This is a genomic window from Flavobacterium aestuarii (assembly GCF_040049115.1).
Classification (GTDB): domain Bacteria; phylum Bacteroidota; class Bacteroidia; order Flavobacteriales; family Flavobacteriaceae; genus Flavobacterium; species Flavobacterium aestuarii.
Genome location: NZ_JBDLZZ010000007.1, coordinates 211,196 through 268,866 on the forward strand (window position 1 = coordinate 211,196; position 57,671 = coordinate 268,866).

A 57,671-nucleotide genomic window follows, 5' to 3' on the forward strand; every position below is an offset into this window, starting at 1 on the left:
TGATCTACCGATCCAATGCGTGCCGATCTGTTGGGGCTTTTCGCCGGAACTGATCTACCGATCCAATGCGTGCCGATCTGCTGGGGTTTTTCGCCGGAACTGATCTACCGATCCAATGCGTGCCGATCTGCTGGGGTTTTTCGCCGGAACTGATCTACTGATCCAACGGGAACCGATCTGCTGGAGTAAATACAATAATTCAAGAAAGTAAATTTATTATAAATCAAAATATTAAGTGATTTTGAGTATGGAAACAATTTTTGAACATAACCCCACAAATTCGGAAATTACGGAGTTAACCGATGTATTGACAAAAGAGGAATATTTATCACACTGGATGTGTTCTAAAGAAAACAGTATATTAGATATTGTGCTTTTGTATGAAATGCGTAAAGATGAAACTACCGCAAAAAAATATAGAGATTTAATACCCGAACTTTATCAACAATGGCAATGGGGATTAGATAACGTCGCTATTCCCGTTTAGCTTTTTCAAAAGCTAAAATTTTATTTACAAAAAAGCATAGAATTAATATAAATAGAGTTTTTCTACCAATTTTCTACCCAAATATTTAAAAAACAAACAATCCCTTTATTTACAGCACTTAACAGCGTTTTTGGTTCGTGCAGGTGGGACCACAGTTAGCAAGCCTTTCAAGCAATTGAGAGGCTTTTTTTAATACAATAATTTACCTCTGGATTTCAATAAATTTTACTCATATGTAAATCTAAGAGATCCTGTATTGGAAGTTTTTGCTTTAGCTGCAAACTTTAAAAAACAATTAATGTAAAATTTTATATTTAATAGTATGCCCATTTATTGCAGTTTAAAAAAATAATTATAGATTTGCAATCTAACATAAATTTCAGGTTTTTAACAAATCGTTTACCCCAGCTCCAAATACCATGAAGATAAACTTAAGAAACGTTTTTTATAAAATATTCCTGTTGCTTTTTTGCCTTTTTGGATATGTAGTTCATGCAGCTCTAGTAGCTCCAGCAGCTCCAATGTCGACTCCTCCTCCGCCGGATAAAGCTCCAATAGACGAGAACATCTATATATTACTCCTAATAGCTATAATATTTGGAGCATACATCCTATATAATCACAAACTAAACAAAAAAAGACCAATTTAAAATTGGTCTTTTTTTGTTTAAACATTTTCTTTACTATTTATTTACATACAGCCTAGAAACATATTTGCCAATTACATCAAATTCTAAATTAACAATAGTGCCAGCCGAAATAGAATGAAAATTAGTGTGCTCGTATGTATAAGGTATGATTGCCACACTAAAATTATTTTTTCCAGAGTTTACTACTGTTAAACTTACTCCATTTACCGTAATAGAACCTTTCTCGATAGTAATATTCTGCAGATCGGCATTATACTCAAAAGTATATAGCCAGCTTCCTTGAGTTTCTTTGACTGCAATACAAGTCCCTGTCTGATCCACATGCCCTTGTACAATATGTCCATCCAGACGGTCTCCTAGCTTCATTGCTCTTTCCAAATTAATACTGTCTCCAGTTTTCCAATGAGAGATATTGGTCTTTTTGATTGTTTCACCAATAGCCGTAACGGTATAATGATTGCCAGCAATAGCAACAACAGTCAAGCATATTCCATTATGAGCCACGCTCTGATCAATTTTTAATTCATGAGTCAATACCGAATCTATAGTGATATGGATATTATCCTGCTCTTTTTTAATCTCTTGAACTTTGCCAAGTGTTTCAATAATCCCTGTAAACATTTCTTATTTTATTTTACTAAATTTGCAGTTCAAAATTAGCAATAAATAACTAGAGGACATTATGAAAAAAGCAGAAAATATAATCGTAGGAATTTCAATAGGAGATTTAAACGGTATTGGAAGCGAAGTAATTCTAAAAACATTCGAAGATGCTCGAATGCTGGAATTATGTACTCCCGTTATTTTTGCCAATGTAAAAATATTGTCATTCATCAGAAAGAATTTTGAATCCATTATTCCTTTGCATGGCATTGATAAACTAGATCAAATTGTAATGGGAAAAGTTAATGTTTTCAATCTTTGGAAAGAAGGAGTTGATTTAAATCTTGGTACTAATGACGAAAAGGTCGGACAATACGCCATTAAGTCATTTGTTGCTGCCACCAAAGCATTAAAAGATGGGGAAATAGATGTACTGGTGACTGCTCCAATAAATAAATACAATATCCAATCCGAAGATTTTAAGTTTCCTGGGCACACAGATTATCTAAATCAGGAATTAGAGGGCGATGCATTAATGCTAATGGTACAGGACAATCTGAGAGTTGGCTTGCTGACAGATCATATTCCAATCAACGAAGTTGCTTCGCACTTGACAGAAGAGTTGATTTTTAAGAAAATTGAGACCATCAATCAAACCTTAATTCAGGATTTCAGCATCAACAAACCCAAAATTGCAGTACTTGGTCTTAATCCTCACTGCGGTGACGGAGGCGTTATCGGAACTGAAGACGACAAAGTATTAAAACCAGCATTGAAAAAATTATTTGATAAAGGAACTTTAGTCTTTGGCCCTTTTGCAGCAGATGGTTTCTTTGGGAGCAATCAATATGAAAAATATGATGCCATCATAGCTGCTTATCATGATCAGGGATTGATCCCTTTTAAGACACTGTCATTTGGCAATGGAGTAAATTACACAGCAGGCTTAAACAAAGTCAGAACATCCCCGGATCATGGTACTGCTTATGATATAGCTGGAAAAAACAAAGCTGATTATAACTCTTTTAAAGAAGCTGTTTATCTTGCAATTGACGTATATAACTCTAGAAATTTATATGCCGAAATTAGCCAAAAGCCCCTAAAAACAAAAGAAAAACAGTTATAAACAAAAAAAGGTGAATAACATTATTAGATTTGCATTTATTTTATATCTTTGCACTCCCGAAGTTTAGGGCAAATTGTTGTTGAAATGAAACAGACAAAAGAATACACAATTCCTTTCGTAGGATTGAAGCTGGGGAAACATAAATTTGAGTATCAAATAAATAACCCGTTCTTTGAAATCTTTGATTATAATGAATTTCAAAATTCAGATATCAAAGTAAATGTAGTTTTAGACAAACAAAGCAATTTGTTAGAATTAAATTTCAAGCACAAAGGTACTATAAATGTCCCTTGCGACATGACAGGAGAAGATTTTGATTTGCCAATAAAAGGGAAATTAAAACTGATTGTTCGATTTGGGGAGACTTTTAATAATGATAATGAAGAGTTGCTTATACTCCCTTTTGGAGAATTTGAAATAGACATCGCTCAATATATCTATGAGATGATTGTACTTTCAGTCCCCCAAAGAAGGGTACATCCAGGAATTAAGGATGGCAGTTTAAACACAGAAGCTTTGACAAAACTGAAAGAATTGACAATTAAAGAGCAAAAAAAAGAAAAAAAAGAAGAAGAGAATATAGACCCGCGCTGGGACAAATTAAAGCAACTATTAACGGATAAATAATATAGTAAAATGGCACATCCTAAGAGAAAAACCTCAAAAACAAGAAGAGACAAAAGAAGAACACATTACAAAGCTACTGTAGCTCAAATCGCTACATGTCCAATTACTGGTGAAGCACATTTATACCACAGAGCTTACTGGCATGAAGGCAAAATGTACTACAGAGGACAAGTTGTTATCGATAAATCTGAAGTAGCTCTTGCTTAATACGTTTTTGTAAACAATATTAGAACTCTCACCTCGTGAGAGTTTTTTTTGTTGATTATAATTACTCCCCCAAATAAGAAAAACTTAACAGAATCAGTTTGGTTTTTTTATTGTAATTTTAGAGACTTTTAAAAATTTTGCAAATGGCAGCATTTGACAATAAATATCGCGTATAATGAGTACAATTACAGCCGCAATTACCGCAGTTGGTGGTTATGTCCCAGACTTTGTCCTTTCTAACAAAGTGCTAGAGACGATGGTAGACACAAATGACGAATGGATAACTACACGCACCGGAATTAAAGAAAGAAGAATACTAAAAGATGCTGATAAAGGAACTTCTTTTCTTGCCATAAAAGCCGCACAAGATTTAATCGCTAAATCAAAAATTGATCCTCTTGAAATAGATCTAGTTTTAATGGCAACTGCTACTGCAGATATGCCCGTTGCTGCTACTGGCGTATATGTAGCTACTGAAATTGGAGCCACAAATGCTTTTGCATACGATTTACAAGCTGCATGTTCAAGCTTCCTTTATGGAATGTCAACTGCAGCAGCTTACATTCAGTCTGGAAGATATAAAAAAGTCCTTTTAATAGGTGCTGATAAAATGTCGTCTATTGTAGATTACAAAGACCGGTCTACCTGCATTATTTTTGGAGATGGAGCTGGAGCTGTATTATTTGAGCCCAACTACGAAGGATACGGATTGCAGGATGAATACTTAAGAAGTGATGCTGTTGGCCGTGATTTCTTGAAAATACCTGCTGGAGGATCTATCCTGCCAACAAGTATAGACACCGTAAATGACAACAAGCACAACATCATTCAAGACGGGAAAACTGTTTTTAAATATGCCGTTACCAATATGGCCGATGCAAGCGATCTGATCTTAAAAAGAAACAATTTGACCAACGAAGATGTAAATTGGCTGGTACCACATCAAGCTAATAAACGTATTATTGACGCTACAGCTCATAGAATGAACTTAGAAGATGATAAAGTATTAATGAATATTGAAAAATATGGAAATACTACATCAGCTACATTACCTCTTGTACTATATGATTTTGAACACCTTTTCAAAAAAGGTGACACAATCATTTTTGCTGCTTTTGGCGGTGGTTTTACTTGGGGATCTATTTACTTAACATGGGCTTACGATAAAAAATAAATTAAACTAAAAAGAACTTAATTATGGATTTAAAAGAAATTCAAAATCTAATTAAATTTGTAGCAAATTCAGGTGTTGCAGAAGTAAAATTAGAAATGGATGATGTAAAAATCACCATCAGAACTACTTTAGAAGGAAACGTTACCGAAGCAACTTATGTTCAACAGTTACCTGCCCAAAACGCTCTTCCGCAAGCTGCTGTCCCACAACAGATTGCTCCAGTTGCTGCTGCTGCTCCAGCAGCCGAACCAGTTGAAAAAAACAATTACATTACTATAAAATCACCAATCATTGGTACTTTTTACAGAAAACCTTCTCCAGACAAACCAATGTTTGTTGAAGTTGGTAAATCTATTGCCAAAGGAGATGTGCTTTGTGTAATTGAAGCAATGAAATTATTCAACGAAATTGAATCAGAAGTATCTGGTAAAATCGTAAAAATATTAGTAGACGATATGTCTCCTGTAGAATTTGATCAGCCTTTATTCTTAGTAGATCCATCATAATTTTAGATTCTAGATTTTTAGATAAAAGATTTTAGACTGCACATTTAATTCAAAATTAAATTAAAACTATCATCTAAATATCTAACCATCTAATTGCATAATTATCTAATTGAAAAAAAAATGTTTAAAAAAATACTAATTGCAAATAGAGGAGAAATAGCGCTTCGTGTCATCCGAACCTGCAGAGAAATGGGTATCAAGACCGTGGCTGTTTATTCTACTGCAGATGCCGAAAGCCTGCATGTAAAATTTGCTGACGAAGCTGTCTGTATTGGACCGCCTCCAAGTAATCTGTCATATTTAAAGATGTCAAATATTATTGCTGCTGCAGAAATTACAAATGCAGATGCAATACATCCTGGTTACGGTTTCTTATCTGAAAACGCAAAATTTTCTAAAATCTGCCAAGAACACAATATAAAATTCATTGGTGCAACTCCCGAAATGATTGACAGAATGGGAGATAAAGCTTCGGCAAAAGCAACCATGATTGAAGCGGGGGTTCCTTGTGTCCCAGGTTCTGTTGGTGTATTAGAATCTTTTGAGCAAGCTGCAGAATTAGCCAACAAATTTGGATATCCTGTAATGCTAAAAGCAACTGCAGGTGGCGGAGGAAAAGGAATGAGAGCAGTATGGGCTCCCGAAGACTTATTAAAAGCCTGGGAAGGTGCTCGTCAAGAATCGGCTGCTGCTTTTGGAAATGACGGGATGTATCTTGAAAAATTGATTGAAGAGCCACGCCATATCGAAATTCAGGTTGTAGGTGATTCATACGGAAAAGCTTGTCACCTTTCTGAAAGAGATTGTTCTGTACAGCGTCGTCACCAAAAATTGACCGAAGAAACTCCTTCACCATTTATGACAGACGAATTGCGTTCAAAAATGGGAGAGGCAGCTGTAAAAGCAGCTGAATATATAAAATATGAAGGCGCAGGAACTGTTGAGTTTTTGGTGGACAAGCACAGAAACTTCTATTTCATGGAAATGAACACCCGCATCCAGGTAGAACATCCTATTACCGAACAAGTAGTAGATTATGACTTGATTCGTGAGCAGATTTTAGTTGCTGCTGGTGTGCCAATTTCAGGAAGAAACTACCTTCCTCAGCTGCATGCTATTGAATGCCGTATCAATGCCGAAGATCCTTTTAATGATTTTAGGCCATCTCCAGGAAAAATCACAACATTGCACATGCCTGGCGGCCATGGAGTGCGTTTAGATACTCACGTATATTCAGGATATACAATTCCTCCAAATTACGATTCAATGATTGCCAAATTGATTACTACAGCCCAGACACGTGAAGAAGCTATTAGCAAAATGAGAAGAGCTCTTGACGAATTTGTAATCGAAGGGATCAAAACTACTATACCGTTTCATAGACAATTGATGGATGATCCAAAATATATCGAAGGCGATTACACAACTGCTTTCATGGATACTTTCAAAATGAATCCTATAGAATAATTGTAAAGGCTGTCATTATTTGACAGCTTTTTTTATATAAGCCTTTCAGTAAAATTCTGAAAGGTTTTTTTATGTCTAATACACTCTATTCTGTATACTTTTTACACACAAGACCATAAATTTATACACCCATCTATTTTTTTCTGTTTTGGCATGATTCATATAAATGCTAGATAAACAAGTATTTACACGGTGGAAGTTGTCTATTTTTCGTAATGGCATAGTATTTTCATGTAGTTAAGAGTAAATCATTAATATTTAAATTATACATTATGAAAAATCTATTTTTATCTGCCGCAATCGCATTAGGAAGCTTAACATCGTTCGCTGCTTCTACAATTACAATCCCGGTTTCAACTGTTCAAACAATAAGCATTGGTGACGAATACACCGAAATTAAGCTGGAAGAGCTGCCATCAGCAGTAGTAGAAGCCTTGAAAAAAGCACATCCAGATGCGGCAATCACAAAAGCTTATAAAAACGAAAAATCCGAATACAAATTAGATGTTACTATCGGAGGTAAAACAGAAAGCCTTTTTGCCAATGCAGATGGTACTTGGATTAAAAAATAATTTCACCGAGTTTTTAAAAAATTTAAACAATAATCATTACTAAATACAATCATTATGAAAAATTTATTTTTATCAGCCGCAATAGTTTTAGGAGGTTTTGCTTCTTACGCTTCAGTTTCTCCTATTTCAAATACAATTGTAAAAACAGTTTCCCTGCAAGAGGAATACACTGAAATAAAATTAGAGGAAGTTCCTGCTGCTGTAACCGATGCTCTTAAAAAAGCATATCCAGACGGGGTTCTCTCAAAAGCATATAAAAATGCAAAATCACAATATAAACTCGAAGTTACTGTTGGTGACAAAGTAGGTTCCCTGTATGCAAATGCAGATGGGACATGGATCAAAAAATAATTAAAATTATATAATTATGAAAAAGCTAATCTTATCCGCAGCAATTATTCTAGGCGCTATGTCAGTACAGACAGTTAGTGCTATGCATCCGGTTTCAATGATTCAGTATGTTCAGGATGAATTTACTGAAGTAAGTACAGATGCAATTCCAGCTGCTGTAAAATCTACAGCTGAAAAATCTTTTCCAGGCACCCAATTAGTAAAGGCGTACAAAAACGAAAAGAATGAATATAAGCTGGAAATCACTAAAGATGATCAAAAGTATACTGTCTATACAGATGCTTCGGGAAATATCATCAAAAAATAAAATAAACATCATGAAAATGCTCATCTTGACAGCTTTTATTGCTTTAGGAAGCATATTACAGTACGCAGACAGGGATACAGCATCCCAAATTGTAATAAAGGAATCTGACATACAGTCTAAATACGTAGAAGTCAGCGTCAATGCGGTTCCAGATGCCATAAAAGCCACTTTAGAGACAGCATATTCTGGCACAAAACTCATTAGAGCCTATGTGAATCAGAAAAAAGAATACAAGCTAGAATTATCAATTGGAAACCGAAAAGCTACTGTTTACACAGATGTCAATGGCAATTGGTAAAAAATAATAATTGGAGAATTAGATTTATGTTTTTGACGAAAAGAGGCTGTTTTTTAAAAACAGCCTCTTTTTTTTGCATAATATTATGAAAATACGCGTTTATTAGTGGTATTTTAGCGTCATAGCTCCTCGAAACCATGTCAAGAATATTACTGATAGAAGACGATATTTCATTCTGCAAATTATTAGAAAAGTTTCTAATAAAAAAAGCATATGATGTTACCATTGCTTTTTCTGCTGCAGAAGCCAGAATAGCGGTGAAAAAAGAATCCTTTCATTTGATTCTAATGGATATCCGTTTGCCAGATTTTGACGGAATTGGTCTTATGACCGAATTTAAAGCTTCGAATCCTGAGGTGCCGGTTATACTTATGACAGGATATTCGGATGTGAATACTGCGGTGAAAGCTATCAAGAATGGCGCAGCCGATTATATTTCAAAACCCTTTAATCCTGACGAAGTTTTATTGGTTATTACAAATGCAATGCAGCCCACTCAGGAAAAAACTGTTTCCAAAGTTAAAAAAACGGATAAAAAAACTACTGCCCCTGACAATGAATTTGTAAAAGGCATTTCCGTTGCTTCAAAAAAATTATTAGATCATATACAATTGGTAAGCCCAACAGATATGTCGGTTTTGATTATTGGCGAAAGCGGTACTGGCAAAGAAATAATTGCCAAAAGCATTCATCAGCAGAGTCATAGAAAAAATAATAATTTCGTAGCTGTTGATTGTGGAGCGATTCCAAAAGAATTGGCGGCGAGCGAATTTTTCGGACATTTAAAAGGATCTTTTACAGGAGCAATCAGCGATAAAATAGGCTATTTTGAAGCAGCAAATGGAGGGACTCTTTTTTTGGATGAAATTGGAAACCTTTCTTATGAAAACCAAATCCAATTGCTGAGAGCCTTGCAGGAACGAAAAATTAAGCCGGTTGGAAGCAACAAAGAAATTAATGTAGATATCCGTATTGTTACAGCAACCAATGAAGATCTGCGCGAAGCAGTTAAAAATGGTGACTTCCGAGAAGATTTATACCATCGAATCAATGAATTTTCTATACTCTCACCGTCATTAAATGACAGAGGAGAAGATTTAATGGTTTTTGCCGATTATTTTCTGGAGAAAGCAAATCAGCAGCTGCATAAGGAAGTTATAGGCTTTTCGCCAGAAGTTGTTGCCATTTTTCAAAAATACAGCTGGCCGGGTAATTTGCGCGAACTTCAAAATTGCGTAAAACGGGCCACTCTTTTGACACGTGGCCATTACATTGAAAGTGATGTTTTGCCTGCAGAATTTTTTCAGGAACAAAAACAGCCGAGTGAGAGTTTTTCTTTGTCAGAAAATGAAAAAGAAGCTATTATTCATGCTCTTGAAAAGGCTCAGAATAACAAATCGGAAGCGGCAAAGCTGTTAAAAATAACCCGAAAAACACTTTATAATAAACTAAAACAATATAATATTAATTAGGCAATTTCCTTATTTAAAGCTGTAAAAAGCAAATCTATTTTTGTTTTTAAAGAATCCGAAAGATTATTTAAATCCGAAACTGCTAAATCATTTTTCTCTAATAATTCTAGAACCCTGCTGATTTCTTGTGCTTCAATCTGCCTGAACATGGGGGCAATTCTATGTGCAATCGCATTGATTTCAAAAGTATTTTTCTGCTGGACTGCATTTTCTAAATAGGTCATGTTTTTTTTACTGCTTTCGATAAATTGTTTTAAAAACACTTGCAAAGCTTCATTATCGTTTCCTAAAAACTGCTTCAAAGTTTTTAAGGAATATAGTTCAGGATTGTTGATTTCTGCAACAGCATCAGTTACAATATCCGGAAGATCTTTATTTTGCAAAATATGCTGAATAGTTTCCAGAAGGTCTTTTGGCGAATATGGTTTTTTGATTACAGTTGTAAATCCAGCCTCGATACAGTCGGAATATTCTAAATCGGCACGGCCCGTAAGTGCGATTATAGGCTGGTTTTTGTATGTTGAATAATTGGAGTTTTTTAATTTTTCGATAAACAAAAAACCATCCATTATGGGCATTTGGATATCAGTAATTATAAAATCAAAAACAGTATTTCCTATTGTTTGCAAAGCTTTTGCAGCATTGTCAAAAGACAAAACCGTATGATGTTCCTGCTTTAATACACTGCTGGTTAAATGCAGCAGATTGCTGTCATCATCAATAACAATAAAAGTATATTTTCTGGCATCAATAATAGGTTCTTCAATTTGAGTAACGATGTTTGCACTGTTATCAAATTGCAGTGGAAGCTCAATGATGAAAGTGCTTCCTTGACCGAACTCGCTTTCCAGTTTTAGAGTTCCTCCTAAGATAGTGACAATTTTTTGGCAGATAGATAATCCTAAACCAGTTCCACCGTATTTTTTTTCGATGCTTTCGTTAGCTTGTGTAAACTCTTCAAAGACAAATTTCTGGTTACTTTTTTCAATCCCAATTCCTGAATCTTCAATGGAAATACTATAAAAATTATCAGCCTCATTTCTCGAAACGTTAATCTTAATAAATCCTTCCTCGGTAAATTTGTAAGCATTCCCGATAATATTGCTCAAAATCTGTTTCAGCCGAAATGGATCCCCAACAATTCTGGTGTTTAAGCTTTCATCGATATGTATAACAAGATCAATGTTTTTCTGCTTATAAACTGCCTGAATACTTTTGGCTGCCTCATCAATAACTTCGGGCAATAAAAAAGGGACTTTTTCAATTGTAATTTTTCCAGCTTCAATTTGGGAGAAGTCCAATAAATCCTGAACCAATTGCGTAATATATTCGGACGAGTTCTTGATGTTCTTGACGAAGTACGACTGCTTAGTATTGACATCTGAATTGCCCAGCAGTTCGGTGTAGCCAACAATGGTACTTAAGGGTGTTTTTAAATCATGGCTCACAGTGGAGATGAGCTGTTCACGGCTTTTCAGCAGGTTTTTGGTTTTGAAATTGGCAATTTCCAGCTGTTTTTTATACAATTGGGATTTAGAATAATCGCTCACAATCAAAATAGAGAAAATCAAGGTTAATACTAAACCAATAATTGCCGATGTCATTACTACCTGGTTGACTTTTTTTAATGATTTTTCTTTGAGCGTGTTATTTTTTATGGAGCTGATAATGATTTCGCGCTCAATAATCCGGAGTACTTTTCGAAGCTGTTCGGATATGGCGATTTCATTTTTGAGCAGTTTATTCTCCTGAAAGTTTAGCGATTCTTTTTTCTTTTCGGCTTTTACTTTTACAGATGTCAAAAGTTTTTTTGAATTGGCCAAAATAGAATCCGAAGCTTCTTTGCTAAGTGTATTGGTGCTGTCGTCTGGAATATTCTGGTTGAGGTAATCTACATATTTTCGCAACACATTTCGCTGATAAGCTCCAAGTTCATCTGGGTTTTTGGCAAAATCCTTTAATACCAGTTTCCGGAGTTTAGATTCCATTCTGGTAATTTCGTTAATGGCTTTATCTACTGAAACTTCATCATCGGCCTTGTTTTTTATGGCTTTTAACTGGCGGATGTTCTTCGTTTTTTCGGACAATAAATAGGTAACGCTATCCAGTAAAGTCTTTTGGTATTGTGTTGTGACAATTTGTTTCAGCGTATCAATTCTGGATTTTAAAGAATCGGTTTCTATTAGATAATTTTTAAAATCTTTTTGAGAATTTGTCTGAATAGTTTTTCGGGCTAAACTTTCGGTTTTATAAATATTGGAAAAAAGCTTGCTGACTCTTAAAATCTTAGTTTTCTCGAAGGCTATTTTATCTTCCAGCTGGTTATAAACATCATTTTCAGAATATAGAACCCAGCCTACGGATACTACTAATGTCAATAGCGCAACATAGCTTAATAACACTTTTACCGGCGTATAACTTTTTTTGCTTTCCATAAATTATATAACGCTGTTTTGAGCTTTTTAGTCCTTAATGTTCATTCTGGATTGCAATTGTAAATGATCGCATGGAAGCTGTATCTTGTTCTTTAGCCCTGATCGAAGTGAAAATCCTCGAAGCTTTTGCGATGAGATTGAAACGTAGAGCAGGAACCATCTTTGCTAAAATGCCAAATTTTTCTGCTCCTAATATAACAATTGAAATTAATATTCAATTTTTCCCATATGTCTCATAATCCGGACGATTTTTGTTTTCCTGTTGTTGATATAGGAAGAGGAACTGGTTGCTTTATATTTTCTTGGATTAGGCAAAATGGCTGCGATTCCGGCCGCCTGCTGCATTGTTAGGCTCGAAGCATCCTTACGGTACCAATGTTCGGTTGCTGCATAAGCTCCGTAAACGCCATCACCCATTTCGATACTATTGAGGTAGACTTCCATGATGCGTTCTTTGCCCCAAATGAGTTCAATAAGTACGGTGAAATAGGCTTCCAGGCCTTTTCTAAGATAGCTTCGGCCTTGCCAAAGGAAAACATTTTTGGCAGTCTGCTGTGATATGGTGCTTCCGCCTCTTACTTTTCGGCCTCGTTCGTTGCTTTTGTAGGCTTTTTGCATGGCTATAAAATCAAAACCGTTATGTGTAAGGAAAGTTCCGTCTTCGCTGGCTATTACTGCTTTTTGCAGATTCATTGATATTTTTTCTATAGGTTCCCAATTGTGGCTGAAATGATTTTCCTTGTCGGCGGCATTGTTTTCAAAGTAACGGATGACCATTAATGGCGTGAATGGAACGGGAACAAATTTGAAAAGCACAACTGAGGCTATGGAAAGGCCAAAAAACCATAACAAAGCTTTCAGCAAAAACCATTTTACTTTGGTCATAAAACCGTCCGGCTTTTTTTTAGCAGGTTTTTTAGCTGTTGTTTTTTTTGGTGTTATTCTGGTTGCCATTTTATTCTAAATCTGCTTTTAATTTTGAACCAAAAGTAGTTTTTATTATGATTATTTTTTAATGACTTTAAAAGTTTTTTTCTTCTCGTCATTGGTAACATTGATTACATAAACACCAGCGGCGTATTTTTTGAAGTCAATGCTCACATTTGGTTTTGAAAATTTATTTTCAAAAAGCAATTGTCCATTTGAATTGTACACTTCAACTTTAGAAATTAATGAACTGCTTTCTATATTTAAAGTATTTTCAACAGGATTTGGATAGTATTTTAAATTCTCAAATTCATTTTCAGTAATAGATAAAGATGCTGTGGGACTAAAAACAAGATTGTCCAGATAGGCGTTATCACCTATGTTATCTGCTGACTTTCCTAGGTGCTGCAAAGAAATGCGGATTTCGGTTCCTGCGTATGGAGTCAGATCATATTTTAGTGCTGTAAATTCGTCTGCATCCTTTGCAGCTGGCTTAATTTCACTGCCTAATGCTTTACCATTTACAAGAACTCTAAATATGGATTCGTTATTACTTTGATTATAGGTTTGTTTAAGATCGAATTGCATGAATAGCGTTTGAGCATTTCGGGCATCTACTTTCATATTCAGTTTTGTTATGAAATCTGGGTTTGTTTCCCAAATATTTGAATAATTTGAAGATTTTGAAGTACTCTTTTTCAGTTGTGAGGTAACAATTTTCCAATTCTTTGGATAATTGCTTCCATTCATTATAATTAGATTGTTAGTATCGTTTGAAGGGTCTGGAGATACCATTATTGAACTTTGATTTGTGCTTTCCAAAATTAGTGTTTCATCCAATGGAGTTTCAAAGTCATATTTTACATTCGCAATTTTTCCATTTATGTTTGAAGTATAACCTTCTTCCAATTTTAAATTGTCAATCAATACGTTTGCAGAACCCGAGTAGGTAGCCATTATTTGATAACTATAGTCACCTGTTACAAGGGGAGTGTAATAAGAAACAAGATCCCTATATCCATATTCAGTCAAATATCCATCTTGGGAAGGGCTTGATTCAATATTGTATTCGTTTTGGCCTCTGCCAACTGCCAGGCTTATCCCTATTGCTGCATATTCATATGCTTTGACAGCTTTCATGCTGAATTTATAAGTTGTTCCAGCTATTAAATGAAACATCGGACTAAAGAAGCTAGGATAAGATCCATTCATGTGGATAAATGTATTATCATCAAAGCCTGTTAAGAATTCATTACCATCAAAATAGGATGAATAATTTTTTATCCGGTCTTTTTCCAAGGAATATTCTCCATTAGAATGTTTGAAACAGCTTGGTAACACTTTTTGTCCATATGCGCTCAGGCTGTTAAAATTCTCAGACCACGGCAAGGTTCGTATCTCACAAGTTGTGTCTATTTTTTTTGGACCAACCAGGATTGAGTTTCCTGACCCGCAGGTGGTTTTAAAATAAAAATCGTAATTAGTTGATTCAGATAGGCCCGAAATGGTTATTTCGTTTTGGGAAGTGTTTACTTTAGTACCATTTCCAGCGGTGAAGCCTCTAATCCCGTATTCTATTTCAACATTTTGTGTAGATTGATTCCCTGAAGTCCAATTAATATGAACGGAGCTGTTGTTAATATTAGAAAAAACAACATCTATTGGCTCATAGCATTCTAATGTCTGGTCATAATAAAAATCGTCAATTAAAATTGTATTAGTGCTTCGATATTCATTTGGTTCGCTTTCAAGCTTAAATGCTATCTGCTTATTGGATCCTTTATACGCTGAAAAATCTATATTATATTGTTTTCCGTATTGAGGCGTTTTTTTTATCTCATCAAAAGAAATAGATTGATACGGTTCAAAAGTTGAAAGATCTAAAGGATTCTTTATAGTTCCGATAATTAAATTGCCTGATTTGGTATATGATGATAATCGGTTATAAATCCAGAATTTTATTTTTTTAGCATTATCGAAGTCTGATAAATAAGGAGTTATTAGATATGCGGTACCTGATTCATCTTGTAATAAATAAACATTTGGAGCACTATTTATATTGGTCAAGCTAAATTCATCAATACGGGAATATTGATGGTTGTTATAAGTCCAGCAAAAATTAATAACATCGCCGTAATTATTTTTATAGGAATCAAAATTTTCTATAAAAGGAGCAGTTTTAGAACATGCAATTCTGAAGGTATATCTGTCACTCCAATCACTCGCTATATTTGTTTCACAATAAGTACGAACTCTGTAATTGTATGAATTCTCAATTAATCCAGTTAAATTAAAAGGATTTGTTTTGACTGTTATTAAAGTTCCTGTTCCTTCTGCAAATCCTTTTGGACCATATTCAATTTCCCAGCTGTCAGATTGTTTTTGATTGTTGTTATCTTTCCAAGACAAGGAAACACTGTCTGTTCCGGATTGCATCGCTCCTAATTGGCCAGGTCTTGGGCAATTATTTTGCGTATATTCAAAATCATCAATGTATAATCTTCTTAAACGTGCATTGTTCTTGCTTTGCTTTATACCGACATATTTGTCCGTGCCATAATAATTTGAAAAATCAATTTCATATTTCAGCCATTTTCCAATATTTTCAACGGGAATTGTAACCGTTCTGTAAGAGGTAAAAGTTTTATAATCCTCTGGATCCGAAAGCGTTCCTATGATGAATTCTACTGCTGAATTGGTGTTCTCATTTGGTGAAAGCATCCAGAAACTAAATTTTTTATAATTATCAAAATCTTTTAATCGAGGCGAAACAAGAACTACTCTATCTGTTTTTTCACCTTCACCAAGAGGATAAGGGGCATCTAATTGATTCAGTATAAGAATCGATTGTTTACCGCTGTGTACTGAAGTACTATTTGAAGACTGAATGTTAACTTTTATGAAACCATTTTTTTCCCAATATCGTTCTTCGATATTAGGTACAATTCTAGTCCAGCATCCTTTTTTTTCAAAAGCAGCACTTTCAAAATCATCACTGTAACCAGCTGTTATTCCAGAACATTTTGTTCTAAAATATCCTCTATCAGACCAGCCGCTATATTCAGTATCACATTTAGCACGCACATAGAAGTCATATACAGTGTCATCTAGCAAGGAGCTGGTTATTTTGAATGGGAATGAAGATGCATTTACAATAGTTCCAGATCCATGTGCAAATCCTTTAGGGCCATATTCTATCTGCCATTCTGATGCTGGTTTGTAATTGTCCCAGGTAACGGTTGCAAAATCAATTCCTGAGCTGAGAGTTCTAGGATTTAAAGGCTCTGCACATAGCGGAGAATCTTCATAAACAAAATCATCTATGCAAAAAATGGATTTAGCTGATTCATTTTGTTTCAGAGCGATGTAATGATGATTATTACTTTTTTGATAATTGTCTAAATAAATAGTGTGTTCTTTCCAAATATCCAATTTGTCAGGATTGTCAATCTCATTCATTTCTGATGGTGAAATTGTTTTCAAAGGAATGAAAGTAGTGGCATCCTTTGGGTCAGACATTGTTCCTATGGTCAGGGAATTGTTATTGTAAGTTTGGTTTGAACTATATGCAAGGAGACTGAATCTGATCCTTTTTGCAGCTTCTAGATTTGCAATATAAGGGGTTATTAAAAATGATTTCTGACCGGCATCTCCATACGAATTCATAATAATCATTTGAGAACCCGTTTTAGGCAATGGTTTTAAACTCCAGTTAACATTTTTATCTTTTGCTATTATCGCATAATTAGTATTAGTGCTCCAGCAGGGATCTATATAATCAGACCCTTCAAATGAGGTTGAATAAGTTCCCGAAAAATCATTGCAAACGGTTTTAAAGCTGACTGTCGGAGTCCAATTCGAATATAAATCATCAATACAGTTTGCTCGTAATTTTACTTCATAATCAGTATTTCCAATCAAATTACTTAAAATAAACGGACTGCTTTGAATGTTAAACGTTTCTGTAGTTTGTGTAAAAAGATTTTTTAAACTTACCTGAAAATTAGTCTGGTTTGGAGAATCAAAGCTTATCTGGGCTGCATGTTCCTGAACATCTGTAACTGCAAAATTAGATTGGCCGTAACAATTAGAAGCTTCTTCATAACTGATGTCGTCTATATAAATTTCGGCATCGCCAATATAATTGTATGATTTATTTCTGAATTTGAAGACAATATACTCATCATTTCCTTTGTAATTATTAAAGTAAATAGTTCTTGGTTCCCAATTACCTGATGCAGGTCTTTCGACCTCGGAGAGCAAATGGAAAGTGCTTGGGTTATTTGGATCGGTCATTGTTCCTACAAGAAGCTCTTCATTGGAGTCGTAACTATAAACCCAAAAGCGTATTTTTCTTTCGGCGGCTAAATCTTTAAATTTTGGAGAAACCAAAGCGACATGACCGTTAGTTCTATTGTCTAAATTGCTCATAGTTATGGAAGAACCTGGATTATCACCATGATTATAATTTTTTGTCAATGCTATATAGGCCTCATTTTTAGGATTATTGTATAACAGACCTTTCCACTCTAAATCTTTTTCGTTTGTATTATTAAAATCAATAGTGTAGCCCAAAGAATAATAATTGTCATTTGCAGCAAATACTGTTTGAGTCTGTGACCAATCGGTCCATGCAATGGTGGTTCCATTGAAATGATTTTCTCTAATCCTGAAAACATATTTTTTTAATGGATCCAGCGTAAAGCGGTAAAAATCCCAACCGGAAACTTTTACAGAAGTTCCCTGTCCAGGCAGAAATCCTTCCGGGCCGTATTCAAACTCCCATTCAGCAGTAGTATAAACACTGTAATTAAGATATTCAATCATAGCTTCACCAGTTAGGGAAACCGTAATTTCAAAGTCTAAATTGGCGGTGGCAGGCTCGGTTTTGTTGTTGGCTTTTAAAAAAAGAAAATTGAAAAAAGAAAAAAGGATTACCAAAGTAGTTTTCTGCATGTTTTTTGAGGCTATTTTAATTCGTAGTTTATATTAAATCTGCTAATTCCGTTCCTATTATACTGCCTATTGCTACTCCCATGCCACCAAGCCGAACGCCACAATACACGTTTTCAGACAGTTGTTCTACAATTGGCTTTTTGCTGTTCCCAATACCCATAATACCGCTCCAGCGGTGTTCAATTCGAACATTGCAATCAGGTAAAATTACTGCTTTTAAGAAATATTCCAATTTTTCCTGCACAATTTTTGTATGACCAAATTCGGTTGTGTTTTCGGCTTCAAAATCTAAGTTTCGTCCGCCTCCAAGTAATACTCTGTCGCCTATATTTCTAAAATAATAATAACCTCTGTCCAAATGAAAAGTTCCTCTAATATCTAAATTTGGAATAGGTTCTGTAATAATTACTTGCGCCCTCGCTGGTTTTACGCCACCTTTGGTCAGTTCATTGGCAAAACCATTAGTGGCAAACAATAATTTTCTGGTAGTGAAGCAAAAATCGCCCAAAGCAACTTCAACACTGTTTTCTCTATCCAAGTAGGAAGTAACCGTTTGTTGATTCAGAATTAAAACATCCTCAGCAACAGCTTGTTTTAATAATGCCTGCATCATATTCCCTGTGTCTATCTGAGCTTCAAAAGGATTGAAAATCAGATATTCCTGAATGCCTCCAAAACCAAAACGGTCTATTTCTTTGGCAAATACATCAGCTTTAAATAAGGGTTTTAAAATATCGTTTATGAAAGATAATTTATTGGAACATTCAGCAAAACTGTTTTCATCTTCTTTTAAAAACAATTCGTAACCACCATAAGGCTTGAAATCTATTGTGGTGTCACCAAGGCGTTTTCGTAATAACTGGAGTCCGTTCCATCTTTTCTGAATAAGCTGGATAACCTCTTCTTCGGTATGGGTATTCAAATCCTCGATGATTTCTGAAATGCTCCCAAAGCATGCAAATCCTGCATTTTTGGTACTGGCGCCTTGAGGAAGCATTCCTTTTTCTAAAATCAATATTTTACTGTCAGGATGTTTTTCGCGTAAGCGCAATGCTGTATGCAAACCAACAATACCGCTTCCTACAATGGTAAAATCTACATTAGTAAACCAGTTTTTTAATTCCCAATAGCTTAACTGCATTTGATTTTTTTATAAAATTAAATAAAATTTTCAGTTTCTGGATCTCTGCCTTTAATATACTTAAGAGTTGAAGTTTTTTTAAATGTATTATTATTTCAAATGAAATAGGATTTGGCATTATAATTGTGAAATATAATGATTGTTTGCAAAAGCTTTTTATTTGAAGCAAATCTTTAAGCACAAAATAAAAATGAATTAAATAGTTTGTTATGTTTGACAATATTGATGAGCTCATAGATGTAAATATGAAGCTGTTATACACCTCAAAGTCCCAGTATATGATGCGGATTAATTTCAAGGACGAATATGGTTTTAATCTAAAAAATTCCAAAGCTTTTGCCGAGATTTTAGTTAAAAAAGGGCTTGTGGTTTTGGAATGCAATCAGGGATTCCGATGTGATTTAACCGATTTGGGCAGGCAGATTTACCAGAATGGAGGCTGGATAAAGTATTTGCAGACTGCTGAACCATATTCAGAAAACAATACTGAGATGATAACCGATTCGGATGTAAAAATAATTGGAAAATCATTTTTTAAAAAAATGATAATTACGGGTATAATAATACTTGTCTTGTGCTTTTTTATCACTCTTATTACTGTTGAAATATTTCATAAATAGTAATTTTTTATGTTCTTTTTTCAGCATTAAAAGGATTAGGTTTTTTAGGCTTTATTTAAGTATAGCTATTTGCTTTTATTGATGATTATATTGCTATATTTGAAAACTGAACATATATTTTCAAGAATTATGAAAAAAACTCTCTTTTTAATGCTAACTATAATGGATTTAACGGCAAGTGCTCAAAATGTAATGACGCCAGAATTACTCTGGAAATTAGGACGGATTTCTCCTTTAGGAATTTCCAAAGATGGCAAGAACGTTGTCTATAAAGTATCAACACCTTCAGTCGAAGAAAATAAATCCAGCTCTAAATTTTATATGGTTGATATTGCTGCCGGAAAAACTGCTGAAATTAAAGATACAAAGGATGTTTTGGCAGATAAAAACAGCTCCCCAGATGGAAAATTTATTGTTTACAATGAAGAAGTAAAAATAGATAAAGTTTTAGGAAAAGATTATTATCCAAACTTAGACAAATCCAATGTTCAAATTTATGATGGTTTGGATTATCGCCATTGGGACACTTGGAACGAAGGGAAATTCAATCACGTTTTTTATAAAGAGAATAAAGAAGGAGCACAAGGAATTGATATCCTGAAAGGAGAAAATTTCGACAGCCCGCAAAAACCTTTTGGAGGAGATGAAGATTATATCTGGTCTCCAGACAGCAAAAGCATTGTCTACGTATGCAAGAAAAAAGCAGGAACTCAATATGCTCTTTCTACCGACACCAATATATATGAGTACAATCTGGAATCTGGAAAAACAGTTAACAGATCCGAAGGGAATTTTGGTTATGACACAGCACCGCAATTTTCTCCTTCTGGAGATTTGACTTGGCTGCAGATGAAACGCGATGGATATGAATCGGATAAAAATGATTTGATCGTTAGTTTCAAAGGGACTAAAATGAATCTGACAGCTAATTGGGACGGTACAGTAGAGCAATTTATGTGGTCTAAAGATGGGCGCAAAATTTATTTTATAGCTCCAATTGATGGCACCAGACAATTGTTTGAAGTAAATTTTCCAGGGATGACAAGAATTGCAGTCCAGGTTCGCCAAATTACAAATGGAGATTTTGATGTAAGTGATATGGTTGGTTTTTCTGGAGATGATTTCATAGTTACCAGAACCGATATGAATCATGCAGCCGAAATTTTTTCATATAATTTAAAGAAAAATACTTGGAAACAGCTGACTAATGTGAATACGGCTGTTTATGCATCATTAGCATTAAGTAAAACTGAAAGACGCTACGTAACAACAACTGATGGCAAAAAAATGCTGGTTTGGGTGATTCTTCCTCCCAATTTTGATGCTTCTAAAAAATACCCGACATTATTATTTTGCCAAGGAGGACCGCAATCTCCATTGACACAATCCTATTCTTTCCGCTGGAATTTTCAGTTAATGGCTGCTAACGGATACATTGTTGTAGCGCCAAACCGACGCGGAATGCAGGGTCATGGTGTGGAATGGAATGAACAGATCAGTAAAGACTGGGGCGGGCAGGTAATGAAAGATTATCTATCGGCTATAGATGATGTTGCCAAGGAAAATTATGTTGACAAAACCCGTTTGGGCTGTGTTGGTGCTAGTTACGGTGGCTATTCTGTGTTTTATTTAGCAGGTATTCACAATAATAGATTCAAATCATTTATTGCTCATGACGGAGTTTTCAATACACAGAGTATGTTTGGAACTACCGAGGAAGTTTTCTTCAACAATTGGGATTTTGGCGGTCCATATTGGGAAAAAGATAATGCCACAGCTCAAAAAGCCTATAATGAGTTCAATCCAATTAATTATGTACAAAATTGGAATACTCCTATTTTGATCATCCAAGGAGGAATTGATTTCAGAGTGCCTATTGGACAAGGACAGGAAGCTTTTCAGGCAGCGCAGATAAGAGGAATTAAAAGCAGATTCCTTTATTTCCCCGAAGAAAATCACTGGGTTTTGCATCCTCAGAACGCTCAAATCTGGCAAAAAGAGTTTTACAAATGGCTGAAAGAAACTTTGTAATTCCATATCTGTAAAATATTTTTGTAACAATATTTTGTTTTTTGTTACATATCATAAAATCTTAACCTAATTATAATGTATAAATTACCTATCAAATCATTTTTTATTGCAACGGCTTTAGTGGCTGGATTGCATACTATGACAGCTCAAGACGGATTGGTCAATTCATTAAAAGTAAATGCTAGTGCAAAAAGTGCCGAAAGCTTTAAGTTCACAGATGTAATCAACTTAGAAAATACCTCTGTTAAAAATCAAGGCTCATCAGGAACATGCTGGAGTTACTCTACCAATTCATTTTTAGAATCGGAAATGATCCGTCTAGGAAAACAGCCAGTAGAATTATCACAGGTTTTCTCTGCCCGCAATGCCTATGTTGAAAAAGGGAAAAACTATGTACGTATGCACGGAGCAGTAACCTTGGGTGATGGAGGAGAATTGCACGATGTTATTAATATGTATAAAAAATACGGAGCTGTACCTCAATCTGTGTACACAGGTTTAAACTATGGAACTTCTAAAAATAAGTTTGCCGAAATGGCTGGCTTGACTGAGGCAATGTTAGCAGCAGTCGTAAAAAACCCAAATGGAGAATTAACACCAAACTGGGAAAAAGCATACGCAGCAGTGATTGATTCTTATTTGGGTCAGGTTCCAGAGAATTTCACTTACAAAGGCAAAAGCTATACGCCTCAAACTTTTGCTAAGGAAGTTGTTGGAATCAACCCAGACGAATATTTAGAATTTGCATCTTATGCCAATCAGCCATATTATACAAAAACCATGATGATGGTTCCAGATAACTGGTCATTTGATCTGGTATATAACATCAAGATGAATGATATGACCAGTATTATTGACAATGCTTTAAAAAATGGTTATACTGTGGCGTGGGCTTCGGATGTGAGCGAGAAAAGCTTCAGCTGGAAAAATGGCGTTGCCTACGTACCAACAAAAAAGTTTGACGAAATGACTGCCGAAGAAAAAGAAAACATGTTCAACGGTCCAAAACAAGAATTGGAAATCACCGAAGAAATCCGCCAGCAAGCATTCGATAATTACCAGACCACAGATGATCACGCCATGCACATCGTAGGAATTGCAAAGGATCAAATGGGCAAAGAGTACTATATTGTCAAAAATTCTTGGGGAACAACAAACGATTATAAAGGCTATTTGTATGTGAGCAAGAATTTTGTAAAATACAAAACCACTTCATTTATGGTCAATAAAGGAGGAGTTCCAGCCGATATCGTTAAGAAAATCGGAGCTTAGCTTTAAATATCAATTTGCAAAAGAAGCCGTTTCGTAACTCGAAACGGCTTCTTTTTTATATCTAAGAAATTAAAATATCTAACTTTATTATTATTTGGGAACAGAAAATTACATAAGCTTGCATCTGTAAATAGAAAAACCACCCAATTTCATAAGCATGATACTGTGCAGCAATCTAGCAGTTCAGCTAACGGAAAAGCATAAAAAAATCACAGATTTCATTTTGGACATGCTTATTGCCTTAAATAATAATGTAAATGTTTTGGAATTTTAAAGCCATTTTACCCAAAAGATTAAAACATCCTTTTTTAGCCAAAAAAATAATAATTCCATAATAAAGAATAGCTGAAAATATTTTTTTAGCAAACTTTAGCCGTTATGCTGACGTTTTTTGGCTTTCAGATTCACAAAAAAGGGCCAAAAAAAGGCATAAACAGCATAAAAAATCTTCAAAAAAAGGCTTGATTCAAGTTTTTTTCAGGCTAGAGCAGCATGCGAAATCGTTAGAAATCATCTATTATTTATTCTCCAAATAAATTACGGCTGAATGTGTCAAATATCAGTTTTTTTGCGAGGCTAATTTGTTAAATTTGAGAGTAAAAATTAACAATCGCATTTATATGGAAATTGCAAAACCAAACAAATATGAATTAGGAGAGATGCTCCTGGAAATTGGTTCCATGCTCATCGTAGCCGGAGCCAATACCGAACGTGTCAAAGTTACTATTAACAGAATATCTGGAGCTTTTGGCTGCTGTTCGGACTTAATGATTACCAACCACGCTTTAATGATTACCGTAAAGTATAAAGATCAGGTTAAAACTTTTACCAGCGTAAAATGGGTGCCAAATATGCACCTTAACTTCAATCTCATTTCCGATATCAGTACCATGAGCTGGAAGATTGTCGAAGAAAAATGGTCGCTGGAACGTATAAATAAAGAACTAAAATTACTGGATCGCAGAGCATTGTATCCAAGATTTTTAGTTCTTTTTTTGGTTGCTTTGGCAGGAGCTTCTTTTTGCCGCTTGTTTGGCGGAGGATTAGCCGAAATGATTCTTTGTTTTTTAGGCAGTTTCTTGGGATTGTATGTAAGACAGGAAACTATGAAACTCAAATTCAATTTTTACCTCTGTATCTTTTTTGCCGCTTTAACATCCTCTTTCCTGGTAGGAGCCTGGTGGCATTTTAATCCCGATAAAGATTTTATCCATGCATTGTCCACCTCGGTCTTGTTTTTGATTCCTGGTGTGCCAATGATTAATTCTTTCTCTGATTTTATTGACGGAAATATATTAAACGGAACCACACGAGGCGTAAACGTTCTGGTTATCGCTTTTGCAATTGCATTGGGATTGATGGTTTCATTATTAATTTTTAATTTACACTAAAATGGATTTTGCATTATTAGAAAAAGGAATATGGTTAGGTTGTGCAGGAGTAGGTTTTGCCGCATTGTTTAATGTTCCCCGCCGGACTTTAGGCGTTATTTATATCATAGCAGCGTTGGGTGGCCTGCTTAAATTTTATATGATTTCGCTCGAAATAGGATTGGTTTTTGCAGCCTTATGCGGTTCTAGTCTCATTGGTTTTTTAAGCGTATTAGCGGCACATTACCGCAAAGCACCGCCAATGACTTTTGCGCTGCCCGCTTTAATCCCTATGATTCCTGGATTTTTTGCTTATAAAGCCATGGTTGGTGTAATGAAATTAACAGCCGAAAAAGATCCTGTTGTTTACTCTAAGCTTTTTTTTGAAACCGCAAACAACGGTCTTTCTGCTTGTTTTATCATTTTGGCATTATCAGCAGGAGCCGCCATTCCATTATTAATTACCCGAAAAGAAACCGTTAAGAGAATCAAAACCGATGCCGTATTAGAAAAACAATTGGAAGGTTTAGAAGAAGAAAATTAAAAATAAACAGCTTAGTTTATTTAAACGCCAATCGCAAGATTGGCGTTTTTTTTGGTCTGAAAATAAATATAATCATACTATAATCAGTGGCCTTCATTTTTAATCCTTTTAGTAGTTAAAAATCTCTTTTTTCTTTCATAATGTTTTATTAAAAGAGGATTGTGTTTAAGAATAATTTTTAACTTTGAGATATAAGCATAAAATTTAATACTAATTGATATATGAAAGTACAAATCAACACTGACAAGAACATTGAAGGAAGCGACAGATTAGAATCTTATTTTTCGAGTGAAATTACAAGGGTATTATCCCGTTTTGATGACAAAGTTACTCGTATCGAAGTGCATTTTGGAGACGAAAATAGCGCCAAGTCTGGTGTAAACGACAAACGCTGCCTGATTGAAGCACGACCTGCCAATATGCAGCCGATAGCCGTTACAGAGCATGCCGATTCGCTTGAGAAAGCTTTCAGCGGGGCTTTAGACAAAATCAAAAAAGTACTCACTACTACATTCGACAAACAAAAAATACATTAAAAAACAAATAATAGTCCAAAAGCTGTCCTGAGAGGCAGCTTTTTTTGTTTTACTATCCTGCCAAAAAAAAATGCCTTAAAGCAATATACTTTAAGGCATTTTTAGCAATAATGAGTTATTTAGTTTAGCTTTCTGTTTCTAGAATTGAAAAGCGGCACCCACTTGAAAAACTTGATTTTTTCCTGAAAGGCTGTCAAAAGTGTCATCTACACCAGTAATATATCTGGCATTTATGGATAAACCAAGAGGCAGATTCAATGATGTTCCAAATGCCCATGAAGGTACAAAACTGTTAGGATCTGTATAATCAACATTATCATTTACAAGGAATCCAAACTGAGGACCAGTTTCAAAGCTTAGCAGTTTGGCAACATATACTTTAGCTAAAATTGGCACTGTAAGGTAATCTATTTTTACATCATCAATATCAGTCGAAAAACCTTCCTGAGAGTATTGTACCTCAGGCTGTATAAACAATAAGCTTTTTACTAATGGGATTTCTTTATAAATACCAGCATAAAGTCCTGTTTTGCTGGATGAATCCCAGCCGTCTGCATTGATATCGGAGATGTTAACACCCGCTCTGATTCCCCATTTTTGTGCCGAAACGGTGTTAGATAATAACATCAGGAAAGCACCTAGCAATAAGATTCGTAATGATCGCATAATTTCTGTTTTTAGATTAACAACCCATTTGTTGGGTTTGATTGATTCAAAAGTACTGTAAATTTTCATTTTAACATCGATAAAATTACAAAAAGGGATAAGTTTATTATTTCAATTTTAATGAAAAGTGTTATTTAATTGCCATGTAATTTTTAGGATGAAGAATCAAAATATTGATATATAACGTCTTTTTTTGTAAATATATTATAGTAACTTTGAAAAAGAGGGGAAGAAGAGATTACTCCTCACATTAGTTTAAACTGCAATAAACAACACGCTATGAGTAGACTTATTCAAAACGGCAAAATGTTTTTCAAAACAAAAACATTTAGAATAATTAAAATCTTCTTGATTTCATTGTTATCATTTCTGCTGGTTCTTTTTATTGGTTTACGAATTTATTTCGAACAGAATAAAGCCAATATAATGACCAATATCAATCAGAAAATCAATGATAATATTTCGGGTCATGCTAGTATTGGCGATGTTGGTTATAAGTTTTTAATAGGTTTTCCAAATTTTACGGTAGTTTTAAAAAATGTGGAACTGCAAGATAGTTTATACGCTATTCATAAACGCAGTGTACTCAAGGCGGGTGAAATAGAAGTGAGACTAAATGTCTTTGGCTTGCTGCATAAAACAGTAGAGATTGACAAAATAGTGCTGATAGATACCAAAATTGATCTGTTTAAGGATAAAAATGGAGTTTCCAATTCCAATATTCTGAAATCAAAGCCTAAGACTAACAAACCAAAATCCAAAGCAGATACAGAGATCAATGAAGTGGATTTTAAAAACGTAGTATTTATTTCTCAAAACGTGCAGAGAAATAAGCTTTTTCATTTTGAAGTAGCTTCATTAAAAAGCAGAATAAATTATACCGATGATGGCTGGAACACCAATTTGTTTCTGGATGTTTTTGCCAAAAGCATGGCTTTCAGTACAAAAAAAGGAAGTTTTATAAAAGATAAGAGAGTAAAAGGAAAGCTGGAAGTTCAATTCTCTAAATCAAAGAATAAAATAGATGTACTAACAGAAAATCTGGGCATTGGCGATGATGATTTCGATATCAAGGCGAGTTTTGGTTTAGAAAAAGAGCATCCAATAATGAATATCAACATAAAAACACATATTCTATGGCTCAATGCCGCTCACTTGCTGGATCCGCATTTGTTTAAAATCCTAAATCATTTTAATATAACCAAACCGCTCGATGCACAATGCAGTATAATAGGAGATATGAATGCCGAAGGCGATCCCGAAATTATTGTTGATGCCCAAATAAAAGATAACGTACTGGTTTCTCCAGACGCAACAGTAACAGACTGTAATTTTTCAGCGCGGTATATTAATAATTTTAAAAACGGATTGGGAAACAATGACATCAACTCTGCTGTTATAGTTAAAAATTTTAGCGGCAAATACGAGGGTATTCCAATATCAATTCCAGATGCAGCAATTAATAATTTAGAAAAACCGATTGCCACAGGAGATATTCATACTCAATTTGATGTTGACAGATTAGGAAAAATTTTTGGTGAGGATGTTTTCAAATTTACAAGCGGAAAAGCCAAAGTAGATTTTAAATTCAATGTGGATATTGTCGCATTACGGATATCAAAGCCAAAATTTACTGGTAAAGTAGACATAAAAAATGCAAACATGCTTTACAAGCCCAAAAACCTCACTTTTGAAACCAACATTCTCCTGGATTTTACCGATGAAGCTTTATTTATCAGAAATATAAAATACCAAAGAGACAAAAACATAGCTTTTCTGGATGGAAGAATAGATAATTTCCTAAATCTATATTATGATAATCCGGAAAATATGATAGCAGTGCTTAACATTAAGAGCCCGTTTATGGATGTCAAAAAAATGATGGGTACACTTGCTTACAAAGATAAAAATGCAGCGGTTAAAGAACCTAAAAAAGCAGCAACAAAAGCGGATGCTAAAAAAAGGATTGCTCTCGTACAAAAATGCCAAGTGGTGTTGAATCTGAATCTAGACAAGATGGTCTATTCCAATCTGACTGCCCAAAATGCCAAAATTATTATTGTAGCCAAGAATAGACAGTTTTTTATCAAAGAAGGAGCTATCGAAACCTGCGGAGGCAAAATTACTTTTGCATCTCAGCTTATTCCACAAGGTAATTTATTTGATGTAAAAACAAATGTAAATATTGCAATGGTCAATATTCCGCAATTTTTGACCTCATTCAAAAACTTCGGTATAAAATCATTTGAACCAAAAAATTTAAAAGGAAACCTTTCGGCCAAAGCTGATCTTTCTATAAAAATGACACCAGATGGCGATTTGGTTGAGGATTCAGCTAGGGGAAATCTGGAATACAATATCAAGAATGGATCATTAACTGATTTTAAGCCAATAATGAAAATAGGCAAGTTTGCTTTTCCTAACCGTAATGTAAAAAATATTGTATTCAATGATTTGTCAGGGCAGTTAAATATAAATGGAAGCCTTGTCAATGTTGATTATTTTAAAGTGAGTTCGAACGTGCTCAATTTTGATGTTGGGGGTATTTATTCGTTCAAAAAAGGGACAAAATTAGGGCTGGTGATTCCGCTTAGAAATCCTGAAGACGATTTGAAAATTAAAGACAAAAAAGAGAGAGAAGCTAAACGCTATAAAGGGATAGTGGTGCGTTTATTAGTAGTTGACGGTAAAGATGGTGAAATGAAAATCAAGTTTGGAAGCCTTTCAGATGATAAAAAAACAAGTAAAACATGAAAACAATATTTTTAAGTTTAGCCGTATTTGCATTAGTCAGTTTTGATTCTCAGCATTATAAAGAAACAGATCAAAAAGAACAGATAAACAGAACACTGGATGCCTGGCATAAAGCGGCTGCCGAAGCTGATTTTAAAGCATATTTTGGGATGATGGACAATGATGCCATTTATATTGGAACAGATCCGTCCGAGAATTGGGACATGGAAGGATTTAAGGCATTTGCAAAACCGTATTTTGATAAGGGTAAAGCATGGGAATTTAAAGTGATGGAACGCCATGTGTACATGGACAATTCGGGAAAACTAGCATGGTTTGATGAGCTTTTGAATACTCAGATGAAAATATGCCGAGGTTCTGGAATTGTTGTAAAAATTGGCAAGGAATGGAAAATTAAGCATTATGTCCTGTCGATGACTATTCCAAATGATAATATTGATGAAGTGGTAAAGATCATTGCTCCGATAGAAGATTTACTGCTTCAGAAAGGGAGTTCAAAATGATAATTTTGAAATTTTTGGCAGTTGAGCCTTCATTCGTATATAATTCCTTAATTTTGCCGAAATAGCAATTATCGTGGGAAGCAAAAATAAATTAAAAAGGTTTAAGGAAAACGAAACATTCAAAAACGTTTTTCAGCCAACAAGAGAAGAAGTAGTCGGAGAGTTATTTCCGCTGAAAGGGAAATGGAATTCCGATTTTTTTAAGAATGAGAACCCATTGGTACTCGAATTAGGCTGTGGCAAAGGGGAATATTCTGTTGGTCTGGCAGAGCGTTATCCAAATAAAAATTTTGTTGGAATTGATATTAAAGGAGCCCGTTTTTGGCGCGGTGCCAAAACAGCTGTTGAAACCGGATTACATAACGTGGCATTTATTCGCACGCAGATCGAATTAATAAATCACATTTTTGCTGAAAGTGAAGTAGATGAAATCTGGATTACTTTTCCCGATCCTCAAATAAAATACAAGCGGACGAAACATAGAATGACCAACTCGGGATTTCTGCAGCTGTATAAAAAAATCCTCAAAAAAGAAGGTGTTGTAAACCTGAAAACCGATAGCGAATTCATGCACGGCTACACCCTTGGATTGCTGCATGGTGAAGGCCATGAGGTTTTGTATGCTAATCACAATGTGTATGTAAATGAAGGAAGCCCAGAGGAAGTAACTGCTTTTCAGACTTTTTATGAAAAACAATATTTAGAAATTAACAAAGCAATTACGTATATTCGCTTCAAGATAAAATAGTATTTGGATTACAATCACTTTTCTTAACGGTTTTTTAGGAATTGATAAAAAGATAAATCCGTTGTATCAGCAGTGGCTAAAAACATAAAATGGCATTACTATTACCTTTTTTTCTCGGATTTATTGTTGCAGCTATAGGTATTACGCCTCCTGGCCTTATCAATATGACTGCTGCAAAAGTAAGTTTGAAAGATGGCAGGATCGAAGCTATTTTTTTTGCAATCGGGGCAACTATCATTGTTTTTTTTCAAACATTTCTAGCTTTATTATTTGCTGATTTTATTAATAGCCATCCAGATGTAATTAATAAATTGCAAGAAATAGGTTTATTTATTTTTGCAGCGCTGACAATTTATTTTTTCTGGAAAGCCAAAAGACCGAAAATTCCAAAGGCAGAAATAAAAATACGAAGCAGAACCAACCGTTTTTTTTTAGGGATGTTATTGTCTGCATTGAATGTGTTTCCAATTCCGTATTATGTTTTTGTGTCCATTACACTTTCAAATTATGGTTATTTTTATTTTTTAGAACCTTTTATTTACGCTTTTGTAGGTGGTGTGGTAGCGGGTTCTTTTTTAGTGTTTTATGTATATATCGTATTTTTTAAAAAACGCGAGGCAAAATCCTCTTTTTTAATGAATAACGGAAATTATATTATAGGTGCTATAACTGGAATCGTTTCTATAATTACACTCTTTAAGCTGTTTAAAGGCTAATTTTTTTGAAAGATGGAAACAGCAGATGATAATTTTTTTGAAAGGGTTTATAGAGTTGTGAGGCAGATTCCCTATGGAAAAGTCACTTCCTATGGGGCAATTGCCAAAGTATTAGGAGCAGCTCGTTCGGCAAGAATGGTGGGCTGGGCGATGAATGCTGCGCATGGATTGGAAGACGTGCCTGCACACAGGGTAGTTAATAGAAAAGGGCTGCTCACAGGAAAGCACCATTTTGATGGAACTAATCTTATGCAGCAGCTCTTGGAAAATGAAGGTATCAAAGTCGTGGACAATCAAATTGTAGATTTGGAAAAACACTTTTGGCAGCCCAATCAAATAATTTAATTATAGAGAAAAAGCATATCCTGTTTTAAACATATTTAAAACATAGCTACACCATTATGCGTTTTTTCGGCATCAGCATCTTTTTCGTAAATATCTTCAAAAAAGTTAATTTCGCCAGTATCATAGCTTACCCATGCTGTGAAATAACTCATATACACTGGAATTTTATTTTTTAATTCATATGGAGTTTCTTTTTCGCCATTCATTGCAAGATCAATCTTTTCAGTTGTCCAATCGGGATCGTTTTTTAAAATTGCCTGAGCAAGGCCTTTGGCATCTTTGATATTTACGCAGCCATGGCTAAAAGTACGTTTCTCTAATAAAAACAAACTTTTTGCAGGTGTGTCATGCATGTAAATATCATACTGATTGGGAAACATAAACTTAACTAATCCTAAGGAATTTTTTGGCCCGGGTTTTTGTCTCACTCGGCCGCCGTTCCATTCCATGTTATTTTCCTCAAGATAATTTTTATCAGCATACATTTTTAGCTTTAACTCATTGTCTATTATACTTTGTGGGATATTCCAGTATGGACTGAAGACAATTTTATCCATCATACTGCTTAGAATTTCTGTTTGTGACCATTTAGCCCCTACAAATACATCTGATGTAAAAGCATTTTTCCCATCTTTGATGTAAAATAATTTATACGAAGGGATATTTACCATAATATATTCAGATGAATTTGCAGCATTTTCAGGCATTTCAAGACAGCGTTCCATATTCAGTTTTATAGTTTTAATTCTGTTGCTTATGGGTTCGTTCATCTGATTTATGTGTTCAAGTGTCAGCTTATAATTCAAAGCCAGGCCATGTCTTTTTTTGTAATTTAAAACACCAGCCATTAATTCTTCATCATAAATATTGCTTTTTGAATCTTTCTTTAAATCGCCCACAATGAATAATCTTTCTCTTATCTGTTTTATGCTGGAAGCACTGTCCATCGGGTTCAAATCCTTAAAATTTTCAGCGTCGATATCAATTTTTTTCCATTGATTATTTTTTTCAATAGTCTGATATTTTTCTAAAATATTTTGAAGTTTTTCATATTGAGTAGATAAAACATATGCGTTTTTGTTTTCAGCATCTGCTTTAACTGAATCAGCTTTTTTGTAAAATTCCAGCGTCGGATTATTATGGAAAAGCATTCCTGACTGCTTTGAAGAAAAGCCGCTGTCAATGTGCTGTTTTGTTTTATTTTCAAAACTAAAAGAAGAGAATAAAAGCCCAGCCATTATTGTGGTTAATAGGATATTAGGATTTCGCATGACTTTATGTTTTTAAATAACTTTGTTTGATTTTTTTAATATATGCAATCCGATAAATTACAGTATTCAAAGTTATAAAACAGTAATAGTGAACTCTTTACAGAATAATATCAATTTATTTTAAAATTCACATCAAGCGGAGGCTTGTCTTAAATATACCAAAATTTTAATTGTTTATTGCAGTAACAAATGAATAAATCAAGAAATACAAATACTATTATTCTGGGTAATTCCAATATCAATAAATCCGATTCAAATCCTTTAGAATAAGAACTTAATAAGTTATCTTTGCAATCTAAAATTAGTTTAAATAAAAACACGTTTTTTAAAAACGGAAAACAGATAAGGAATCAAAAATGAAATTAGATAAAAACAGTATTCTCAAGGCATTAGAAACAATTACTATTGCCGGCGAAGGTAAAAATATGGTAGAGAGCGGTGCAGTTACAAATGTAGTCACTTTTGGAGATGAGGTTATAGTAGATCTTCTGCTGCATACACCAGCCATGCACATTAAGAAAAGAGCCGAAGACGATATTAAAAAGACTATACAGGATTTGGTTTTACCAGATGCGAAAATCAAAGTAAATATAAAAGTCGAGGTGCCAGAAAAGAATGAAATAAAAGGAAAAGCAATTCCAGGCATTAAAAACATTATTGCTGTTGCTTCAGGAAAAGGAGGAGTTGGTAAATCTACCGTTACAGCAAACTTGGCTGTAGCATTGTCAAAAATGGGTTTTGCAGTTGGGGTTTTGGATGCTGATATTTATGGTCCATCCATGCCAATTATGTTCGATGTTGAAAATGAAAAGCCTATTTCGGTAGAAGTTGATGGTAAATCAAAAATGAAACCTGTAGAAAGTTATGGAGTAAAAATGCTTTCTATCGGATTTTTTACATCTCCAAGCCAGGCTGTAATCTGGAGAGGGCCAATGGCTTCCAAAGCATTGAATCAAATGATTTTTGATGCCAATTGGGGAGAATTGGATTTTATGTTAATTGATTTGCCTCCAGGTACAGGAGATATTCACCTTTCTATTATGCAATCATTACCAGTTACTGGAGCCGTTGTAGTGAGTACGCCACAGGCAGTTGCTTTGGCCGATACCAAAAAAGGAGTTTCAATGTTTTTGTCGGAAGCTATAAATGTTCCCGTTTTGGGAATCATAGAGAATATGGCCTACTTTACTCCGGAAGAATTACCTGATAACAAATATTATATTTTTGGTAAAGAAGGAGCAAAAGATCTGGCCACAGATTTAGGGGTAGCATTTCTGGGAGAAGTTCCAATTGTTCAATCTATTCGTGAAGCGGGCGATTATGGCAGGCCTGCTGCATTACAAACAGGTTCTGTAATTGAAAATGTTTTTGATGAGATTACACGCAACGTTGTTAGCGAAGTTGTTAACAGAAATGAAAACTTGCAACCTACAGAAGCAATCAAGATTACTACAATGGCCGGATGTTCAGCAGTTAAGAAATAACAAGCATGCCTGACGGAATTAATGCTATTATAAATAAAATAAATCACTCAATGTGATTTTATCTGGAATATACAGATGGCAAATAATATACAACAACCTATGAAAACAGAAGAATTAACAAACAATGTTTTGAAAGCGCTAGATGAAATAAGGCCTTTTTTGAATTCGGATGGAGGAGATATTAAGCTCATTTCAATTGATGAAGGCAAACATGTAAAAGTCCGCCTGGAAGGAGCTTGTACCAGCTGCAGTGTTAATCAGATGACTTTGAGAGCAGGAGTAGAAACTACCATAAAAAAATATGCTCCTCAAATTGAAACAGTGGTTAATGTTTTGTAAAGTTTAAAAAGGCAAATTTATCTTAAATATCATAAAAATTATTAATAAAAAAAATTAACTGATAAAATGATAAAAATCATATCTGCCTCTTATAATTTAATATCTTCTACTTGTTAAAACGTAATCAAAAGAGGTTTTTTTAAAGATTATCATTAACGAATTGCCAATAATACCGCTGTTTTTTTTATTATGTGTAAAAAACAGTATAAATAATTCAAATTTTTTAGAGCTGTTTTTTCAAATAAAAATTTACATTTGTAACACTAACCTACAAATTTGAATTATGAAAAAGCTTTATTTAGTGATCGTTTTATTATTGAGCCTTTGTAAAACATTTGGACAAGAACCTATACAGGAAGCATTTGTTACTAGAACATATGTAAATGTTGATGATGCCTGGACTGAGATAAATTTTAGCAGGATGATTGATGTTTATTCTAATAGAACAGGCCAATTGAAGATTTCGAATGCAGAATTTCTGAAGGAACTAAGCGGAGGGAAAGCTAATATGCTGGAAAATAGTGCCTACACGACAGCTGAATTTACTTCTCAAATACAGACCAAAAGCAAAACAGATAAAAATGGATTGGTTAATTTAACCTATGAAGGAAAGTTGGTGTTCAAAACTCATGATGGCACTTATGCTCCTAATGCTGTAATTGTTTTTATTATTAATCAGGCAGATATAATAGGCTTAAAAATATTAAATAAAGAAAATAGAAAAGAAATGGCGGTTGACCTTGAAGTTAAAAGCTAAATTGTGTATATTGAGGCACAATTTCTAAAAAAACAAATAGTATAAAAATAAATGGACGTTCTAATTAAAATTAAAGATAGAGAAGGAATAATACATGATCTGCAGGCGCCTACTGATATGGCAATGAATATAATGGAACTTTGTAAAGCCTATGAGCTTCCTGTTGAAGGTACTTGTGGAGGTATGGCAATGTGTGCTTCTTGCCAATGCTATGTTCTTAATGATGTAGAATTGCCAGCAATGGGTGATGATGAAGAAGCAATGCTCTCTGAAGCATTTTATGTAAAAGCAAACAGTCGATTAGGCTGTCAAATTCCTATCACTGAAAGTCTGGACGGATTAGAATTAGAGCTTGCTCCTGAAAATTAAAGAATTTTTCTGAATATTAATTAATTTTTTGAACTGATTTTTTACACTTGCTTTCCTTTTTTTGGGGCAATTAATTGTTGTTCAGTAAGATATAAAGATAAAAAAGCTTCCTGTTAAAAGGAAGCTTTTTGCTTATCAGCTATTTAAAGTTATTTAAATGCGGGAATTCCTGTTACATCCATGCCGGTAATTAGCAGATGGATATCGTGAGTTCCTTCATAAGTAATTACAGATTCTAAATTCATCATGTGGCGCATAATAGAGTATTCTCCAGTAATCCCCATTCCTCCTAGCATTTGTCTTGCCTCACGTGCAATATGAATGGCCATGTCCACATTGTTTCTTTTAGCCATAGATATTTGGGCTGTAGTAGCTCTTCCTTCATTTCTTAAAACCCCTAGTCTCCATGTAAGTAATTGTGCTTTAGTGATTTCAGTAATCATTTCGGCTAATTTTTTTTGCTGTAATTGGGTTCCTGCGATAGGTTTGTCAAATTGGATTCTTTCTTTGGCATATCGCAAAGCAGTGTCATAACAGTCCATTGCAGCTCCAATGGCTCCCCAGGCAATTCCGTAACGAGCTGAGTCTAGGCAGCCAAGAGGCGCTCCAAGACCAGATTTGTTAGGCAGTAAATTCTCTTTAGGTACTTTTACATTGTCAAAAATCAATTCACCAGTTGATGATGCGCGAAGCGACCATTTGTTATGTGTTTCGGGAGTAGTAAAACCTTCCATGCCACGTTCTACGATTAATCCGTGTATTCTTCCTTCTTCATTTTTTGCCCAAACAATTGCAATATCTGCAAATGGTGCATTGGAGATCCACATCTTGGCGCCATTCAAAAGATAATAATTCCCCATATCTTTAAAATTAGTAATCATGCTGCCAGGATCTGAACCATGATTGGGTTCAGTAAGCCCGAAACATCCCATGAATTCCCCAGTAGCTAACTTTGGAAGATATTTCATTCTCTGTTCTTCGGTGCCATATTTCCAGATTGGATACATCACTAGGGAAGATTGTACTGATGATGTAGAACGAACACCTGAGTCGCCACGTTCTATTTCCTGCATTATCAATCCATAAGAGATTTGATCCAGTCCAGCTCCGCCATATTCTACAGGAATATATGGACCAAAGCCACCTATTTCTCCTAGACCTTTTATGATTTGCTTCGGAAATTCTGCTCTTTGTGCATATTCTTCTATTATAGGTGAAACTTCGCGCTTAACCCACGCTCGTGCAGCATCGCGAACAAGTTTGTGCTCTTCACTTAATAAATCATCTAGATTGTAATAATCTGGGGCTTGAAATAAGTCGGGTCTCATAAACAGTGTTTTTAATTGATACAAATCTACATAAAGAAATATAACAAAACTAATTCAAAATGTTATAAAACTAATTTATTTAGTTGGTATGTTCATATATTAAAAAAAAGATGCAAGCCCCTAAATAATATTTTGCAAATCTATATCAAAAGGAGTTCATAAATATTGGATAGAGAAATACAATTTTGTAATATTGCTTATTACTAATGACTGTTTTACCCCAAATCAGATAACCTAAAATTATGAAAAAAAAAATTACACTTATTTTATTATTATTTGCAGGATCAATAGGATATTCTCAAACGCTGGATTGCAGTAAGCTAAAAAACATGAAGGCCTATAATCCGGATTATCCCAAAAAAACTTTTACTATTAAAGGTGCAACCCAAGAAAGTTATGACAACGGCGTACTTCAGTTAATCTGGGGTGTTAAGTGGTTAAGTGATTGTGAATATGAAATTACTTGTACTAAAAAGCTTGTAGAATCACAAATGGAGGTCGGAGATAAAATTGTAATGACAATTATTAGCATCGACGGTGATTGCATTACAGTAAAAAGAACTTTTCATGCCAAAAATTTTCCAGATGGAGATGTAGATCCAGAGAATACCTATTGCATATCAAAATAAAGGCTGCTTGCAGATTAACTAAAAAATTGTTCCAGTAATACATGATTTTAAATCACAAATTACTGGAACTTTTTTTTGTTACCAAAGCCACCATTCAACTTTTGCTCCAATATATTGACCCCAATCTTTGGTACCGCTTTGAGCGAGATATGGAGAGTAAAGATTGTCTGCCGCAAACTTATTGTAATGGGCTACACTATAAACTAGCCTGAAATGAGGTCTCGCCCAGACATCACGAACCGCAGTGGGAACAAATGTTGGCGCAATGGTAAATTTTGTCATCTGAGCAAAGTCCTGTGTTCCATCTTTTCTCCATGCTAAATCAAATTCATGGAGTAAATGCAGCCAGTCTTTTATAAACCAGGTTCCTCTCGCTCCAGCAGCAATGTCCTGCTTGCGATTAAACAGCAATTGTTTGCCAAGATAATCTGGAGCTTTGTTTAAACTATCGCTGGCACCACGGCTTTTTGTATATATTGCATAACCGTTTAAGGAATAGTTTTTGTTGAGGTGTAGTAAAAATGTTTCTGTTAAAGCCAAGGAGTAGGCTTTCTTGAAGCTGTTAGTCTCGATATTAGGAGCTCCGTAGGTGACATAGGTTCGGCTGCTTCCTCCGTCACCGCCATTTGCTATCCCGGTTCCGTAACGTGCGCTAATTGCATTAAATGATCCAGGTATTTTAGACTGGAAATTTTTTAAATATTTTGCTCCAACCACATAGCCATTATCTGCAGGATAATTGTAAAAAGTGTGAGCATCTTGCGCAGTTCCTGCGGGAAGTCGCTGATATTCGGCAAGTAACTTGACATATCCTTCTTTTATCATTATTTTGTGTTCTAATACAGAGACATATCTATTTCGTAAGCCTAAGGTAGGAGTACCATTTACAATATTGAGGTAAAAGCTGGGGGGTAAAGTTGATGTTGTATCTATTGAGCCAGTAAAAATCTGTGAAAATTGTGTGTTTTTGTATTTGATTCCAATCCCTTGTCCTGAATGGTCATCAAAATAATAATGATCAATAATATGTATATCATCGCCACGGTTTAGTCTAGCTCCTGCCCATACACTCCAATCGCTGCCCATTATATTATTGGCCTCGGCATATACTTCGGGCAAAGCGGTTGTAATTCCTCCAATTGCTTTATTAGAAACGTTGCCTATTAATTGACCCTGAGTGGTATAGAAGGAAAAACGTGCCTGCACATTGATTTTGGTTTTTTCTCCGCCAGCAATAACTGGATCAAAGTGTAATGCTGTTACCAATTCGAAATAATCATTTTCTTCGAAACGTCCCCCAATTGATCCCATTCCATTTAAATTAAGGGATTGTGGGAAATCAGTGTTTGCAGCTCCAAGTGACTTTGCAATCCCAGCCCTGCCATAGCTGCCAAGTGAAAAGTTTTTATTGGAAATAGTGGGACTCTGAGCGAATAAATGCAGCGAAAATAAAAAAAAGAGGATGGGGGTTAATTGGTTTTTCATAGTTTCAATTTTTTAAATATTTCTCAAAACTTTTAATCTATTTATGCTGTCAGCAGTTATCTGTTTCATAGATAGATTGATCCTTATATTTTAAGTCTGAATCATATCAAAATTAATATTTTTTTATGAAAAATTTATGGTTAAAAAAGACAATTTTAAATAGCCTTTTTGAAAACAGAGCTTTTTTTTGTGCAATAAGCATTTATCATTTAAAATTCAATATTATTGAAAAAAATGAATAAAAGAGTCAGGTAGTAAATAGAGCGAAGGAACGGATTTACATTTTTAAATAAAAATCCTTTGTGAGTTCTTTATATTGCGGGGTATAGCTATGTCTTTCTATTTCTATAATTAATTCATTTTCAATAGCTAGGGTGCTTTCGTCTCGGCAAAAAGCCAACAAAGAACGTTTTGTATCAGTAAAAGAAGTGCCTTTTACACGGGTAATTTTTAAGGGATATAACTCACATTCTTTAGCAATAGCTATAAAATTTTCTTCTTCTTTAAAAGGGATTATAACTGAGAAAATTCCGTTTTCCGAAAGGAGCAAAGCGGCTGCTTCTATCAATTCTTCAAAAGGCATAGCATCTTGAAAACGAGCTAAGTCGCGTTGATTGTCATTTGATTTGTAATCTTCACTATAAAAAGGAGGATTGGAAACAATTAAGTCATATTCATCTTCTGGTTCTTCTGCAAATTCATCCAGACCAGCATGGAAACAAAATAATCGGTCATTCCAAGGGGAATTTTCGAAATTATCTGTGGCTTGTTCATAGGCATCTTCGTCTATTTCCAACGCGTCAATCTGCTGTGCAGCGCTTCTTTGTGCTAGCATTAAGGCAATAATTCCAGTTCCAGTTCCAATATCTAAAATGCTGAAAGGATTGTTTTCTATAGGAGTCCAAGCACCCAGCAAAACACCATCAGTTCCAATTTTCATGGCGCAGCGGTCTTGTTCTATTGAAAACTGTTTGAATTGGAATTTGGACATGGAGATTTTAGATGAAGATTTTAGATGAAGATTAGCGATTGTTGATTGCAGATTTTTTAGATTAACCGATTAAACACACGAGCAAAGCGAATTGACGAAGTAAATTATCGATAAACTTTTCTACAAGTACATTTCAATTAATCCTTCTGGTAAATCCATGATAACTTTTTTGTTTTCTCTGTCAATTTTGACTAGAAAATGATCAATCATTGGAATCAGGATTTCGGCATCACCTTTAAGTACTTCAAAAAGGGGCTGTGCTGTAGTGTCGTTTATAGATTGAATTTCTCCAACATAGCCAAGACGTTTGTCTTCTACTTCAAAACCAATTACTTCATGGAAGTAGAATTTGTTGCCTGTGAGTTTTGGCAGCATTTTTAATGGAAGATAAAGATCGCTTCCTACAAGGCTGTCTGCAGCTTCTTCGGTATTTATATCTTCAAAACGAATGCGAAGGAAATCGTTTTTGTGAAGAGAACTATTTTCTATAAAAAAAGGAACCAGATGTTTGCTGCATTCAACAAACACTGATTCCAAGTTTTCGTATAACTCAGGTTCGTCTGTGTCTAAATAAGCTAAGACTTCCCCTTTGAAACTAAATTTTTTGGCGATTTTGCCTAAATAGAAACAATCTTCCTTACGCATTTTTCGCCGGCTAAATTATGCTTCAGTTGTTTCGTTATTTTCTTCAGCAGCAGGAGCTTCTTCAGCTTCGGCAACAACTTCTTCTTCAACAGCAGGAGTTGCAGCGGCAATAGCATCAGCTTCAGCTTGTGCAGCATCAGCAATACGTTTTGCGTTTACAGCTTGTTCAGCTTTCAAAGCTTTAGCTTTAGCATCAGCCTGTGCTTTAGATAAGCCATCTTTTTTAGCATCAACTTTTCCAGCTTTAGCTTCTAGCCAAGCAGCTAATTTTGCATCAGCTTGTTCTTGAGTCAAAGCACCTTTACGAATACCTCCATCTAGGTGGTGTTTCAATAAAGCTCCTTTGTAAGAAAGAATTGCTTTTGCAGTATCAGTAGGCTGAGCACCATTGTGCAACCATTTTACAGCACTATCTAAGTTTAATTCGATAGTTGCAGGATTTGTGTTTGGATTGTAAGTACCAATTTTTTCCAGGTATTTACCATCTCTTTTTGAGCGAGCATCAGCTGCTACAACCCAGTAAAACGGTTTTTGTTTTTTACCGTGTCTTTGTAATCTAATTTTTACTGACATAATCGTATGATTAAATTTTGAGGTACTCGACCTCGATTAATTAAGGGTGCAAAGATACATTTTTTATTGAAACAATCTAAAAAGTTTATTATTTTAATGAGTAATAGTTTATTAGCTAAATTTTTATCCTATTTTTGAAAAAAGAAAACAACTTATGAAAGCAGTATTCCATTATTTAAATTTAAAATATATAAGTAGATTTTTTTCAGCTATAGCTGTGTTTTGTGTTTTAACTTCCTGTGAGGATCAGGTAAAGTTTAATAACCCTGCAGTCCAGGCATTAAAAGATAATGTGCTATGGAGTTCTACCTTGTTTACTGCTGTTCAGTCATCTGATGGGTCTTTGACGATAGAAGCGTATCAAAAGAATGATATTTTAACATTGAAAACAGGAAGTATCGAAACTAAAACCTATATTCTTGGGGATAATGACATTAATAAAGTAGAGTTAGTGACCACAAAAGGAGATGATGCAACTGTTTTTTCAACAAGCGAAAATATTGGCAATGGTCAAATTATTATCAAAGAAGTAGATGCTGCAAATCACACAATTACCGGAGAGTTTAAGTTTAATGCCAAAAATGAGTCGGCAGATCCTCTGGCAGTAAAAAGTGTCAGCTTTACAAAAGGAATATTTTACAGAGTCCCAGTTACCATTGAAGCAGGTGTGACAAAGAATTTTTAACGTTTTTTAATATTGATAAGATGGAAAGCTTTACATTCTGTAAAATTAATTTATAAGCGGAGAATTATTTGGGCAGTGTTTTTTATATTGATACTGAAATCACTGCCAACACATACGGCAGTTTTAAATTGTCAAATTAAAAAGTGGGCAACCTACAGAAACAGAGAGTTTTTATAAATTATCTGATAAATAAGCTAATTAATAGTTGATTAGAGAAAAAATAGAGTACATTTGTTTTTATATTATAAATAAGTACATATGAACATTTTTGTTGGAAGCCTTCCATTTAGTATTGAGGAAGCAGATTTAAGAGAGTCTTTTGAGGCTTACGGAGCAGTTGACTCTGTAAAAATTATCACTGATAAATTTACTGGAAGAAGTAAAGGATTTGGTTTTGTAGAAATGCCAAATGACAGTGAGGCTCAAAAAGCTATCGATGAATTGAATGGTGCAACTGTTCAAGGTCGTGCTATCGTTGTAAACAAATCTGAACCAAAACCAGAAGGCGAAAGAAGAAGTTTTAACAACAACCGTGGCGGTGATTCTCGCGGAGGTTATGGAAACAACCGTGGCGGTGATAACCGTGGTGGTGGAGACAGAGGAAGATATTAATATTTTTTTCAATCATATAATAAAAAGGTGCCAATGCAAATTGGCACCTTTTTTGTTATAATTATTTTGGATTTTTACGATAGAGACATTGCACTGCAGCCTCTTTACGCAAATTATTTTTACAAATTAGCAACTAACCAGTCACCAACTTCACTTGTTGAATATGCTTTTGCGCCTTTTCCAGCCAAATCTTCAGTAACAATTCCCTGTTCCAATGATTTGTTTACAACAGCTCTGATAGCTTCTGCTTCGTCTTTCAATCCAAAAGCATCTTCAAACATCATAGCCGCAGATAAAACAGTTGCCAATGGATTAGCGATATTCAATCCTGTAGCTTGTGGGTAAGAACCGTGAATTGGTTCATAAAGAGAAGTATGCTCTCCAACAGATGCCGATGGCATTAATCCCATAGAACCTGAAATCACAGACGCTTCATCTGTCAAAATATCTCCGAACAAGTTTTCGGTAATCAATACATCATAAGAGTTTGGCCATTGAACTAGACGCATTGCAACAGCATCAACAAACTCGTAAGAAACAGTTACTTCTGGATAATCTTTTTCCATTGCCTGTACTGTTTCTCTCCATAAACGTGAAGTTTCTAATACATTTGCTTTATCCACACAGCATAATTTTTTAGAACGTGTCATTGCCAGTTCAAAACCTTTTTTAGCTAAACGCTGTACTTCAGCTCTTGTGTAAACGCAGTTGTCAAAAGCTGTGTCTCCGCCGTCTTTTCTTCCTTTTTCACCAAAATAGATTCCTCCAGTCAATTCTCTTAAGAAAACTAAATCAGTTCCTTCAATTCTTTCTCTTTTTAATGGAGAATTATCGATCAAAGAAGGGAATGTAAAAGTTGGACGAACGTTAGCAAACAAACCTAATTTTTTACGCATCAGCAATAAACCTTGCTCAGGTCTTACCGGTGCGCTAGGATCATTATCATATTTTGGATGTCCGATAGCTCCAAAAAGAACAGCATCGGCAGCCATACAAACCTCGTGAGTTTCATCTGGGTAAGGCACTCCAACGGCATCAATTGCACAAGCTCCAGTAAGTGCTGGAGTCCAGGTGATTTCATGGTTGAATTTTTTAGCAATAGCATCAGATACTTTAACTGCTTCGTTAACTACTTCTGGTCCGATTCCGTCTCCGGCTAAAAGGGCAATGTTGAATTTCATTGTTTTTTATTTTTAAGTTTCTGAGTTACTAAGATTTTAAGTTTTTTGCTTAGTCTTTTTTAAATATTTTTTAGCTTTATAATTGTATACGTTACTTAATTACCAATATTTTAAGAAAGTTAGAAAAACTTAGCAACTTAGAATCTTGGCAACTTAGCAACTTTTTTAATGAATTACATTCAGCATTTTTTGTGTTGCAATGATTGCAGCTACAGTCTGGTCTGAATCTAATCCTCTTGTTTTGAATTTCTTTTCGTTGTCTGTCCAAGTGATAATCGTTTCGCACAAAGCGTCCGAGCTGCTTCCAGGAGGAATCCGAACTACATAATCAATCAATTTTGGCAGCGTCATTTTTCTGCCTTTATATATTTTTGAAAGGGCATTCATAAAAGCATCAAATTGTCCGTCACCTTGCTCGCTTTCTTCAAAAACTTCTCCGTCAATTTTTAGGCAGAGTGTTGTAGAAGGGCGAAGTCCTTTGGCATGAGATAATAAATACGATTCCACTACAACTTTTTCCTTATACGTCTGGCTGTCCAAAACATCCGAAATGATATAAGGTAAATCCTCTTTGGTAACCGTTTCTTTTTTATCACCCAATTCGATAATTCTTTGGGTAACTAATTTCAAATCTTCAGGGTTAAGTTTTAATCCTAATTCCTGCAGATTTTTTTCGATATTGGCTTTTCCGGATGTTTTTCCTAAAGCATATTTACGTTTTCTTCCAAAACGTTCTGGAAGCAGATCATTAAAATATAAATTGTTTTTGTTGTCACCATCTGCATGAATGCCGGCAGTTTGTGTAAAAACATTATCTCCAACGATAGGTTTATTGGCTGGGATTCTATAACCGGTAAAAGTCTCAACCAGTTTACTTACGGAGTATAGAGACGATTCCTTGATATTGATTTTTACCTCAGGCATAAAATCATTAATCACCGCAACAGTACTTTCCAGCGGTGCATTTCCAGCGCGTTCTCCCATTCCGTTTACAGTAACGTGCAGTCCGCTGATACCTGCTTTTATAGCTTCCATAACATTGGCAACGCTCAAATCGTAATCGTTGTGCGCATGGAAATCAAAATGAATGTCTGGATATTTTGCTGTAATTTTTGAAATAAATTCAAAAGTGTCTGATGGAATTAACACTCCCAAAGTATCAGGCAATAATATTCTTTTGACAGGCTGTGTTGTCAAGAAATCCAAATATTGAAAAACATATTCTGGAGAATTACGCATACCATTGCTCCAGTCTTCCAGGTAAACATTGGTTGAAATTCCATTTTCAGTGGCCAATGCAATTGTTTTTGCGATTTCGGTAAAATGCTGTTCAGGCGTCTTTTTTAACTGATGGGTCAAATGGTTTAATGAACCTTTTGTCAAAAGATTCTGCACTTTGGCTCCAGCGTTTTTCATCCATTCGATAGAAATTCCGCCATCTACAAAAGCCAGTACTTCGATACGATTGGTGTAGCCTTTTTCTGCGGCCCAGGACATGATGCCGCTTACCCCTTGAAATTCACCTTCGCTCACTCGAGCCGATGCAATTTCAATACGGTCAATATGTAATTCTTCAAGCAATAATTGCGCAATGGTTAATTTTTCTGCTGCCGAAAAGGATACTCCCGAGGTCTGTTCACCATCTCGAAGCGTCGTATCCATTATTTCAATTTTTCTTTTTTCCATTATTGCTATTCTATAAAACCTTTATAAAAAGGGTATTGTATGTTTTATTATGTTGTTTTTTGCCTTCAGCAAATTTTATACTCTTCCCCGCACTTCATTTAATTTCATTGTCATAGAAACTGCTTTTGTTTCTACCCAATGATTATATTCTTCTATAGCTTTCAATCGCAAATCATTGTCTAAATAACCTTCTTCAACCATTTGAGGTGAATCGGCAACTTTAGACCAAATCCCTATTTTCGATTTGTAATCTTCTCTTTCTTTAGTATATAACTCATCCGAATTGATTTTTTCAACCGAGTGAAAACCTGCTTCTTCTAATAAATTCGGTAAATCTTCTGCAATTCTATTATTCATTCCGGCATCGGCTCTCCATTTTAAGAATATATTGTAGAATTCCTGCATGCTTTCCGGAGGCGACGGATTCCAGTCTAAATTAGTATGGTCATAATCCAAAATCGAAATTTGACCATTAGGTTTTAGTAACGATTTCATTTTTACCAAAGCTTCTTTAGGATTGTTTAACCATTGAAGTGTTCTTGCCGAAACGATTAAATCAAATTTTTCCTCTGGATTAAAATCAAATAAATCAGTATGAATTAATTCCAGATTGGTTACCTTTTGATGTACTTCCCTTCCGTTCAAAATCAAGCTTTCAGTATTGTCAATTCCTGTAACTTTTCCGTTTTCGCCAACTATTTCAGCAATATCTTTAGAAATAAAACCAGTGGCACATCCAATGTCGAGAACTTTCAGCCCAGGTTTTAAAATAGAAGACAAATGCCTGTAATCATTGGCAAGGCTTCTATCAAATACCTTTTTGGATTCCTGTCCGTCTCTTTGAATGTGTTTGTTTGCTTTCATTTGTTTTTTAAGACTTTTATTCTATCTTTTTTACCAGAAGAACAGCCATTTCTAAAACCATACTTATTTTTATTTATAAACCCGACAGATTTTTAAAACCTGTCGGGTGTTATTAAAATTGACCTTTATTTTCCAATAATTTTAATTCAACTACAAGATGGTTTTTTAGTAAGGAAGCTTGTCTGCAAAAGCAGTAATATCTTCTTTAATATTCTGCAAGTAATCAATATCATCAAATCCGTTGATCATATTGTTCTTTTTGTATCCGTTAATGGCAAAAGATTCTTGTTGTCCTGTTGCTAATAAAGTAATAGTCTGTGCTGGCAGATTGATTTCCAATTCTGTTTTTGGATCAGCTTCGATAGCTTTGAAAATAGTTTCAGCAAATTCTGGGCTTACCTGTACTGGTAAAACACCAATGTTCAGACAGTTTCCTTTAAAAATGTCTGCAAAGAAAGAAGAAACCACAGCACGGAATCCGTAATCGTAAACTGCCCAAGCAGCGTGCTCACGTGATGAACCTGAACCAAAGTTTTTTCCTCCAACAAGGATTTTTCCAGAGTAAGTAGCATCGTTTAAAACGAAATCTGCTTTTGGAGTATCATCTCCGTTGTATCTCCAGTCTCTGAAAAGATTGTCTCCAAAACCTTCACGTTTTGTAGCTTTAAGAAAACGTGCTGGAATAATTTGATCTGTATCTACGTTTTCTATCGGCAGCGGCACTGCACTGCTGGTAAGTATATTAAATTTATCGTATGCCATTTGATTTTTGATTTTTGATTAACGACTTCTGATTTTAGATTTAAAACAAAAAGCGTTAATGTTTTTTTTGTAAAATGTAAATTGAATTTTAAAATATTTTGATGCGGTTAACGAAATCTGAAATCAAAAATCGTTGATCTGCATTCATAAATCCTTTAAAAAAGTTCTCTTGGATCTGTCAATTTTCCAGTAACTGCCGCTGCTGCTGCCATAATTGGAGAAGCTAGCAACGTTCTTGAACCTGGACCCTGACGTCCTTCAAAGTTTCTGTTTGAAGTACTCACTGCATATTTTCCGGCAGGAACTTTATCATCGTTCATTGCCAAACAAGCAGAACATCCTGGCTGACGCAGTACAAATCCTGCTTCAGTCAAAATATCCAAAATACCTTCTTCTTTAATCTGAGCTTCAACAACGTGTGAACCTGGAACTAACCAAGCAGTAACGTTATCCGCTTTTTTACGGCCTTTTACAATTTCAGCAAAAGCTCTAAAATCTTCAATACGTCCGTTTGTACAGCTTCCTAAGAAAACATAATCGATTTGTTTACCGATCATCACATCATCTTCGTGGAAGCCCATATAAGCTAACGATTTTTTATAAGTTTCCTCACCGCCTTCCACTTGGTCAGCACTTGGAATATGTTTAGTGATACCAATTCCCATTCCAGGATTTGTACCATAAGTAATCATTGGTTCGATATCTTCCGCTTTGATGTTTAATTCCGCATCAAAAACAGCATCAGCATCAGTTTTCAAAGTTTTCCAGTATTCAACTGCTTTAGTCCAAGCTTCACCTTTAGGAGCATATAATCTTCCTTCAAGGAAATCAAAAGTAGTCTGGTCAGGAGCAATCATACCACCACGGGCACCCATTTCGATACTTAGGTTACACACAGTCATACGCCCTTCCATAGTCATGTTTTCGAAAACATCACCGGCATATTCAACAAAATATCCTGTACCTCCAGAAGTAGTTAATTGCGCAATAATATAAAGAGCAACGTCTTTTGGACCAACACCTTTGCTAAGAGTACCATTTACATTGATACGCATTTTTTTAGGTTTTGGCTGCATAATACATTGAGTAGAAAGTACCATCTCAACCTCTGAAGTTCCGATACCAAAAGCAATCGCTCCAAAAGCACCGTGAGTAGAAGTGTGAGAATCACCACATACAATAGTTGAACCAGGAAGAGTAATTCCGTTTTCTGGACCTACTACGTGTACAATTCCATTTTTTTGGTGGCCTAATCCCCAGTGTGAAATTCCGTATTCGGTAGCATTGTCTTCCAGCGCTTTTAACTGGTTTGCAGATAAAGCATCAGCAACAGGCAAGTGCTGGTTTATAGTTGGTGTGTTGTGATCGGCAGTGGCAAAAGTACGCTCTGGGTACAAAACCTTTACACCTCTGGATTTTAATCCTAAAAATGCAACAGGACTCGTAACTTCGTGGATGAAATGGCGGTCAATAAAAAACACATCTGGCCCATCTTCAATTTTACGCACTACATGTGAATCCCATACTTTGTCAAATAATGTCTTACTCATTTTGTTTTTTTTTAATTGTAATTGGTATAACCACAGAAACTTGATGTAATTATAATAGAAGTTCAAAAGTAAAAAAAAGTTATACTGCCGTCAATTGCAATATTTCGTTTTATACGATACCCAAACAATTCTGTTTTTTGGATAGCAAACGGTTACTGCTTTATTTTGGAAAGAGAACTATTTACAAATGGCAATACTTTTTTTTAAATGGAACAACTGGCACTGAGTTTACTGTTGTTTTTAATAATTGGCAAATTTATCGCTATTGTGCTATAAAATAACAGTTTTTGGTTTAAAAAATGTAACATTTTAAAATTAAATAGTAACAAATAGTTAGATTCATATTTAAAATTCTGCTTCTTTTTTGAAATATAATTTTGTTTTTTTCAAAGAAAATGATGTTCTCCAAGAGTATTATTTTTTCAAAAAATACTACGACATCCAAAAAATGATAAGAGATAAATATTTGACTGGAATGTAGGTTTTTTGAAAAGAAACCAATGCTATAAAATTGAAAAACATTTGGGCGTGCCACCGCTGAGAAAAGGGGCTTATTTATAGTACCGCATATACAGCCCCTTTCCCCAGCGCTGTCGGGCTATCCATGCTACTTCGGTAGCTTATTTCTATCCCTCACGCGCTCGCAGGAGCATTTGCAATGTTAGAGAAAAGACCGAATTACGTATGAAATTGAAAAATTTGACGATTATATAAATGCTGATTTCAATTGGATGGAATTAAAATCCATCCCTACAATATGATTCGAGCCTACGGCTCTGTACCGAAAAAGTCCCGTAGGAACGGCTCATTTTGTAGCAACGGATTTTAATCCGTTGGAAATGATTCATGTTATTCCTGGCAATTTAATTCTCTTTATTTTTGTTGATAATTTCCCTGTCTCTTTCCCCATAAAAAGACTAAATTTGATTTCTGCCATTTTGTGATTGTATTGTTTTTTATGGCTCACAAAGTCAATGATTTATAGGATTCAAAACTTTGAATTTGGACTTTTAATTTTTGTTATTTAAACGTATGTACTTAATATTCGATACCGAAACTACCGGTTTACCTAAGCGCTGGGATGCGCCCATCACCGATTCTGATAACTGGCCTCGCTGTATACAGATCGCTTGGCAGTTACATGACGAGATGGGAACGCTTATCGAGCATCAGGATTATTTGGTAAAGCCAGAGGGTTTTAATATACCGTATGATGCCGAGCGTATTCACGGAATCTCGACCGAATTGGCGCAACACGACGGTATTCCGTTAATGGAAGTTTTGGAGAAATTCAATGTTGCATTAGGAAAAGCAAAGTTTATAGTAGGGCAGAATTTAGGTTTCGACATAAATATTATGGGAGCCGAACTGCATCGAATGGGGGTCGATTCCCCAATGAGTTCGATGCCGGTTCTGGACACCTGTACTGAGGTTACAGCCTCGTTATTGAAACTACCGGGAGGCCGTGGAGGAAAATTCAAACTGCCAACCTTGACCGAATTACACGAATATTTATTCAGCGTCCCTTTTGCGGAAGCGCACAACGCCACCGCCGACGTTGAGGCAACTACCCGCTGTTTTTTGGAATTAGTCCGACGTGAAGTTTTTACCAAGGAAGAACTTGATGTTCCAAAGGATTATTTCGAAGCATTCCAAAATAAAAATCCGAAGGAAATTCCAATAATCGGATTAAAACACATCAATCTGAAAAAGGCTTCGGATGCCATCAGAGAGCAGCTGAAAGCATTAGCTTCTGATGATATACAAACTGTTGTTTCCGATTCGGATAAGCAAGGTTTAAAAGAAGCCAAGTTTGCGCATCTGCATAACCATACGCAGTTTTCGGTTTTGCAGTCGACTATCGGAATTGGCAATCTGGTATCGGCTACCGCCAAAAATGGCATGCCGGCAGTGGCCATGACCGACACCGGAAACATGATGGGAGCTTTCCATTTTGTGAGTGCAGTGATGAACCACAACAAAGGTGCTTCTGCCAAAAATAAAGCTTTGGCCGAGGCTGGTGAAGAACCAACCGAAACCGAAATCAAACCGATTGTAGGCTGTGAATTCAATATTTGTGATAATCATTTGGATAAATCCAAAAAAGACAATGGCTACCAAGTAGTTTTATTGGCTAAAAATAAAAATGGCTATCATAATTTGGCCAAAATGGCTTCGATAGCCTATGTGAATGGTTTTTATTATGTTCCAAGAATCGATAAAACGATAGTCGAAAAATACAAGGAAGACATCATGGTACTGTCCGGAAATTTATACGGAGAGATTCCAAGTAAAATTCTGAACATCGGTGAAAACCAAGCCGAAGAGGCTTTGATTTGGTGGAAAGAGCAATTCGGGAATGATTTTTATCTTGAAGTAATGCGCCACAATCAGGAAGATGAAAACCGTGTTAACAAGACTTTGATTGAATTTTCGCAAAAGCACAATGTTAAGCTGATTGCGACCAATAATACTTTCTATTTAAATAAGGAAGATGCCAATGCGCACGATATTTTGCTGTGTGTAAAAGACGGAGAAAAACAGGCAACACCAATTGGCCGAGGCAGAGGATATCGTTATGGACTTCCGAATCAGGAATACTATTATAAGTCGGGCGAAGAGATGAAAAAACTCTTTGCCGATTTGCCCGAAGCGATTATCAACATTCAGGAAATTGTAGATAAAGTTGAGGGTTATTCTCTTTATCGAGATGTATTGCTTCCTAAATATGATATTCCCGAAGAGTTTGTTGATCCCGAAGATGAAAAGGACAATGGCGTGCGCGGGGAAAATGCCTATTTGAGGGAATTGACGATGATCGGTGCCAGAAAAAGATACGGTGAGATTACCGAATCAATTCAGGAGCGTCTGGACTTTGAGTTATTGACGATTTCCAATTCAGGATATCCGGGTTACTTTTTGATTGTTCAGGATTTCATCGCCGAAGCCCGAAAAATGGATGTTTCGGTTGGACCGGGACGTGGATCTGCAGCGGGTTCTGCGGTTGCTTATTGTTTGGGAATTACCAATATTGACCCGATTAAGTACGACCTGCTTTTTGAGCGTTTCCTGAATCCGGATCGTGTGTCCATGCCCGATATTGATATCGATTTTGATGATGAGGGCCGTGGCCGTGTAATGGATTATGTAATCAATAAATATGGTGCCAATCAGGTGGCGCAGATTATCACTTATGGTAAAATGGCAACCAAATCAGCGATTCGTGATACGGCGCGTGTACTCGATTTGCCGTTATTTGAAGCGGATAGAATTGCAAAACTGATTCCGGGAATGATGCCGTCTAAATGGAATTTGGCACGTTTCCTTTCTGAATCAGAAGATGAGGTAAAAAAAGCATTAAAAGGTGCTGATGAGTTTGAACTTGTAAAAGAATTAATCGCTATTGCCAATGAAGATGATTTGGCAGGAGAAACTATTCAGCAGGCAAAAATTCTGGAAGGCTCGATGCGAAATACCGGTATTCACGCCTGCGGGGTGATTATCACGCCATCGGATATTACCAATTATGTTCCTGTTACTACCGCAAAGGATTCCGATTTATATGTAACGCAGTTTGATAACTCGGTTGCCGAAAGTGCGGGACTGTTGAAAATGGATTTCTTGGGTCTGAAGACCCTGACTCTGATAAAAGATACTGTTAAGTTGGTAAAATACCGAACCGGAATTGAACTTGATCCCGACACTTTCCCGATTGATGATATCAAAACTTATGAGCTGTTCCAAAGAGGTGAAACCGTTGGAATCTTCCAATACGAGTCACCCGGAATGCAGAAATACATGAAGGATCTGAAGCCAACAGTTTTTGGGGACTTGATTGCAATGAACGCCTTGTATCGTCCGGGACCTTTGGAATATATTCCTTCATTCGTTCGCAGAAAAAACGGTGAGGAAGAAATTAAATACGATCTTGATGCCTGCGAAGAATATTTGGGAGAGACTTATGGAATTACCGTTTATCAGGAGCAGGTAATGCTTTTGTCCCAGTCACTGGCAGGATTTACCAAAGGTGAAGCTGACGTTTTGCGTAAAGCTATGGGTAAGAAACAAAAGGACGTTCTTGATAAAATGAAACCGAAGTTTGTTGAACAGGCTTCTGCAAAAGGACATGATGCGAAGATTTTGGAGAAAATCTGGAAAGACTGGGAAGCTTTTGCGAGTTATGCGTTTAATAAATCGCACTCGACCTGCTATGCTTGGATTGCCTATCAAACCGCATATCTGAAAGCCCATTACCCAGCAGAATATATGGCTGCAGTGCTTTCGAATAACATGAACGATATCAAGCAAGTATCGTTTTTCATGGAAGAATGTAAACGCATGGGACTTCAGGTTTTGGGTCCTTGTGTGAACGAGTCGTATTATAAATTTACCGTAAATGATGATTATGCGGTTCGTTTCGGGATGGGAGCGATTAAAGGTGTGGGTTCAGGAGCTGTTGCTACAATTGTGGAAAACAGAAAAGACGGAAAATACAAATCGATTTTTGATTTGGCTAAACGTATTGATCTGCGTGCAGCCAATAAAAAAGCGATTGAAAACCTGGCATTAGCTGGTGGTTTTGACTCTTTTGAGGGAACTACAAGAGCACAATATTTTCACGATGATGGCGACGGAATTACCTTTTACGAAAAAGCCATGCGTTATGGTTCCAAATATCAGGAAAACGAGAATTCCTCACAGGTAAGTCTGTTTGGCGAAAGCAGTGATGTTCAGATTGCCGAACCTGTTGTGCCTCCATGTGAAGACTGGAGCACGATGGAAAAACTGGCAAAGGAAAAAGATGTGGTAGGGATTTATATTTCTGGGCACCCGTTGGACGATTATAAATTTGAGATGAAATATTTCTGCAATGCAAAATTGGAAGCATTGAAAAATATGGAACAGTATGTAGGCAAGAACCTGACTTTTGGCGGAATTATTACCAATGTACAGCACCGAGTTGCGAAGAACGGAAAAGGCTGGGGGACTTTTGTCCTTGAAGGATATGACGAGAGTTACGAGTTCAAGATTTTCGGGGAAGAGTATTTGAAGTTCAGGCATTTCTTTATTCAGAACAATTTCACTTTCATGAAAGTGCTGATTAAAGAAGGCTGGGTAAATCAGGAAACCGGTAAACGGGCAGAGCCTAGAATGCAGTTTGTTTTAGTGCAGTATCTGCAGGATGTACTGAGTACTTTTGCTAAAAAACTCATTCTTTTATTGAATATTAAAGATATCGAAGCGGAACTTGTTCATAAGCTGAATCATCTTTTCCAAGAGTATAAAGGTGATAATACTGTAGCTTTTGAAATCATGGAACTCGAAAAAATAAAGCGTCTTGTCGAAACAACTCCCGAATTTGAAACGGATGAAGAAGCATTTGCAGAAGAAAATGAAGAAGCTGGTGAAATAACCGAAGCCAAACAAGTCACCGAAGTCGAAGAAATTAAAGTGGTCACTAAATTAGCGATGCCAAGCCGAAAACTTAAGGTTCAGATCTCGAATGAATTATTATTTGAACTGGAAAAAATGCAGATTAATTTCAAGCTGAATTAGTTTTTTTAGGAGCAGCGGATTGCTTTTTGGATTTATAGGTTACTTGTTTCAAAATAATTTTTGGAGGAGTTTAAATAAGTTGTTAATAGCAACGCCTATCAAAATCATGGCTTGCCTATGATTTTGATAGGCGAGCCTACCCAAAGCATAGGCGAGCCTAAACAATTGATATGCTGCACCTATGAAAATCGCAGGCTGGCCTTTAAAATTAAGAGGGTCACCTATCCATTTTAAAGGCATCTCCTGGCAAAACGATAGGTGAGCCTACGAAAACTGAAGGCGTGCCTATCTATAATAGAGGTATCGCCTGCAGAATTGAGAGCCACGCCATAATGATAGTATGGCGACTACTATGAAGCCTAGTAATTTTTTTTTGATTTTGCAAACTATCCAGATAAAGCAAATGCCTATATGGAGTGCCTATATCTTTATACAATTAATATTCCTGTAGTGTATAAAGATTATTTTATCAAAATTTATTGAAGATATATGTAGAAAATAAATATTCGTTCAAGGTTACCGGATAACTCACAGGTTTCATTTAAATAATATTGATATTGTTTAAATTGTAAATCAATGAGTTATTTTTGTACAAGAATAAGCATCCCCAACATATTTTTAACAGAAAAAAAAGCATTATGCAGAGTTTTGGCGCAAGCAAAGAATTTATAAAAGATGAAGATCTCGAATGGGAATCAGTCGGCGATGGTATAAAACGCAAAATAATGGGCTATGATGATTCTATTATGATGGTCAATGTGCTTTTCGAAAAAGGCGCCATAGGAACATTGCATGAACATTATCATTCGCAAGTGACCAATGTTGCCAAAGGCGTTTTTGAAGTAACTATTAGTAATGTGACCCAAGTAATGAAGGAAGGTGACTGCTTTTATATTCCGCCCCATGCCATTCACGGGGTACTTTGTCTGGAAGATGGTCTGCTGATTGATGTTTTTAGCCCAGTTCGGGAGGATTTTATGCAGAAAAAGACATACTGATCCGTGAATTATGAAAATCAAAGTATTTGCAAATCGCCAACTCTAATTATTTTTGTAAATTTGCGCCTCAACAAAAAATAAACACAATGGAAAACGGAATATACGCTAAATTCAACACCGCAAAAGGTTCAATTTTAGTAAAACTGACACACGATTTGACACCTGGAACTGTAGGTAACTTTGTTGCTCTGGCAGAAGGAAATATGGAAAACAAAGTAAAACCTCAAGGGCAGAAATTCTATGATGGATTGAATTTTCATAGAGTAATTCCAGATTTTATGATTCAGGGTGGATGCCCAAAAGGAACTGGAACTGGAGATCCGGGTTATAAATTTGATGATGAATTTCATCCATCCTTAAAACACGATAAACCAGGGGTACTTTCTATGGCTAATTCTGGTCCAGGGTCTAACGGTTCTCAATTTTTTATCACGCACGTACCAACTTCTTGGTTAGATAACAAGCATACTGTTTTTGGACATGTAATAGAAGGACAGGATGTAGTTGATGCCGTTGCTCAAGGTGATTCATTGGATACAGTAGAAATTATCAGAGTTGGAGAAGAAGCTCAAAAATGGAATGCTATTGAAGCTTTTATTGGTTTAAAAGGTGCCCGTATGAAAAGAGAAGCAGCTGCAAAAGCAGAATCTGAAGCAAAAATGGAAACATTAGCTGCTGGTTTTGAAAAAACAGAAAGCGGTCTGCGTTACCAATTTATCCAGAGAGGTTCTGGTAAAAAAGCAGAAAATGGTAAAACCGTTGCTGTTCATTACGAAGGTTCATTAGAAAACGGTAAAGTTTTTGATTCTTCTTACCCAAGAAAAAAACCAATTGAATTTAGATTAGGTCAAGGTCAAGTAATAGAAGGCTGGGACGAAGGTATTGCTTTGCTGCAAGTGGGAGATAAAGCCCGCTTTGTAATCCCATCAGATTTAGGATATGGACCAGCTGGTGCTGGCGGGGTTATTCCGCCTAATGCAATTTTAATTTTTGATGTCGAATTAATGGACGTTAAATAGTAAGCCATATTGCTATAAACACTAATCCCAATTATCTTTTGATGTTGGGATTTTTTTATGAGTTAAATAATGGGGAAAAAACATTTTAACAGTGTTTACTTTTTTTAGTTAAAATTCTTCGTCATCAGTTTACTTTTAAAAATAAAAAAATGACACATTATCAGCAGTTTGAGGAAAAATATACGATTAAAAGCGTGTTCTTAAATATTTTGAAAGATTAAACTGTAGTTTAAACAAATTCCTTACATAGTTATTTTTGTAATATTTACAAATTTTAGTTATTTTTTTAACAAGAAACAAGAGTATTGTTTAAAATATTTATGAAAAAGCAATCATTATATGTTATTCGAGCAGGTGCTGTTATGCGAAAAGGTATTAAATATAATTTTGTGAAAATATAAATTTCAAAAATGAAGACAAAATTATTTTTATTAGGATTATTGGTTTCTGCTATTACTATGGTGGGACAGACAAGCACTCCAGATAGTAAGCCAGAAACTTGGTATTTCAAATTAGGAGGTTCTTACTTTATGCAGACTGCAGCTACAGAATTTCCAATTGTTTCGGGTGCATTGCCAAATACGGATGTATATGCTGCAAATGGAACTACTTTAGTTTCAAGAGAAACAAATCATGGCTCTTTTGGAGAAGGCTTTCGCACAGGTTTAAATGTTGGGTACCGTTTTTCACCACGATTAGGTGTCGAGATGGGATTTAATTATTTTAGCAGTAAAAGCAAAACTATGGTTGAAACTGTAAATAGATTGGTTGCGCCGGGTCCAGTTTTTGCGACTGGTACTGCTGAAGGCAAAATCACTGCCTTTGACCTTGCGCCTGCTGTTGTTCTCTTCCTTGGTGAAACTAAAGGATTTGAGCCTTATACCAAAGTTGGAGTTATTGTTCCTGTCGTAGGTGATTTGACTATTGAAACAAAGAGAACATACACTAGTCCAGCTGGAACAGTAAATGCTTATGCAAAAGATGTAGTGTTGCCAAATCCAACAGTTGGCTTTATGGCAGCTTTGGGAACTTCATACAAAGTAGGTAAAAATATTTCTCTTTTTGCTGAGGTTGAATATCGTAATTTTACTGTGCACGGAAAATCAAAAGAAACAAAGGAATATACAGAGAACGGTGTAGATAAATTGAATGTTCCTACCTCATTCCGCCCAGATGCATCTTATTCTGCAAGCCATGTAGATTATGTTGAGCAGTTAAATAGCGGTTCAAATCATTATTTGTTTAACCCAAATACAACTACTGCTAATATTTCTACCGATACAACAAGACCTAATGATGCAATGAATGATATCAGTTCATATGTTGGAATTTCCGGTTTAGGTTTTACTTTCGGTTTGAAATACAGTTTATAAATAAAAGCATTGCAATATATAATAAGACCTTCTGCAAAGAGGGTCTTTTTTTGTTGGATAAAATATCTTGAATGCAAATATCCTAGCCCAGATGGAAACGGCA

At 35.4% G+C, this 57,671-nt stretch carries 51 protein-coding genes; 34 read left to right on the forward strand and 17 right to left on the reverse strand.

The window, feature by feature from the left end; all coding sequences use genetic code 11:
• Window positions 1-247: 247 nt before the first annotated feature.
• On the forward strand, window positions 248-487 hold the full coding sequence (locus tag ABEG11_RS09990) for a hypothetical protein (RefSeq protein ID WP_348824025.1): 240 nt from the start codon (window positions 248-250) through the stop codon (window positions 485-487).
• Between the two features lie 683 nt (window positions 488-1,170).
• Here the strand turns inward: ABEG11_RS09990 and ABEG11_RS09995 are convergent.
• Window positions 1,171-1,758: a riboflavin synthase gene (locus ABEG11_RS09995; RefSeq protein ID WP_348824026.1), complete on the reverse strand. Its 588-nt coding sequence runs from the start codon at window positions 1,756-1,758 to the stop codon at window positions 1,171-1,173.
• 58 nt (window positions 1,759-1,816) lie between these two features.
• Here ABEG11_RS09995 and pdxA point away from each other — a divergent pair, with 58 nt between their 5' ends.
• From pdxA to ABEG11_RS10050, 11 genes are all read left to right on the forward strand, one after another.
• On the forward strand, window positions 1,817-2,866 hold the full coding sequence (pdxA, locus tag ABEG11_RS10000; protein ID WP_348824077.1) for a 4-hydroxythreonine-4-phosphate dehydrogenase PdxA: 1,050 nt from the start codon (window positions 1,817-1,819) through the stop codon (window positions 2,864-2,866).
• 84 nt (window positions 2,867-2,950) lie between these two features.
• Window positions 2,951-3,493, forward strand: a complete 543-nt coding sequence (locus ABEG11_RS10005; RefSeq protein ID WP_348824027.1) for a YceD family protein — start codon at window positions 2,951-2,953, stop codon at window positions 3,491-3,493.
• Window positions 3,494-3,502: 9 nt separating this feature from the next.
• Window positions 3,503-3,700, forward strand: a complete 198-nt coding sequence (rpmF, locus tag ABEG11_RS10010; protein WP_035639771.1) for a 50S ribosomal protein L32 — start codon at window positions 3,503-3,505, stop codon at window positions 3,698-3,700.
• A 175-nt stretch (window positions 3,701-3,875) separates the two neighbouring features.
• Window positions 3,876-4,874, forward strand: coding sequence for a beta-ketoacyl-ACP synthase III (locus tag ABEG11_RS10015; RefSeq protein WP_348824028.1), 999 nt, complete (start codon window positions 3,876-3,878; stop codon window positions 4,872-4,874).
• 23 nt (window positions 4,875-4,897) lie between these two features.
• Entirely contained in the window at window positions 4,898-5,380 is a 483-nt protein-coding gene (gene accB, locus ABEG11_RS10020; RefSeq protein ID WP_348824029.1) for an acetyl-CoA carboxylase biotin carboxyl carrier protein, read from the forward strand.
• A 120-nt stretch (window positions 5,381-5,500) separates the two neighbouring features.
• Window positions 5,501-6,847 (forward strand): acetyl-CoA carboxylase biotin carboxylase subunit, encoded by a 1,347-nt coding sequence (accC, locus tag ABEG11_RS10025; RefSeq protein WP_348824030.1) that lies wholly within the window; start codon window positions 5,501-5,503, stop codon window positions 6,845-6,847.
• 272 nt (window positions 6,848-7,119) lie between these two features.
• On the forward strand, window positions 7,120-7,419 hold the full coding sequence (locus ABEG11_RS10030; RefSeq protein ID WP_348824031.1) for a hypothetical protein: 300 nt from the start codon (window positions 7,120-7,122) through the stop codon (window positions 7,417-7,419).
• 54 nt (window positions 7,420-7,473) lie between these two features.
• Complete coding sequence (locus tag ABEG11_RS10035) at window positions 7,474-7,770, forward strand: hypothetical protein (protein WP_348824032.1); 297 nt, start codon at window positions 7,474-7,476, stop codon at window positions 7,768-7,770.
• A 16-nt stretch (window positions 7,771-7,786) separates the two neighbouring features.
• Window positions 7,787-8,077: a PepSY-like domain-containing protein gene (locus ABEG11_RS10040; protein WP_348824033.1), complete on the forward strand. Its 291-nt coding sequence runs from the start codon at window positions 7,787-7,789 to the stop codon at window positions 8,075-8,077.
• A gap of 10 nt (window positions 8,078-8,087) precedes the next feature.
• Window positions 8,088-8,375: a hypothetical protein gene (locus tag ABEG11_RS10045; RefSeq protein WP_348824034.1), complete on the forward strand. Its 288-nt coding sequence runs from the start codon at window positions 8,088-8,090 to the stop codon at window positions 8,373-8,375.
• A 137-nt stretch (window positions 8,376-8,512) separates the two neighbouring features.
• A complete protein-coding gene (locus ABEG11_RS10050) occupies window positions 8,513-9,847 on the forward strand; it encodes a sigma-54-dependent transcriptional regulator (RefSeq protein WP_348824035.1) in 1,335 nt (444 codons plus the stop codon).
• Here the strand turns inward: ABEG11_RS10050 and ABEG11_RS10055 are convergent.
• The 4 genes from ABEG11_RS10055 to ABEG11_RS10070 form a co-directional block, all read right to left on the reverse strand.
• Complete coding sequence (locus ABEG11_RS10055; RefSeq protein WP_348824036.1) at window positions 9,844-12,282, reverse strand: hybrid sensor histidine kinase/response regulator; 2,439 nt, start codon at window positions 12,280-12,282, stop codon at window positions 9,844-9,846. The two genes, ABEG11_RS10050 and ABEG11_RS10055, sit on opposite strands and share 4 nt — an antisense overlap.
• Before the next feature lie 207 nt (window positions 12,283-12,489).
• Window positions 12,490-13,236, reverse strand: a complete 747-nt coding sequence (mtgA, locus tag ABEG11_RS10060; RefSeq protein ID WP_348824037.1) for a monofunctional biosynthetic peptidoglycan transglycosylase — start codon at window positions 13,234-13,236, stop codon at window positions 12,490-12,492.
• A gap of 51 nt (window positions 13,237-13,287) precedes the next feature.
• The gene (locus ABEG11_RS10065) at window positions 13,288-18,165 is read right to left on the reverse strand and encodes a T9SS-dependent choice-of-anchor J family protein (RefSeq protein WP_348824038.1); all 4,878 of its coding nucleotides are present in this window, start codon (window positions 18,163-18,165) and stop codon (window positions 13,288-13,290) included.
• A gap of 28 nt (window positions 18,166-18,193) precedes the next feature.
• Window positions 18,194-19,306 carry an NAD(P)/FAD-dependent oxidoreductase gene (locus tag ABEG11_RS10070; protein ID WP_348824039.1) on the reverse strand — a complete coding sequence of 371 codons (1,113 nt, stop codon included), beginning with the start codon at window positions 19,304-19,306 and terminating at the stop codon, window positions 18,194-18,196.
• 209 nt (window positions 19,307-19,515) lie between these two features.
• Here ABEG11_RS10070 and ABEG11_RS10075 point away from each other — a divergent pair, with 209 nt between their 5' ends.
• The 6 genes from ABEG11_RS10075 (at window position 19,516) to ABEG11_RS10100 (ending at window position 25,679) form a co-directional block, all read left to right on the forward strand.
• On the forward strand, window positions 19,516-19,926 hold the full coding sequence (locus ABEG11_RS10075; RefSeq protein WP_348824040.1) for a hypothetical protein: 411 nt from the start codon (window positions 19,516-19,518) through the stop codon (window positions 19,924-19,926).
• A gap of 129 nt (window positions 19,927-20,055) precedes the next feature.
• Window positions 20,056-21,957, forward strand: coding sequence for a S9 family peptidase (locus ABEG11_RS10080; protein WP_348824041.1), 1,902 nt, complete (start codon window positions 20,056-20,058; stop codon window positions 21,955-21,957).
• A gap of 75 nt (window positions 21,958-22,032) precedes the next feature.
• On the forward strand, window positions 22,033-23,229 hold the full coding sequence (locus tag ABEG11_RS10085; protein ID WP_348824042.1) for a C1 family peptidase: 1,197 nt from the start codon (window positions 22,033-22,035) through the stop codon (window positions 23,227-23,229).
• A 620-nt stretch (window positions 23,230-23,849) separates the two neighbouring features.
• Window positions 23,850-24,620 carry a threonine/serine exporter family protein gene (locus tag ABEG11_RS10090; protein ID WP_348824043.1) on the forward strand — a complete coding sequence of 257 codons (771 nt, stop codon included), beginning with the start codon at window positions 23,850-23,852 and terminating at the stop codon, window positions 24,618-24,620.
• 1 nt (window position 24,621) lies between these two features.
• Window positions 24,622-25,143: a threonine/serine exporter family protein gene (locus ABEG11_RS10095; RefSeq protein WP_348824044.1), complete on the forward strand. Its 522-nt coding sequence runs from the start codon at window positions 24,622-24,624 to the stop codon at window positions 25,141-25,143.
• Between the two features lie 221 nt (window positions 25,144-25,364).
• Window positions 25,365-25,679 carry an HPF/RaiA family ribosome-associated protein gene (locus tag ABEG11_RS10100; protein WP_348824045.1) on the forward strand — a complete coding sequence of 105 codons (315 nt, stop codon included), beginning with the start codon at window positions 25,365-25,367 and terminating at the stop codon, window positions 25,677-25,679.
• Between the two features lie 138 nt (window positions 25,680-25,817).
• Here ABEG11_RS10100 and ABEG11_RS10105 read toward each other — a convergent pair whose 3' ends face one another.
• Window positions 25,818-26,345 carry a porin family protein gene (locus tag ABEG11_RS10105; protein WP_348824046.1) on the reverse strand — a complete coding sequence of 176 codons (528 nt, stop codon included), beginning with the start codon at window positions 26,343-26,345 and terminating at the stop codon, window positions 25,818-25,820.
• A gap of 279 nt (window positions 26,346-26,624) precedes the next feature.
• Here ABEG11_RS10105 and ABEG11_RS10110 point away from each other — a divergent pair, with 279 nt between their 5' ends.
• The 5 genes from ABEG11_RS10110 (at window position 26,625) to ABEG11_RS10130 (ending at window position 31,411) form a co-directional block, all read left to right on the forward strand.
• Window positions 26,625-29,099: an AsmA family protein gene (locus tag ABEG11_RS10110; RefSeq protein ID WP_348824047.1), complete on the forward strand. Its 2,475-nt coding sequence runs from the start codon at window positions 26,625-26,627 to the stop codon at window positions 29,097-29,099.
• On the forward strand, window positions 29,096-29,602 hold the full coding sequence (locus ABEG11_RS10115; protein WP_348824048.1) for a nuclear transport factor 2 family protein: 507 nt from the start codon (window positions 29,096-29,098) through the stop codon (window positions 29,600-29,602). The genes ABEG11_RS10110 and ABEG11_RS10115 overlap by 4 nt, the downstream gene beginning before the upstream one ends.
• A gap of 73 nt (window positions 29,603-29,675) precedes the next feature.
• Complete coding sequence (gene trmB / locus ABEG11_RS10120; RefSeq protein WP_348824049.1) at window positions 29,676-30,350, forward strand: tRNA (guanosine(46)-N7)-methyltransferase TrmB; 675 nt, start codon at window positions 29,676-29,678, stop codon at window positions 30,348-30,350.
• Window positions 30,351-30,439: 89 nt separating this feature from the next.
• Entirely contained in the window at window positions 30,440-31,066 is a 627-nt protein-coding gene (locus ABEG11_RS10125) for a LysE family transporter (protein ID WP_348824050.1), read from the forward strand.
• A 12-nt stretch (window positions 31,067-31,078) separates the two neighbouring features.
• Window positions 31,079-31,411: an MGMT family protein gene (locus ABEG11_RS10130; RefSeq protein ID WP_348824051.1), complete on the forward strand. Its 333-nt coding sequence runs from the start codon at window positions 31,079-31,081 to the stop codon at window positions 31,409-31,411.
• Window positions 31,412-31,446: 35 nt separating this feature from the next.
• On the opposite strand, the gene ABEG11_RS10135 is transcribed toward ABEG11_RS10130, so the two are convergent.
• Window positions 31,447-32,682: a L,D-transpeptidase family protein gene (locus ABEG11_RS10135; RefSeq protein WP_348824052.1), complete on the reverse strand. Its 1,236-nt coding sequence runs from the start codon at window positions 32,680-32,682 to the stop codon at window positions 31,447-31,449.
• A gap of 356 nt (window positions 32,683-33,038) precedes the next feature.
• Between ABEG11_RS10135 and ABEG11_RS10140 the strand changes: the two genes are divergently transcribed.
• The 4 genes from ABEG11_RS10140 (at window position 33,039) to ABEG11_RS10155 (ending at window position 35,631) form a co-directional block, all read left to right on the forward strand.
• On the forward strand, window positions 33,039-34,166 hold the full coding sequence (locus ABEG11_RS10140; RefSeq protein ID WP_348824053.1) for an Mrp/NBP35 family ATP-binding protein: 1,128 nt from the start codon (window positions 33,039-33,041) through the stop codon (window positions 34,164-34,166).
• 99 nt (window positions 34,167-34,265) lie between these two features.
• The gene (locus ABEG11_RS10145) at window positions 34,266-34,505 is read left to right on the forward strand and encodes a NifU family protein (RefSeq protein WP_100432953.1); all 240 of its coding nucleotides are present in this window, start codon (window positions 34,266-34,268) and stop codon (window positions 34,503-34,505) included.
• A gap of 283 nt (window positions 34,506-34,788) precedes the next feature.
• Window positions 34,789-35,262, forward strand: a complete 474-nt coding sequence (locus ABEG11_RS10150; RefSeq protein ID WP_348824054.1) for a hypothetical protein — start codon at window positions 34,789-34,791, stop codon at window positions 35,260-35,262.
• 51 nt (window positions 35,263-35,313) lie between these two features.
• A complete protein-coding gene (locus ABEG11_RS10155) occupies window positions 35,314-35,631 on the forward strand; it encodes a 2Fe-2S iron-sulfur cluster-binding family protein (RefSeq protein WP_348824055.1) in 318 nt (105 codons plus the stop codon).
• 149 nt (window positions 35,632-35,780) lie between these two features.
• Here ABEG11_RS10155 and ABEG11_RS10160 read toward each other — a convergent pair whose 3' ends face one another.
• Window positions 35,781-36,959 carry an acyl-CoA dehydrogenase family protein gene (locus tag ABEG11_RS10160; RefSeq protein WP_348824056.1) on the reverse strand — a complete coding sequence of 393 codons (1,179 nt, stop codon included), beginning with the start codon at window positions 36,957-36,959 and terminating at the stop codon, window positions 35,781-35,783.
• A 242-nt stretch (window positions 36,960-37,201) separates the two neighbouring features.
• Between ABEG11_RS10160 and ABEG11_RS10165 the strand changes: the two genes are divergently transcribed.
• Window positions 37,202-37,588, forward strand: coding sequence for a hypothetical protein (locus ABEG11_RS10165; protein ID WP_348824057.1), 387 nt, complete (start codon window positions 37,202-37,204; stop codon window positions 37,586-37,588).
• A gap of 78 nt (window positions 37,589-37,666) precedes the next feature.
• Here the strand turns inward: ABEG11_RS10165 and ABEG11_RS10170 are convergent, their stop codons facing one another.
• From ABEG11_RS10170 to ABEG11_RS10185, 4 genes are all read right to left on the reverse strand, one after another.
• On the reverse strand, window positions 37,667-39,073 hold the full coding sequence (locus ABEG11_RS10170; protein ID WP_348824058.1) for a carbohydrate porin: 1,407 nt from the start codon (window positions 39,071-39,073) through the stop codon (window positions 37,667-37,669).
• 277 nt (window positions 39,074-39,350) lie between these two features.
• Window positions 39,351-40,064, reverse strand: coding sequence for a tRNA1(Val) (adenine(37)-N6)-methyltransferase (locus tag ABEG11_RS10175; RefSeq protein WP_348824059.1), 714 nt, complete (start codon window positions 40,062-40,064; stop codon window positions 39,351-39,353).
• A 120-nt stretch (window positions 40,065-40,184) separates the two neighbouring features.
• Window positions 40,185-40,709, reverse strand: a complete 525-nt coding sequence (gene rimM, locus ABEG11_RS10180; RefSeq protein WP_348824060.1) for a ribosome maturation factor RimM — start codon at window positions 40,707-40,709, stop codon at window positions 40,185-40,187.
• 15 nt (window positions 40,710-40,724) lie between these two features.
• Window positions 40,725-41,282: a 30S ribosomal protein S16 gene (locus ABEG11_RS10185; RefSeq protein ID WP_348824061.1), complete on the reverse strand. Its 558-nt coding sequence runs from the start codon at window positions 41,280-41,282 to the stop codon at window positions 40,725-40,727.
• Between the two features lie 154 nt (window positions 41,283-41,436).
• On the opposite strand from ABEG11_RS10185, the gene ABEG11_RS10190 reads away from it, so the two are divergent.
• A complete protein-coding gene (locus ABEG11_RS10190; protein ID WP_348824062.1) occupies window positions 41,437-41,967 on the forward strand; it encodes a DUF6252 domain-containing protein in 531 nt (176 codons plus the stop codon).
• 258 nt (window positions 41,968-42,225) lie between these two features.
• Window positions 42,226-42,579: an RNA-binding regulator gene (rbp, locus tag ABEG11_RS10195; RefSeq protein WP_325263670.1), complete on the forward strand. Its 354-nt coding sequence runs from the start codon at window positions 42,226-42,228 to the stop codon at window positions 42,577-42,579.
• A gap of 119 nt (window positions 42,580-42,698) precedes the next feature.
• Here the strand turns inward: rbp and leuB are convergent, their stop codons facing one another.
• The 5 genes from leuB to leuC form a co-directional block, all read right to left on the reverse strand.
• Window positions 42,699-43,760, reverse strand: coding sequence for a 3-isopropylmalate dehydrogenase (gene leuB / locus ABEG11_RS10200; RefSeq protein WP_194640435.1), 1,062 nt, complete (start codon window positions 43,758-43,760; stop codon window positions 42,699-42,701).
• Window positions 43,761-43,925: 165 nt separating this feature from the next.
• Window positions 43,926-45,446 carry a hydroxymethylglutaryl-CoA lyase-like TIM-barrel protein gene (locus ABEG11_RS10205; RefSeq protein ID WP_348824063.1) on the reverse strand — a complete coding sequence of 507 codons (1,521 nt, stop codon included), beginning with the start codon at window positions 45,444-45,446 and terminating at the stop codon, window positions 43,926-43,928.
• A gap of 75 nt (window positions 45,447-45,521) precedes the next feature.
• Window positions 45,522-46,310: a methyltransferase domain-containing protein gene (locus ABEG11_RS10210; RefSeq protein WP_348824064.1), complete on the reverse strand. Its 789-nt coding sequence runs from the start codon at window positions 46,308-46,310 to the stop codon at window positions 45,522-45,524.
• 165 nt (window positions 46,311-46,475) lie between these two features.
• Window positions 46,476-47,072: a 3-isopropylmalate dehydratase small subunit gene (leuD, locus tag ABEG11_RS10215; RefSeq protein ID WP_348824065.1), complete on the reverse strand. Its 597-nt coding sequence runs from the start codon at window positions 47,070-47,072 to the stop codon at window positions 46,476-46,478.
• Window positions 47,073-47,227: 155 nt separating this feature from the next.
• The gene (gene leuC / locus ABEG11_RS10220; RefSeq protein WP_348824066.1) at window positions 47,228-48,622 is read right to left on the reverse strand and encodes a 3-isopropylmalate dehydratase large subunit; all 1,395 of its coding nucleotides are present in this window, start codon (window positions 48,620-48,622) and stop codon (window positions 47,228-47,230) included.
• A gap of 1,032 nt (window positions 48,623-49,654) precedes the next feature.
• On the opposite strand from leuC, the gene dnaE reads away from it, so the two are divergent.
• The 4 genes from dnaE (at window position 49,655) to ABEG11_RS10240 (ending at window position 57,568) form a co-directional block, all read left to right on the forward strand.
• Window positions 49,655-54,178: a DNA polymerase III subunit alpha gene (dnaE, locus tag ABEG11_RS10225; protein WP_348824067.1), complete on the forward strand. Its 4,524-nt coding sequence runs from the start codon at window positions 49,655-49,657 to the stop codon at window positions 54,176-54,178.
• A 638-nt stretch (window positions 54,179-54,816) separates the two neighbouring features.
• Window positions 54,817-55,176: a cupin domain-containing protein gene (locus ABEG11_RS10230; RefSeq protein WP_348824068.1), complete on the forward strand. Its 360-nt coding sequence runs from the start codon at window positions 54,817-54,819 to the stop codon at window positions 55,174-55,176.
• A gap of 86 nt (window positions 55,177-55,262) precedes the next feature.
• Window positions 55,263-56,195 (forward strand): peptidylprolyl isomerase, encoded by a 933-nt coding sequence (locus ABEG11_RS10235; protein WP_348824069.1) that lies wholly within the window; start codon window positions 55,263-55,265, stop codon window positions 56,193-56,195.
• Between the two features lie 410 nt (window positions 56,196-56,605).
• Entirely contained in the window at window positions 56,606-57,568 is a 963-nt protein-coding gene (locus ABEG11_RS10240; protein ID WP_348824070.1) for an outer membrane beta-barrel protein, read from the forward strand.
• Window positions 57,569-57,671 lie beyond the last annotated feature (103 nt).

Coding starts and splice junctions, on each gene's coding strand:
- ABEG11_RS09990 (WP_348824025.1), top strand. CDS start 248: ATGGAAACAATTTTTGAACATAACCCCACAAATTCGGAAATTACGGAG.
- ABEG11_RS09995 (WP_348824026.1), bottom strand. CDS start 1,758: ATGTTTACAGGGATTATTGAAACACTTGGCAAAGTTCAAGAGATTAAA.
- ABEG11_RS10005 (WP_348824027.1), top strand. CDS start 2,951: ATGAAACAGACAAAAGAATACACAATTCCTTTCGTAGGATTGAAGCTG.
- rpmF (WP_035639771.1), top strand. CDS start 3,503: ATGGCACATCCTAAGAGAAAAACCTCAAAAACAAGAAGAGACAAAAGA.
- ABEG11_RS10015 (WP_348824028.1), top strand. CDS start 3,876: ATGAGTACAATTACAGCCGCAATTACCGCAGTTGGTGGTTATGTCCCA.
- accB (WP_348824029.1), top strand. CDS start 4,898: ATGGATTTAAAAGAAATTCAAAATCTAATTAAATTTGTAGCAAATTCA.
- accC (WP_348824030.1), top strand. CDS start 5,501: ATGTTTAAAAAAATACTAATTGCAAATAGAGGAGAAATAGCGCTTCGT.
- ABEG11_RS10030 (WP_348824031.1), top strand. CDS start 7,120: ATGAAAAATCTATTTTTATCTGCCGCAATCGCATTAGGAAGCTTAACA.
- ABEG11_RS10035 (WP_348824032.1), top strand. CDS start 7,474: ATGAAAAATTTATTTTTATCAGCCGCAATAGTTTTAGGAGGTTTTGCT.
- ABEG11_RS10040 (WP_348824033.1), top strand. CDS start 7,787: ATGAAAAAGCTAATCTTATCCGCAGCAATTATTCTAGGCGCTATGTCA.
- ABEG11_RS10045 (WP_348824034.1), top strand. CDS start 8,088: ATGAAAATGCTCATCTTGACAGCTTTTATTGCTTTAGGAAGCATATTA.
- ABEG11_RS10050 (WP_348824035.1), top strand. CDS start 8,513: ATGTCAAGAATATTACTGATAGAAGACGATATTTCATTCTGCAAATTA.
- ABEG11_RS10055 (WP_348824036.1), bottom strand. CDS start 12,282: ATGGAAAGCAAAAAAAGTTATACGCCGGTAAAAGTGTTATTAAGCTAT.
- mtgA (WP_348824037.1), bottom strand. CDS start 13,236: ATGGCAACCAGAATAACACCAAAAAAAACAACAGCTAAAAAACCTGCT.
- ABEG11_RS10065 (WP_348824038.1), bottom strand. CDS start 18,165: ATGCAGAAAACTACTTTGGTAATCCTTTTTTCTTTTTTCAATTTTCTT.
- ABEG11_RS10070 (WP_348824039.1), bottom strand. CDS start 19,306: ATGCAGTTAAGCTATTGGGAATTAAAAAACTGGTTTACTAATGTAGAT.
- ABEG11_RS10075 (WP_348824040.1), top strand. CDS start 19,516: ATGTTTGACAATATTGATGAGCTCATAGATGTAAATATGAAGCTGTTA.
- ABEG11_RS10080 (WP_348824041.1), top strand. CDS start 20,056: ATGAAAAAAACTCTCTTTTTAATGCTAACTATAATGGATTTAACGGCA.
- ABEG11_RS10085 (WP_348824042.1), top strand. CDS start 22,033: ATGTATAAATTACCTATCAAATCATTTTTTATTGCAACGGCTTTAGTG.
- ABEG11_RS10090 (WP_348824043.1), top strand. CDS start 23,850: ATGGAAATTGCAAAACCAAACAAATATGAATTAGGAGAGATGCTCCTG.
- ABEG11_RS10095 (WP_348824044.1), top strand. CDS start 24,622: ATGGATTTTGCATTATTAGAAAAAGGAATATGGTTAGGTTGTGCAGGA.
- ABEG11_RS10100 (WP_348824045.1), top strand. CDS start 25,365: ATGAAAGTACAAATCAACACTGACAAGAACATTGAAGGAAGCGACAGA.
- ABEG11_RS10105 (WP_348824046.1), bottom strand. CDS start 26,345: ATGCGATCATTACGAATCTTATTGCTAGGTGCTTTCCTGATGTTATTA.
- ABEG11_RS10110 (WP_348824047.1), top strand. CDS start 26,625: ATGAGTAGACTTATTCAAAACGGCAAAATGTTTTTCAAAACAAAAACA.
- ABEG11_RS10115 (WP_348824048.1), top strand. CDS start 29,096: ATGAAAACAATATTTTTAAGTTTAGCCGTATTTGCATTAGTCAGTTTT.
- ABEG11_RS10125 (WP_348824050.1), top strand. CDS start 30,440: ATGGCATTACTATTACCTTTTTTTCTCGGATTTATTGTTGCAGCTATA.
- ABEG11_RS10130 (WP_348824051.1), top strand. CDS start 31,079: ATGGAAACAGCAGATGATAATTTTTTTGAAAGGGTTTATAGAGTTGTG.
- ABEG11_RS10135 (WP_348824052.1), bottom strand. CDS start 32,682: ATGCGAAATCCTAATATCCTATTAACCACAATAATGGCTGGGCTTTTA.
- ABEG11_RS10140 (WP_348824053.1), top strand. CDS start 33,039: ATGAAATTAGATAAAAACAGTATTCTCAAGGCATTAGAAACAATTACT.
- ABEG11_RS10145 (WP_100432953.1), top strand. CDS start 34,266: ATGAAAACAGAAGAATTAACAAACAATGTTTTGAAAGCGCTAGATGAA.
- ABEG11_RS10150 (WP_348824054.1), top strand. CDS start 34,789: ATGAAAAAGCTTTATTTAGTGATCGTTTTATTATTGAGCCTTTGTAAA.
- ABEG11_RS10155 (WP_348824055.1), top strand. CDS start 35,314: ATGGACGTTCTAATTAAAATTAAAGATAGAGAAGGAATAATACATGAT.
- ABEG11_RS10160 (WP_348824056.1), bottom strand. CDS start 36,959: ATGAGACCCGACTTATTTCAAGCCCCAGATTATTACAATCTAGATGAT.
- ABEG11_RS10165 (WP_348824057.1), top strand. CDS start 37,202: ATGAAAAAAAAAATTACACTTATTTTATTATTATTTGCAGGATCAATA.
- ABEG11_RS10170 (WP_348824058.1), bottom strand. CDS start 39,073: ATGAAAAACCAATTAACCCCCATCCTCTTTTTTTTATTTTCGCTGCAT.
- ABEG11_RS10175 (WP_348824059.1), bottom strand. CDS start 40,064: ATGTCCAAATTCCAATTCAAACAGTTTTCAATAGAACAAGACCGCTGC.
- rimM (WP_348824060.1), bottom strand. CDS start 40,709: ATGCGTAAGGAAGATTGTTTCTATTTAGGCAAAATCGCCAAAAAATTT.
- ABEG11_RS10185 (WP_348824061.1), bottom strand. CDS start 41,282: ATGTCAGTAAAAATTAGATTACAAAGACACGGTAAAAAACAAAAACCG.
- ABEG11_RS10190 (WP_348824062.1), top strand. CDS start 41,437: ATGAAAGCAGTATTCCATTATTTAAATTTAAAATATATAAGTAGATTT.
- rbp (WP_325263670.1), top strand. CDS start 42,226: ATGAACATTTTTGTTGGAAGCCTTCCATTTAGTATTGAGGAAGCAGAT.
- leuB (WP_194640435.1), bottom strand. CDS start 43,760: ATGAAATTCAACATTGCCCTTTTAGCCGGAGACGGAATCGGACCAGAA.
- ABEG11_RS10205 (WP_348824063.1), bottom strand. CDS start 45,446: ATGGAAAAAAGAAAAATTGAAATAATGGATACGACGCTTCGAGATGGT.
- ABEG11_RS10210 (WP_348824064.1), bottom strand. CDS start 46,310: ATGAAAGCAAACAAACACATTCAAAGAGACGGACAGGAATCCAAAAAG.
- leuD (WP_348824065.1), bottom strand. CDS start 47,072: ATGGCATACGATAAATTTAATATACTTACCAGCAGTGCAGTGCCGCTG.
- leuC (WP_348824066.1), bottom strand. CDS start 48,622: ATGAGTAAGACATTATTTGACAAAGTATGGGATTCACATGTAGTGCGT.
- dnaE (WP_348824067.1), top strand. CDS start 49,655: ATGTACTTAATATTCGATACCGAAACTACCGGTTTACCTAAGCGCTGG.
- ABEG11_RS10230 (WP_348824068.1), top strand. CDS start 54,817: ATGCAGAGTTTTGGCGCAAGCAAAGAATTTATAAAAGATGAAGATCTC.
- ABEG11_RS10235 (WP_348824069.1), top strand. CDS start 55,263: ATGGAAAACGGAATATACGCTAAATTCAACACCGCAAAAGGTTCAATT.
- ABEG11_RS10240 (WP_348824070.1), top strand. CDS start 56,606: ATGAAGACAAAATTATTTTTATTAGGATTATTGGTTTCTGCTATTACT.